This is a genomic window from Geodermatophilus normandii, assembly GCF_003182485.1.
GTDB classification, from domain to species: domain Bacteria; phylum Actinomycetota; class Actinomycetes; order Mycobacteriales; family Geodermatophilaceae; genus Geodermatophilus; species Geodermatophilus normandii.
Genome location: NZ_QGTX01000001.1, coordinates 110803 through 166493 on the forward strand (window position 1 = coordinate 110803; position 55691 = coordinate 166493).

The 55691-nt window shown below is 75.9% G+C and carries 57 protein-coding genes, 1 tRNA gene and 1 pseudogene (1 of these 59 running past the window's edge); 32 read left to right on the top strand and 27 right to left on the bottom strand.

Annotated features, from left to right (window positions below):
- The 4 genes and pseudogenes from JD79_RS00615 to JD79_RS00630 all read left to right on the top strand — a co-directional run.
- Nucleotides 1-646 carry the 3' portion of a formate/nitrite transporter family protein gene (locus tag JD79_RS00615; protein WP_110003973.1) on the top strand. 200 nt of this gene lie to the left of the window's left edge, so the window shows 646 of its 846 coding nt (coding positions 201-846); its start codon lies beyond the left edge, outside the window; its stop codon occupies nt 644-646.
- Between the two features lie 200 nt (nt 647-846).
- Nucleotides 847-2019, top strand: a pseudogene (locus JD79_RS23255) (helicase HerA-like domain-containing protein); the annotation flags it as partial.
- 350 nt (nt 2020-2369) lie between these two features.
- Nucleotides 2370-3293 (top strand): KPN_02809 family neutral zinc metallopeptidase, encoded by a 924-nt coding sequence (ypfJ, locus tag JD79_RS00625; protein ID WP_110003974.1) that lies wholly within the window; start codon nt 2370-2372, stop codon nt 3291-3293.
- Between the two features lie 4 nt (nt 3294-3297).
- On the top strand, nt 3298-4077 hold the full coding sequence (locus JD79_RS00630; protein WP_110003975.1) for an enoyl-CoA hydratase/isomerase family protein: 780 nt from the start codon (nt 3298-3300) through the stop codon (nt 4075-4077).
- On the opposite strand, the gene JD79_RS00635 is transcribed toward JD79_RS00630, so the two are convergent.
- Entirely contained in the window at nt 4074-4916 is an 843-nt protein-coding gene (locus JD79_RS00635) for a siderophore-interacting protein (RefSeq protein ID WP_110003976.1), read from the bottom strand. The two genes, JD79_RS00630 and JD79_RS00635, sit on opposite strands and share 4 nt — an antisense overlap.
- 301 nt (nt 4917-5217) lie before the next feature.
- Here JD79_RS00635 and JD79_RS00640 point away from each other — a divergent pair, with 301 nt between their 5' ends.
- From JD79_RS00640 to JD79_RS22110, 5 genes are all read left to right on the top strand, one after another.
- The gene (locus tag JD79_RS00640) at nt 5218-6093 is read left to right on the top strand and encodes a hypothetical protein (protein WP_245899471.1); all 876 of its coding nucleotides are present in this window, start codon (nt 5218-5220) and stop codon (nt 6091-6093) included.
- Nucleotides 6090-6707 (top strand): phage holin family protein, encoded by a 618-nt coding sequence (locus JD79_RS22915; protein ID WP_211307803.1) that lies wholly within the window; start codon nt 6090-6092, stop codon nt 6705-6707. The genes JD79_RS00640 and JD79_RS22915 overlap by 4 nt, the downstream gene beginning before the upstream one ends.
- A gap of 52 nt (nt 6708-6759) precedes the next feature.
- Nucleotides 6760-7497, top strand: a complete 738-nt coding sequence (locus JD79_RS00650) for a DUF3618 domain-containing protein (protein ID WP_110003977.1) — start codon at nt 6760-6762, stop codon at nt 7495-7497.
- A 143-nt stretch (nt 7498-7640) separates the two neighbouring features.
- The gene (locus JD79_RS00655) at nt 7641-8819 is read left to right on the top strand and encodes a sensor histidine kinase (RefSeq protein WP_110003978.1); all 1179 of its coding nucleotides are present in this window, start codon (nt 7641-7643) and stop codon (nt 8817-8819) included.
- 71 nt (nt 8820-8890) lie between these two features.
- A complete protein-coding gene (locus tag JD79_RS22110) occupies nt 8891-9313 on the top strand; it encodes a hypothetical protein (protein ID WP_146220354.1) in 423 nt (140 codons plus the stop codon).
- Here the strand turns inward: JD79_RS22110 and JD79_RS00665 are convergent.
- The 5 genes from JD79_RS00665 to JD79_RS00685 form a co-directional block, all read right to left on the bottom strand.
- Nucleotides 9295-9984 carry a response regulator transcription factor gene (locus JD79_RS00665; protein ID WP_110003979.1) on the bottom strand — a complete coding sequence of 230 codons (690 nt, stop codon included), beginning with the start codon at nt 9982-9984 and terminating at the stop codon, nt 9295-9297. The two genes, JD79_RS22110 and JD79_RS00665, sit on opposite strands and share 19 nt — an antisense overlap.
- Before the next feature lie 109 nt (nt 9985-10093).
- On the bottom strand, nt 10094-11278 hold the full coding sequence (locus JD79_RS00670) for an acyl-CoA dehydrogenase family protein (RefSeq protein ID WP_110003980.1): 1185 nt from the start codon (nt 11276-11278) through the stop codon (nt 10094-10096).
- A 33-nt stretch (nt 11279-11311) separates the two neighbouring features.
- Complete coding sequence (locus tag JD79_RS00675; protein WP_211307804.1) at nt 11312-11797, bottom strand: methyltransferase domain-containing protein; 486 nt, start codon at nt 11795-11797, stop codon at nt 11312-11314.
- Nucleotides 11798-11840: 43 nt separating this feature from the next.
- Nucleotides 11841-12614 carry a meso-2,3-butanediol dehydrogenase gene (budC, locus tag JD79_RS00680; protein ID WP_110003982.1) on the bottom strand — a complete coding sequence of 258 codons (774 nt, stop codon included), beginning with the start codon at nt 12612-12614 and terminating at the stop codon, nt 11841-11843.
- Between the two features lie 40 nt (nt 12615-12654).
- The gene (locus JD79_RS00685) at nt 12655-13545 is read right to left on the bottom strand and encodes an arginase family protein (protein WP_211307805.1); all 891 of its coding nucleotides are present in this window, start codon (nt 13543-13545) and stop codon (nt 12655-12657) included.
- Between the two features lie 74 nt (nt 13546-13619).
- Between JD79_RS00685 and JD79_RS00690 the strand changes: the two genes are divergently transcribed.
- Together JD79_RS00690 and JD79_RS23260 are read left to right on the top strand one after the other, a co-directional pair.
- Nucleotides 13620-13829 (top strand): hypothetical protein, encoded by a 210-nt coding sequence (locus tag JD79_RS00690; RefSeq protein ID WP_110003983.1) that lies wholly within the window; start codon nt 13620-13622, stop codon nt 13827-13829.
- 84 nt (nt 13830-13913) lie between these two features.
- The gene (locus tag JD79_RS23260; protein ID WP_110003984.1) at nt 13914-14699 is read left to right on the top strand and encodes a response regulator transcription factor; all 786 of its coding nucleotides are present in this window, start codon (nt 13914-13916) and stop codon (nt 14697-14699) included.
- Between the two features lie 12 nt (nt 14700-14711).
- Here the strand turns inward: JD79_RS23260 and JD79_RS00700 are convergent, their stop codons facing one another.
- Nucleotides 14712-15488: a MerR family transcriptional regulator gene (locus JD79_RS00700; protein ID WP_110003985.1), complete on the bottom strand. Its 777-nt coding sequence runs from the start codon at nt 15486-15488 to the stop codon at nt 14712-14714.
- 81 nt (nt 15489-15569) lie between these two features.
- On the opposite strand from JD79_RS00700, the gene JD79_RS00705 reads away from it, so the two are divergent.
- Genes JD79_RS00705 through JD79_RS00715 form a run of 3 tightly spaced genes read left to right on the top strand, consistent with a single transcriptional unit; the run spans nt 15570 to nt 19122 of the window.
- The gene (locus JD79_RS00705) at nt 15570-17396 is read left to right on the top strand and encodes a hypothetical protein (protein WP_211307806.1); all 1827 of its coding nucleotides are present in this window, start codon (nt 15570-15572) and stop codon (nt 17394-17396) included.
- On the top strand, nt 17393-17824 hold the full coding sequence (locus tag JD79_RS00710) for a cupredoxin domain-containing protein (RefSeq protein WP_211307807.1): 432 nt from the start codon (nt 17393-17395) through the stop codon (nt 17822-17824). Before JD79_RS00705 ends, JD79_RS00710 begins: the two co-directional genes overlap by 4 nt.
- Nucleotides 17821-19122 (top strand): hypothetical protein, encoded by a 1302-nt coding sequence (locus JD79_RS00715; protein WP_110003986.1) that lies wholly within the window; start codon nt 17821-17823, stop codon nt 19120-19122. The genes JD79_RS00710 and JD79_RS00715 overlap by 4 nt, the downstream gene beginning before the upstream one ends.
- 1 nt (nt 19123) lies before the next feature.
- Here JD79_RS00715 and JD79_RS00720 read toward each other — a convergent pair whose 3' ends face one another.
- Nucleotides 19124-20674 (bottom strand): phospholipase D-like domain-containing protein, encoded by a 1551-nt coding sequence (locus JD79_RS00720; RefSeq protein WP_245899473.1) that lies wholly within the window; start codon nt 20672-20674, stop codon nt 19124-19126.
- A 200-nt stretch (nt 20675-20874) separates the two neighbouring features.
- Here JD79_RS00720 and JD79_RS22355 point away from each other — a divergent pair, with 200 nt between their 5' ends.
- The gene (locus tag JD79_RS22355) at nt 20875-21063 is read left to right on the top strand and encodes a hypothetical protein (protein WP_170149065.1); all 189 of its coding nucleotides are present in this window, start codon (nt 20875-20877) and stop codon (nt 21061-21063) included.
- A 250-nt stretch (nt 21064-21313) separates the two neighbouring features.
- Here JD79_RS22355 and chrA read toward each other — a convergent pair whose 3' ends face one another.
- Genes chrA through JD79_RS00735 form a run of 3 tightly spaced genes read right to left on the bottom strand, consistent with a single transcriptional unit; the run spans nt 21314 to nt 23726 of the window.
- Nucleotides 21314-22726 carry a chromate efflux transporter gene (gene chrA / locus JD79_RS00725; protein WP_110003987.1) on the bottom strand — a complete coding sequence of 471 codons (1413 nt, stop codon included), beginning with the start codon at nt 22724-22726 and terminating at the stop codon, nt 21314-21316.
- 60 nt (nt 22727-22786) lie between these two features.
- On the bottom strand, nt 22787-23218 hold the full coding sequence (locus JD79_RS00730) for a chromate resistance protein ChrB domain-containing protein (protein ID WP_110003988.1): 432 nt from the start codon (nt 23216-23218) through the stop codon (nt 22787-22789).
- A 13-nt stretch (nt 23219-23231) separates the two neighbouring features.
- Nucleotides 23232-23726 carry a Chromate resistance protein ChrB gene (locus JD79_RS00735; RefSeq protein WP_110003989.1) on the bottom strand — a complete coding sequence of 165 codons (495 nt, stop codon included), beginning with the start codon at nt 23724-23726 and terminating at the stop codon, nt 23232-23234.
- 220 nt (nt 23727-23946) lie between these two features.
- Here JD79_RS00735 and JD79_RS00740 point away from each other — a divergent pair, with 220 nt between their 5' ends.
- Nucleotides 23947-24378, top strand: coding sequence for an ATP-binding protein (locus JD79_RS00740; RefSeq protein WP_110003990.1), 432 nt, complete (start codon nt 23947-23949; stop codon nt 24376-24378).
- A 21-nt stretch (nt 24379-24399) separates the two neighbouring features.
- Here JD79_RS00740 and JD79_RS00745 read toward each other — a convergent pair whose 3' ends face one another.
- On the bottom strand, nt 24400-25662 hold the full coding sequence (locus JD79_RS00745) for a PP2C family protein-serine/threonine phosphatase (protein WP_110003991.1): 1263 nt from the start codon (nt 25660-25662) through the stop codon (nt 24400-24402).
- A 194-nt stretch (nt 25663-25856) separates the two neighbouring features.
- On the opposite strand from JD79_RS00745, the gene JD79_RS00750 reads away from it, so the two are divergent.
- The 5 genes from JD79_RS00750 to JD79_RS00770 all read left to right on the top strand — a co-directional run bounded on the left by JD79_RS00750 (nt 25857) and on the right by JD79_RS00770 (nt 30391).
- Nucleotides 25857-26045: a hypothetical protein gene (locus tag JD79_RS00750; protein ID WP_110003992.1), complete on the top strand. Its 189-nt coding sequence runs from the start codon at nt 25857-25859 to the stop codon at nt 26043-26045.
- Between the two features lie 190 nt (nt 26046-26235).
- Nucleotides 26236-26685, top strand: coding sequence for a PGPGW domain-containing protein (locus tag JD79_RS00755; protein ID WP_110007280.1), 450 nt, complete (start codon nt 26236-26238; stop codon nt 26683-26685).
- A gap of 474 nt (nt 26686-27159) precedes the next feature.
- Nucleotides 27160-28302 (top strand): glycosyltransferase family 4 protein, encoded by a 1143-nt coding sequence (locus tag JD79_RS00760; RefSeq protein ID WP_110003993.1) that lies wholly within the window; start codon nt 27160-27162, stop codon nt 28300-28302.
- Nucleotides 28299-29285 carry a Gfo/Idh/MocA family protein gene (locus JD79_RS00765; protein WP_245899475.1) on the top strand — a complete coding sequence of 329 codons (987 nt, stop codon included), beginning with the start codon at nt 28299-28301 and terminating at the stop codon, nt 29283-29285. The genes JD79_RS00760 and JD79_RS00765 overlap by 4 nt, the downstream gene beginning before the upstream one ends.
- Nucleotides 29282-30391 carry a zinc-dependent alcohol dehydrogenase gene (locus JD79_RS00770; RefSeq protein WP_110003994.1) on the top strand — a complete coding sequence of 370 codons (1110 nt, stop codon included), beginning with the start codon at nt 29282-29284 and terminating at the stop codon, nt 30389-30391. The genes JD79_RS00765 and JD79_RS00770 overlap by 4 nt, the downstream gene beginning before the upstream one ends.
- Before the next feature lie 88 nt (nt 30392-30479).
- Here JD79_RS00770 and JD79_RS00775 read toward each other — a convergent pair whose 3' ends face one another.
- The 5 genes from JD79_RS00775 to JD79_RS00795 all read right to left on the bottom strand — a co-directional run bounded on the left by JD79_RS00775 (nt 30480) and on the right by JD79_RS00795 (nt 34466).
- Nucleotides 30480-31190 carry a histidine phosphatase family protein gene (locus JD79_RS00775; RefSeq protein ID WP_110003995.1) on the bottom strand — a complete coding sequence of 237 codons (711 nt, stop codon included), beginning with the start codon at nt 31188-31190 and terminating at the stop codon, nt 30480-30482.
- Between the two features lie 74 nt (nt 31191-31264).
- Complete coding sequence (locus JD79_RS00780) at nt 31265-32005, bottom strand: ComF family protein (RefSeq protein WP_110003996.1); 741 nt, start codon at nt 32003-32005, stop codon at nt 31265-31267.
- 266 nt (nt 32006-32271) lie between these two features.
- Nucleotides 32272-33090, bottom strand: coding sequence for a glycerophosphodiester phosphodiesterase (locus tag JD79_RS00785; RefSeq protein ID WP_110003997.1), 819 nt, complete (start codon nt 33088-33090; stop codon nt 32272-32274).
- Between the two features lie 378 nt (nt 33091-33468).
- Nucleotides 33469-33541: transfer RNA gene (locus tag JD79_RS00790), tRNA-Ala, on the bottom strand.
- Between the two features lie 94 nt (nt 33542-33635).
- Nucleotides 33636-34466, bottom strand: coding sequence for a M23 family metallopeptidase (locus JD79_RS00795; RefSeq protein ID WP_342767636.1), 831 nt, complete (start codon nt 34464-34466; stop codon nt 33636-33638).
- 554 nt (nt 34467-35020) lie between these two features.
- On the opposite strand from JD79_RS00795, the gene JD79_RS00800 reads away from it, so the two are divergent.
- Genes JD79_RS00800 through JD79_RS00815 form a run of 4 tightly spaced genes read left to right on the top strand, consistent with a single transcriptional unit; the run spans nt 35021 to nt 39282 of the window.
- Nucleotides 35021-36574 carry a mannitol dehydrogenase family protein gene (locus tag JD79_RS00800; protein ID WP_110003998.1) on the top strand — a complete coding sequence of 518 codons (1554 nt, stop codon included), beginning with the start codon at nt 35021-35023 and terminating at the stop codon, nt 36572-36574.
- Nucleotides 36571-37350 carry an HAD family hydrolase gene (locus tag JD79_RS00805; protein WP_110003999.1) on the top strand — a complete coding sequence of 260 codons (780 nt, stop codon included), beginning with the start codon at nt 36571-36573 and terminating at the stop codon, nt 37348-37350. The genes JD79_RS00800 and JD79_RS00805 overlap by 4 nt, the downstream gene beginning before the upstream one ends.
- A complete protein-coding gene (locus JD79_RS00810) occupies nt 37347-38474 on the top strand; it encodes a CDP-glycerol glycerophosphotransferase family protein (RefSeq protein ID WP_110004000.1) in 1128 nt (375 codons plus the stop codon). Before JD79_RS00805 ends, JD79_RS00810 begins: the two co-directional genes overlap by 4 nt.
- Nucleotides 38461-39282: a phosphocholine cytidylyltransferase family protein gene (locus tag JD79_RS00815; protein ID WP_245899477.1), complete on the top strand. Its 822-nt coding sequence runs from the start codon at nt 38461-38463 to the stop codon at nt 39280-39282. The genes JD79_RS00810 and JD79_RS00815 overlap by 14 nt, the downstream gene beginning before the upstream one ends.
- Nucleotides 39283-39297: 15 nt before the next feature.
- On the opposite strand, the gene JD79_RS00820 is transcribed toward JD79_RS00815, so the two are convergent.
- Genes JD79_RS00820 through JD79_RS00840 form a run of 5 tightly spaced genes read right to left on the bottom strand, consistent with a single transcriptional unit; the run spans nt 39298 to nt 44264 of the window.
- The gene (locus JD79_RS00820) at nt 39298-40374 is read right to left on the bottom strand and encodes a hypothetical protein (RefSeq protein WP_110004001.1); all 1077 of its coding nucleotides are present in this window, start codon (nt 40372-40374) and stop codon (nt 39298-39300) included.
- Nucleotides 40371-41039, bottom strand: coding sequence for an SCO family protein (locus JD79_RS00825; RefSeq protein ID WP_110004002.1), 669 nt, complete (start codon nt 41037-41039; stop codon nt 40371-40373). Before JD79_RS00825 ends, JD79_RS00820 begins: the two co-directional genes overlap by 4 nt.
- Entirely contained in the window at nt 41036-41791 is a 756-nt protein-coding gene (locus tag JD79_RS00830; RefSeq protein WP_110004003.1) for a YcnI family copper-binding membrane protein, read from the bottom strand. The genes JD79_RS00825 and JD79_RS00830 overlap by 4 nt, the downstream gene beginning before the upstream one ends.
- Before the next feature lie 29 nt (nt 41792-41820).
- Nucleotides 41821-43623, bottom strand: coding sequence for a copper resistance CopC family protein (locus tag JD79_RS00835; RefSeq protein ID WP_110004004.1), 1803 nt, complete (start codon nt 43621-43623; stop codon nt 41821-41823).
- Nucleotides 43620-44264, bottom strand: coding sequence for a zf-HC2 domain-containing protein (locus tag JD79_RS00840; protein ID WP_110004005.1), 645 nt, complete (start codon nt 44262-44264; stop codon nt 43620-43622). Before JD79_RS00840 ends, JD79_RS00835 begins: the two co-directional genes overlap by 4 nt.
- A gap of 69 nt (nt 44265-44333) precedes the next feature.
- Here JD79_RS00840 and JD79_RS00845 point away from each other — a divergent pair, with 69 nt between their 5' ends.
- The 4 genes from JD79_RS00845 (at nt 44334) to JD79_RS00860 (ending at nt 47969) form a co-directional block, all read left to right on the top strand.
- Nucleotides 44334-44891 carry a sigma-70 family RNA polymerase sigma factor gene (locus JD79_RS00845; RefSeq protein WP_110004006.1) on the top strand — a complete coding sequence of 186 codons (558 nt, stop codon included), beginning with the start codon at nt 44334-44336 and terminating at the stop codon, nt 44889-44891.
- 105 nt (nt 44892-44996) lie between these two features.
- Complete coding sequence (locus JD79_RS00850) at nt 44997-45614, top strand: DUF47 domain-containing protein (protein ID WP_110004007.1); 618 nt, start codon at nt 44997-44999, stop codon at nt 45612-45614.
- 34 nt (nt 45615-45648) lie between these two features.
- Nucleotides 45649-46650 (top strand): inorganic phosphate transporter, encoded by a 1002-nt coding sequence (locus JD79_RS00855; RefSeq protein WP_110004008.1) that lies wholly within the window; start codon nt 45649-45651, stop codon nt 46648-46650.
- 314 nt (nt 46651-46964) lie between these two features.
- On the top strand, nt 46965-47969 hold the full coding sequence (locus tag JD79_RS00860; protein ID WP_110004009.1) for a sulfite exporter TauE/SafE family protein: 1005 nt from the start codon (nt 46965-46967) through the stop codon (nt 47967-47969).
- 54 nt (nt 47970-48023) lie between these two features.
- On the opposite strand, the gene JD79_RS00865 is transcribed toward JD79_RS00860, so the two are convergent.
- The 5 genes from JD79_RS00865 to JD79_RS00885 all read right to left on the bottom strand — a co-directional run bounded on the left by JD79_RS00865 (nt 48024) and on the right by JD79_RS00885 (nt 53151).
- A complete protein-coding gene (locus JD79_RS00865; RefSeq protein WP_110004010.1) occupies nt 48024-49004 on the bottom strand; it encodes an NAD-dependent epimerase/dehydratase family protein in 981 nt (326 codons plus the stop codon).
- A 63-nt stretch (nt 49005-49067) separates the two neighbouring features.
- Nucleotides 49068-49568 carry a DUF5994 family protein gene (locus tag JD79_RS00870; protein WP_110004011.1) on the bottom strand — a complete coding sequence of 167 codons (501 nt, stop codon included), beginning with the start codon at nt 49566-49568 and terminating at the stop codon, nt 49068-49070.
- Between the two features lie 237 nt (nt 49569-49805).
- Nucleotides 49806-51701 (bottom strand): translational GTPase TypA, encoded by a 1896-nt coding sequence (typA, locus tag JD79_RS00875; protein ID WP_110004012.1) that lies wholly within the window; start codon nt 51699-51701, stop codon nt 49806-49808.
- Between the two features lie 319 nt (nt 51702-52020).
- Nucleotides 52021-52371 (bottom strand): hypothetical protein, encoded by a 351-nt coding sequence (locus JD79_RS00880; RefSeq protein ID WP_110004013.1) that lies wholly within the window; start codon nt 52369-52371, stop codon nt 52021-52023.
- A gap of 216 nt (nt 52372-52587) precedes the next feature.
- Nucleotides 52588-53151, bottom strand: coding sequence for a YceI family protein (locus tag JD79_RS00885; RefSeq protein ID WP_110004014.1), 564 nt, complete (start codon nt 53149-53151; stop codon nt 52588-52590).
- Nucleotides 53152-53239: 88 nt separating this feature from the next.
- On the opposite strand from JD79_RS00885, the gene JD79_RS00890 reads away from it, so the two are divergent.
- The 3 genes from JD79_RS00890 (at nt 53240) to JD79_RS00900 (ending at nt 55686) form a co-directional block, all read left to right on the top strand.
- Nucleotides 53240-53746: a MarR family winged helix-turn-helix transcriptional regulator gene (locus tag JD79_RS00890; RefSeq protein ID WP_110004015.1), complete on the top strand. Its 507-nt coding sequence runs from the start codon at nt 53240-53242 to the stop codon at nt 53744-53746.
- Between the two features lie 78 nt (nt 53747-53824).
- Nucleotides 53825-55006: a sensor histidine kinase gene (locus tag JD79_RS00895; RefSeq protein ID WP_110004016.1), complete on the top strand. Its 1182-nt coding sequence runs from the start codon at nt 53825-53827 to the stop codon at nt 55004-55006.
- Nucleotides 55003-55686, top strand: coding sequence for a response regulator (locus JD79_RS00900; protein ID WP_110004017.1), 684 nt, complete (start codon nt 55003-55005; stop codon nt 55684-55686). Before JD79_RS00895 ends, JD79_RS00900 begins: the two co-directional genes overlap by 4 nt.
- The last annotated feature ends 5 nt before the right edge of the window (nt 55687-55691 follow it).

Below are 55691 nucleotides of genomic sequence, written 5' to 3' on the forward strand. Positions count from 1 at the left end.
CGCCGCGTTCACCCTCGGCCTGGTCCTGGTGCTGATCGCCGGCTCAGACCTCGCGACCGGCAACATGATGCTGGTCCCGCTGGGCGCCATGAACGGCAAGCTCGCGGTCGCAGACGTCGTCCGGAACCTCACCATCGTCCTGCTGGGCAACCTGCTGGGCGCCCTGTTCGTCGCCTACTTCCTCGCGGTCTCCACCGGCGTCATCGGCGACCCGGACAGCACCGGCAGCGCCGGGCTGACCTTCGCCCGGCTCTCCGAGATCGCCGAGGGCAAGGTCTCGCACACCCCGTGGGAGGTCTTCCTGCGCGGCGTCGGGTGCAACTGGCTGGTCTGCCTGGCGGTGTGGATGTCGCTGGCCTCGACGAGCGTCGCGGGCAAGATCCTGGCGGTCTTCTTCCCCATCATGGCCTTCGTCGCCATGGGCTTCGACCACGTGGTGGCGAACATGTTCTACCTGCCGGCCGCCCTGTTCGCCGGGGTCGAGGGCGTCGGCTGGGGCGACACGCTGCTCAACTGGGTGCTGGCCGGCGCGGGGAACCTCGTCGGCGCGGTCGTCTTCGTCGGGACGTCGTACTGGTACCTGTTCCTGCGCGACGCCCCCGACGCCGTCCCGAGCACCGGCGCGGAGCCGGCCGAGCGCGCCTGAGCGGCGCCGTCGCTACGGTCGCCCGCGTGAGCGAGCCCAGCACCCCCGCCCCGGACGACGACACGACCTCCGACGGGACCGCCGCAGCGGCCGCCCGGATCGCGGCGGGCTACGCCGTGGAGGGCCCCGCACTCCACCTGGGCGCGGTGTCCGTCGGCGGCCGGACGCACCCGGACGCGCAGGTGCGGCTGCCGCTGTCCGTGCTCAACCGGCACGGGCTCATCGCCGGGGCGACCGGCACCGGCAAGACCCGCACCCTGCAGCTCATGGCCGAGCAGCTGTCGGCGGCGGGAGTCCCGGTGGTGCTCGCCGACCTCAAGGGAGACCTGGCGGGGCTGGCCCGCCCCGGCGAGGCCACCGAGCGGGTCACCCGCCGGGCCGCCGACACGGCCGACCCCTGGCAGCCCACGGGCTTCCCCGTCGAGTACCTGGCACTCGGCGGCCTGGGCACCGGCGTGCCGGTGCGGGCCACGGTCAGCGACTTCGGCCCGACCCTGCTGGCCAAGGTGCTCGGCCTCAACGCCACCCAGGAGAGCTCGCTGGGCCTGGTCTTCCACCACGCCGACGAGGCGGGCCTCCCGCTGCTGGACCTCGCCGACCTGCGCGCGCTGCTCACCTGGCTGACCAGCAGGGAGGGCAAGGAGGAGCTCGCCGGCCTCGGCGGGCTGTCCAAGGCGACGGCGGGGGTGGTGCTGCGCGAGCTCGTGGCGCTGGAGGACCTCGGCGGCGACGTCTTCTTCGGCGAGCCCGCGTTCGACCCCGCCGACCTGATCCGCACCGCGCCCGACGGCCGCGGCGTCATCAGCGCCGTCGAGCTGCCCGCCGTCGCCGACCGGCCGGCGCTGTTCTCCACCTTCCTGGTGTGGCTGCTCGCCGAGCTGTTCGAGGAGCTGCCCGAGGTCGGCGACCTCGACGCGCCGAAGGTCGTGTTCTTCCTCGACGAGGCGCACCTGCTCTTCACCGGCGCCAGCAAGGCGTTCCTCACGGCGGTCACCCAGACGGTGCGGCTCATCCGGTCCAAGGGCGTCGGCGTCTTCTTCGTCACCCAGCAGCCGACCGACGTCCCCTCCGACGTGCTCGGCCAGCTCGGCAACCGGGTCCAGCACGCGCTGCGCACGTTCACGCCCGAGGACGCCGACGCGCTGAAGAAGACCGTGCGGACCTTCCCTCGCAGCGACGTCTACGACGTCGCGGAGCTGCTGACGACGCTGGGCACCGGCGAGGCCGCGGTGACCGTGCTCTCCGAGCGGGGCGCGCCGACGCCGCTGGCGTGGACCGTGCTGCGCCCGCCGCGGGCGTCGATGGGCACCGTCGAGCCCGCGGCGATGGCCGCGGCGGTGGCCGCCTCACCGCTGCAGCCCCGCTACGGCACCGCCGTCGACCGGGAGTCGGCGCGCGAGCTGCTGGCCGCCCGGCTCGCGCCGCCGCCCGCGCCCCGGCCGAGCCGGGAGCGGAGCGCGGAGCCGGAGCCGGAGCCGGCCCCCGACGGCGACCGCTGGCCGCCGCGCCCGAGGAGGAGCGCGGGGTGCTCGGGGACCTCATGGCCTCCTCCGCCTTCCGCTCCTTCGCCCGGTCGGCGGCCAGCACGCTCGGCCGGGAGCTCACCCGCGGCCTGTTCGGGACCCGCCGGCGCCGCTGACGCCCGCCCGCCGCCTCCCGGGTGCGGCCGGGCCGGACCGGTGGCACGGTCGAGCGGCACGCAGAACCGGGAGGGCACAGGGCGATGCGCTACAGGGAGGGCGGCGACCTCGACACGTCGTCGATCCAGGACCGGCGCGGCCGGGGCGGCGGCCTCGGCGGTGGCCGCGGGATCGCCGTCGGCGGCGGCGGGCTCGGCCTGGTCGGGCTGCTCATCGTCGTGCTGGTGCAGGTGCTCGGCGGCGGGGGCGGCGCCGGTGCCGGTGCCGGCCTCGGCGCGCTGGAGGGGCTCGGGCCGGGCGAGACCGCCGACAACAGCGCCCTCGAGCAGTCCTGCGACGACAGCGGCGACGCCAACGACTCCGTCGAGTGCGCCGTCGTCGCCGACATCGACTCCATCCAGGACTACTGGTCGCAGGCGCTGGGCGGGCGGTACGTGCCGACCGACACCGTGTTCTTCTCCGACCAGGTGTCGACGCAGTGCGGCGGGGCCACGAGCGGCTCGGGGCCGTTCTACTGCCCGGCCGACCGGTTCGTGTACATCGACCTGACCTTCTTCGACACCCTGCGCAGCCAGTTCGGCGCCCAGGGCGGCGCGTTCCCCAACGCCTACGTGCTCGCCCACGAGTACGGCCACCACGTGCAGAACCTGCTGGGCACCAACCGGCAGGTCACCCCGGGCGAGGCCGGTGCCGACAGCGGCAGCGTGCGGCTGGAGCTGCAGGCCGACTGCTACGCCGGCGCGTGGGCCAACCACGCCGAGACCGTCCCCGACGAGTCGGGTGCGCCGCTGATCGCCGACATCACGCAGGACGACATCGACCGGGCGCTGGACACCGCCGGCCGCATCGGCGACGACTTCATCCAGGAGAACCTCGGCGGCGGCACCGTGGACCAGGACACCTTCACGCACGGCTCGTCCGAGCAGCGCCAGCGCTGGTTCCTCACCGGGTACGAGACCGGTGACCCGGCGCAGTGCGACACCTTCGCCACCGACGACCTGGGCTGAGCGCGTGGCCGAGCACCTGCGGGTCAGCCGCGACGGCGCCGTCGCCGTCCTCACCATCGACCGGGCGGACAAGCGCAACGCCCTGACCGCCGGCATGTGGGCCGCGCTCCCCGGGGTCCTGGCGGAGCTGGCCGCCGACCCGGAGGTCCGCGTGCTCGTGGTGACCGGCGCCGGACCGAGCTTCTGCGCCGGCGCCGACATCTCCGACCTGCTCGGCGGGCCCGACGCCGAGGACCCGATGGCGCGGCTGCGGCGGGACAACCTCGCCGCCCAGGCCGCGCTGCGGGACTTCCCGCGACCCACCATCGCGATGATCCGCGGGCACTGCATCGGCGGAGGGGTGGAGCTGGCCACCTGCTGCGACCTGCGCTTCACCGACCCGACCGGCGTCTTCGGCGTCACCCCGGCCAAGGTCGGCATCGTCTACACGCCGACGTCGACCCGCCAGCTCGTGGACCTCGTGGGCCCGGCGACGACCCGCTACCTCCTCTACTCCGGGGAGCTCCTCGACGCCGACACCGCGCTGCGCACCGGCCTGGTCGACCGACTGCTGCCCGCCGGTGACCTGACCGGCGAGGTCCGGCGGTTCGCCGAGGTGCTGGCCGGCCGCTCGGCGCTGACCCAGCGCGCCGCCAAGGAGGTCACCGCGGCACTGGCCACCGGCGGGGACGCCGAGGAGGTGGCGGGCCGCTGGTACCGGGAGACGATCGCCTCCGGGGAGCTCGCCGAGGGCGTCGCCGCCTTCACCGAGCGGCGTGCCCCGCGCTTCCCCTACGGGGGCTAGGCCACGCCCAGGCCGGCGTCCTCGGCATCGACGGCGGCGTTCCACTCCCGCTTCTCGGCCTGCCAGCGGTCCTCGGTGCTGCCGACCCGCCAGTAGCCGGAGACCGACAGCCGCTCGCGCGGGGCGCCGAGCCCGGCGCGCACGAACCGGCGCAGCTCCCGGACGGCGCCGGCCTCGCCGTGCACGAACACCTGGACGTCGCCCTCCGGCAGGTCGGCCGCGAGGACGGCCGCGACGAGCGCGACGCCCGGCGCCGCGCTGCGGTGCACCCAGGTGACCCGCACACCGGCACCGGCGGGCAGGTCCTGCTCCTCCTCCGGGCCGGCCACCTCGAGGAAGACCTCGGCGCGGGCGCCGGCGGGCAGCGCCTCGAGCGCGGCGGCGATCGCCGGCAGGGCCGTCTCGTCACCGGCCATGAGGTGCCAGCCGGCGTCCCCGGCCGGGCTGTAGCCGCCGCCGGGGCCGAACATCTGCAGCGTGTCGCCGGGGCGGGCGGACAGCGCCCACGGGCCCGCGACGCCCTCGTCGCCGTGGACCACGAAGTCGATGGTCAGCTCGCCGGCGTCGGCGTCCCACGAGCGGACGGTGTAGGTGCGCGTGGCCGGCCACTGCTCGCGCGGGAGCCGGGCCTGCACGTCGTCGAGGTCGAACGGGGCCGCGTAGGGGGCGCCGGCCGGCGGGAACAGCAGCTTGACGTAGGAGTCGGTGTGGCCGGGCGCGAAGCCGGCCAGCCCCTCCCCGCCGAGGACGACGCGGACGACGTGCGGGGTCACGTGGCCGGTGCGCACGACGGTGCCCGTGCGGGGCACGCGCCTGCGGCGCGGGGACTGCTCGGCCATGGGGCCCTCCTCGGATCAGGTCAGCCTCACCTTACTTGGCGACCACGGGCGGGTGACGCCGTTTCCGGACTCCCGCGTCCGGGTAGCCCCTGGCCTGCGGGAACGGCGACGTCGCCGGCGCGGACTGCCAGCCCGGCCGGCTCCCGGCCCGCATCTTCCCCACGGCCCACGGGCCGGCGCGCCCGCGCCGCCGGCCCTGCTCCACCCGCACACGTCCGGGCGACGGCCGTCGCCGGGACGTGTGTGGGTGATCCAGAACTGGGTAGCGCCAGCCTCGACCGAGATCCACTCAGGAGGAACGATGACCCACTCCATCGACGCCCCCCTCCCGCCGCCGCCCTCCTCGGGCGCCACCGGCTACGGGGACACGAGTTCGACCTCGACCACCACGACCACCTCCGGCTCGCCGTCGACCACCGACGTCGCGAAGGACGAGGCCCGCAACGTCGGCGAGACCGCCAAGCAGGCCGGGTCGCAGGTCGCCTCGACCGCCGCCGACCAGGCCAAGAACGTCGTGGCCGAGACGAAGCACCAGGCGCAGAGCCTGCTCGAGCAGGGCCGCAGCCAGGTCCGCCAGCAGGCCGTCTCGCAGCAGCAGAAGGCCGGGCAGAGCCTGTCGAGCCTGGCCGACCAGCTGCGCGGCATGGTCGAGGGCAACGCCCCCGCCCCCGGCCCGGCCCGCGACCTGATCCAGCAGGGCGCCAGCAGGGTCGAGGAGTTCGCGAACCTGCTGCAGAACCGCGAGCCGGCCGACCTGCTGGACGAGGTCCGCTCCTTCGCCCGCCGCAAGCCGGGCACCTTCCTGCTCGGCGCCGCGCTCGCCGGCGTCCTCGCCGGTCGCCTGACCAGCGGCGTGAAGGCCGCGCACAGCACCGACTCGTCCTCGAGCGGCCGCTCGCAGCTCACCTCGACGCCGTCGACCTACTCCTCGGGCAGCAACTACGTCGAGCCGGCCCCGACCTACACGGGCTACGAGTCGACCAGCGGCTATGAGACGACGACCGGCTACGAGACGACGACCGCCGCCGGCTACGGCGAGCACTCGGCCACGCCGGGCACCCCGCTGCCCCGCCGCCGTACGGCACGGTCCCGCCCGCCGGCAGCGTCGTGCCGCCGGCCGCGCCCGCCGGCTGGGACGACCCCACCCGGCGTCCGGGCCAGGGGGTCTGAGCCGTGACCTCCCCGTACTCCGGCGCCACGCCGGTGGGCGGCTCGGGCGGGTACCCGCCCGAGCCGCCGCAGCCGAACTACGCCGGGACCCCCGGCTACGAGCAGGGCGGCACCGGCTACGAGCAGGGCGCCACCAGCTACACCCAGGGCTCGACCGGCTACACCCAGGACGCCGGTTACGACCAGTCCTACGGCGCGCACGCCGGCAACCGGGGGACCCCGATGACCGAGGCCGGACGGCCCGAGGTCTCCGGGACCTCCGTCGGTGAGCTCATCAGCGAGGTCACCACGGACCTCTCGGTGCTCATGCGCCAGGAGCTCGAGCTGGCCAAGGCGGAGCTCAAGGTCGAGGCCAAGAAGGCCGGCCAGGGCGCGGGCATGTTCGGCGCCGCGGGCTTCGCCGGCTACATGGTGCTGCTGTTCCTCTCCTTCGCCCTGTGGTGGGCGCTCGAGAACGTGATGGACGCCGGCCTGGCCGCGCTCATCGTGGCGGTCCTCTGGGGCGTCATCGGCGCCGTCGCGTTCGTCCTGGGACGCAAGAAGTTCCGGCAGGTCAACCCGAAGCCCGAACGGACCGTGGACACCCTCCAGCAGGTCCCCGGCGCCCTCAAGCCCCACTGACCCGCGGCCCGCGACCGGAACCGGTCAGGCCACCACACACCCTGGAGCAGACATGACCAGCAGCAGTGACCCGGACGTCATCCGGCGGCAGATCGAGGAGACGCGTCGTGAGCTGAGCTACGACGTCGACGCCCTCAACGAGAAGGTCAACCCGGCCCGCGTCATCGACCGGCGCATGGCCACGGCGAAGGGCCGCTTCGCCAGCGTCAAGGACCGGGTCATGGGCTCGTCCCACGACACCCGTTCCTCGACGCACGGCAGCGCGCACAACGCCCTGGGCTCGGTCCAGGGCACGGCCTCCAACGTGGCCGGCAGCGTGCAGGGGGCGGCCTCCAACGCGGCCAGCAGCGTGCAGGGCGCGGCGTCCAGCGCCGCGGGCACGGTGCAGGACGCGGCCTCCCAGGCGGCGCACGCCGTCCAGCAGGCCCCCGACCTGGTCGTCCGCCAGACGCAGGGCAACCCCCTGGCCGCCGGGCTGATCGCCTTCGGGGTCGGCTGGCTCGTGTCGAGCCTGCTGCCCGCCTCGGAGAGGGAGCGGCAGCTGGCCCAGCAGGCCGAGAGCACGCTGCGCGAGCACAAGGACGAGCTGCTCGCGCCGGCCAAGCAGGCCGCGCAGGAGGTCGGCGAGCAGCTCAGGCCGGCCGCGCAGCAGGCCGTCGAGGAGGTCAAGGGCACCGCCCAGGACGCCGCCCAGACGGTCAAGCAGGAGGGCCAGTCGGCCGCGCAGGACGTGCAGGGCCAGGCCCAGCAGTCCCGCCAGTCCGTGCAGAGCCAGACCTCCAGCAGCTGAGCTCCGCACCACCACCGCACCACCACCGCGGCGCCCCGTCGGGTCCTCCCGGCGGGGCGCTGCCGTGTCCGCGCCTCCCCTGCCCGGGTGAGCCGCCGGCGCCCCGGCTGGACCCCGCGGGTGCCGGTGCCGACCACCGGGGTGTGACCGGGACCGGGGCGGAGCTCGCGGCGCTGCGCGCGCAGGTCGCCGAGCTGCAGGCCGAGCGCGCCACGCTGGCCGAGCTGGTCGCCGACCGTGGGGAGGAGCTCGCCGTCGCCGCGCGGATGCTGCGCGCCCGCGCCGCCACGATGACCAGCGTCGTCGACGCGATCACCGAGCAGTCCGTCGTCGGCACCGACCGCCACGGCGTGGTCCGCGTGTGGAACCCCGGCGCGGAGCGGCTGCTCGGGCTGCCGCGCGCCGACGTCGTCCGCCGCCGCCGGATCACCGACTTCCACCTGCCCGAGGAGCTCGGCGGCCGCGGGCTCGACGCCCTGGTGGCGGCCGCCGCCGAGCACGGCAGCGACGTCCGCGACTGGACCTACGTGGCGGCCGGCGGTTCCCGCCGGACCGTGTCGGTCGCCGTCACCCCGCGCGCCGACGACGAAGGCGGCGCCGGCTGGACCTTCGTCGGCACCGACATGACCGAGGTGCGCGCCGCCGAGCGGCTCAAGGACCAGTTCGTCGCGCTGGTCGGCCACGAGCTGCGCACCCCGCTGTCGGCGGTGCTCGGCTGGCTGGAGGTCGTGCTGGACGACCCCGCGCTCGACGCCGGCCACCGCCGGGCCCTCGACACCGTGACCCGCAACGCCGCCCGCCTCGAGCGCCTGGTCGGGGACCTGCTGTTCACCGCGCAGGTGGAGGCCGGCCGCTTCGTCCTCACCCCGGGCGAGGTCGACCTCGGCGGCCTGGTGTCGGCCGCGGAGGAGTCGGCGCGGGTCGCCGCCGCGGCCGCCGGCGTCACCCTGGAGGCGCACGTGCCCGGGCCCGGCCCGGTGGTGCCCGGCGACGCCGTCCGGCTGGCGCAGGCGGTCGACAACCTCGTCTCCAACGCGGTGAAGTTCACGCCGCGCGGCGGGCGCGTGGAGCTCGCCGTCGAGGCCGCGGACGCCACCGTGTGCGTGCACGTCCGCGACACCGGCGTCGGCATCCCCGCGGCCGACCGGCCGCGGCTGGGCGAGCGGTTCGTGCGCGCGGCGAGCGCCGTGCGCGCCGGGGTGCCCGGCGTCGGGCTCGGCCTGTCCATCACCCGGGCGATCGCCACGGCGCACGGCGGCCGGCTGGAGCTGGCCGGCGTCGAGGGGTGCGGGACCACGGCCACGCTGGTCCTGCCGCGCTGAGCACACCGTCCTGCGCCTCTCTTGCGGGGGGCGCGCGGAGCGGCTGCGGCGCCGGTGGCAGGCTCGTGATCGTGATCCCGGACGACGGCACCCCCGTCCGGCGGGCCTCGATCGTCACCGACGGCGAGCTGCCCGCCCGGCTGCTGGCATTCCTCGAGGAGCGCACCGCACCGGCCGGCGACCCCCCGCCGGCGGTCCCCGTCGACCCCGACCTCGTCGCGCGGCTGCGCACCGCGCACGCCGAGGCCCTGCCGGGCCGGCTGGCCGCGATCGCCGGCGCCGCGCGGGCCGGGGACGCCCGCGCGCTGGCCGCCGACGCCGGCGCCCTGGCCGGCAGCAGCGCCCAGCTCGGCGATCCCGACGTCGCGCGGCTGTCGGGCGCCATCGCCGTGCAGGCGCGCCGCGGCGTCGTGGCCGCCGGGCTGGTCGCCGAGCTCGCCGAGGCGGCGGGCGCGGTCCCGGTGCCGCGCGGGGATCAGGCGACCAGCCGGTAGCCCACCCCGCGGACGGTCCTGATCTCGGCCGCGCGCAGTCCCGCGGCGGTGAGCTTGCGCCGCAGGTTGGACATGTGCGCCTCGACCAGGCGCAGGCTGCCGGACCACTCCGTCTGCCACACCTCGCGCAGCAGCGTCTCGCGCTGCAGCACCCGGCCGGGCCGGGCGGCCAGCGCCGCCAGCAGGTCGAACTCGGTGCGGGTCAGGTCGACGACGGCGCCGTCGACGCGCACCTCGCGGCTGTCCTCGTCGACCTCGAGGTCGGCGAGCCGCACGACGGCGTCGTCGGCGGGCACGACGGCCGGCCGGGGGCGCCGCAGCATCGCCTGGACCCGGGCCACCAGCTCCCGCGGCGAGAACGGCTTGGCCATGTACCCGTCGGCGCCGACGGCGAGGCCGACGAGCAGGTCGACCTCCTCGGCCCGCGCGGTGAGCATGAGCACGTAGCTGCCGCTCTCGGCGCGCAGCCGGCGGCAGACCTCGGTGCCGTCCCCGTCGGGCAGGCCGAGGTCGAGCACGACCAGGTCCGGCGCGGACCGGCGCACCTCGGCCAGGCACGCGGCGCCGGTGCCCACGGCGCGGACGTCGAACCCCGCGCGGGCGAGCACCGTGGCGACCAGCTCGCGGATCTCCGCGGTGTCCTCCACGACCAGCACCGACTGCCCGGCCACCGCGCGCCTCCCGTCCCGGCGACCCGGACGGTCACCCCGGACGGGGCAACGGCAGCCGCGGGACCGCGGTCCAGCCGGGCCGCGGTCCCCTCACCCCTGCGAGGTGGGGTCAGACGAAGGCGCTGACCCCGGTGAGCGCCCGCCCGACGATGAGGCTGTTGATCTCGCGGGTGCCCTCGTAGGAGTACAGCGCCTCGGCGTCGGCGAAGTACCGGACGACGTCGTTCTCCAGCAGGATCCCGTTGCCGCCGAACAGCTCGCGGGCCAGGGCGACGGTCTCGCGGGCCCGGCCGGTGACGAAGGCCTTGGCCAGCGCGGCCTGCTCGTCCTTGAAGACGCCCTCCTCCTGCAGTTGCGAGACCCGCACCGCCATCCCGAGGCTGGCGGTGACGTTGCCGGCCATGCGGGCGAGCAGGTCCTGGACGAGCTGGAAGCCGGCGATCGGGCGGCCGAACTGCGAGCGCTCCCTGGCGTAGGTGATCGCCGCCTCGAAGGCGCCCATCTGGCAGCCGACCGCCGACCAGGCCACGCCGCCGCGGGTCAGCTTGAGCACCCGGTTGACGTCCTTGAACGAGTTGCCGTGCTCGAGCTTGTTCTCCGCCGGCACCCGGCAGCCCTCGAACACGATGTCGGCGTTCTGCACGGTGCGCAGGGCGTACTTGCCCTCCATCTTCGTGGGCGTGAAGCCGGGGGTGCCCCTCTCCACGACGAAGGTCTTCACCGAGTCGTCGGCGACGTCCCGGGCGAACACCACGACGACGTCGGCGATGGTCCCGTTGCCGATCCACCGCTTGGCGCCGTCGATGACCCACCCGTCGCCGTCGCGGCGCGCGGTGGTCTCCAGCCCGCGGGCGACGTCGGAGCCGCCGTGCGGCTCGGTGAGGGCGAAGGCGCCGATCTTGTCGAAGGCGACCATGTCGGGGACCCACCGGGCGCGCTGCTCGTCGGAGCCCAGCAGCACGATCGACCCCATCGACAGGCCGTTGTGCACGCCGAGGAACGTGGCCATCGACGGGTCGACGCGCGCGGTCTCCAGCGCGATGAAGCCGGTGAACAGCCGGGAGGCGCGCGGCTGGTGCTCCAGGTCGTAGCTGCGCCCGACCATGCCCTCCTCGGCGAAGCGGGGCACCAGGTCCATCGGGAACTCCGACGAGGCCCAGGCGTCGTTGACGCGCGGCCGCACCTCCTCGTGCAGGAAGCGCCGGATGCCGGTCAGCTCCTTGCGCTCGTCGTCGGTCAGCAGCGTCTCGTAGCCGTACAGGTCGCCGGGCAGGCCGGGCAGGTCGTCGGTCATTGCAGGGTCCTCCCGTTGGCGGATGCCCCTCTCCTACCCGCCGTCCGGGCGACGCAACTCGATCGTGGCCGTCGGGAACGGGACGGTGCCGACCTGCGCCGTGGCGGTCACCGCGAGGCCGCGCTCCCCTGCCGCCCGGGCGACCTGGACCCGCACACGGTCGGCGTCGCCCGCGCGCATCACCGAGGCGCCGAGGACCACCCGTCCGCCCGGGGCGAGCACCCGCGCGACGACGTCCCACTCCGGCGCCGGTGGTGTCCAGAAGGCCCGGACGTCGACGGCGACGACGACGTCGAACCGGTCGTCGCCGAGGTCGGCCTCGACGAGCGGAGCGGCCACGAGCCGGACCCGGCCCGCCTCGACCGCCGCCCGGTTGCGCCGGGTGGCGGCCGCGACCATCCGGGCCGACCGGTCGACGGCGACGACCGGGCCCGGGTGCACGGCGGCGGCCAGCAGGGTGACCAGCACACCGGCACCGCAGCCGACCTCGAGCACCCGCTCCCCCGGCCCGGCGGCCACCGCGCCGGCGACGGAGGCCAGGCGGTCGGAGGGAGGCCGGGTGCTAGACGTGCGCCTGGCCGGTCGAGGCACTGGTGCCGCCGTCGACGGCCAGCACCGCACCGGTGACGTACCGGGCGCCCTCGGAGGCGAGGAAGAGCACCGCCGGGGCGATGTCCTCGGGCTCGCCGGGCCGGCCGAGTGCGACGCGGTTGACGAACGGCGCGAGCGACGCCTCGTCGCGGGGGACGTCCTGGTTGATCTCGGTGAAGGTGAAGGCCGGCGCGACGGCGTTGAGCCGCACCCCTCGCGCGCCCCAGTCCAGGGCCAGCGACTGCACGAAGACGGTGATGGCGGCCTTGGTGGCGTTGTACCCGGCCTGCCCCCAGTCGCCGCGCAGACCCGACACCGAGGAGACGGCGACCAGGTTGCCGCCGGACTCCGCCAGGCGCGGCAGCGCGGCCTTGGCGAGGTGGAAGAAGGCGTCGACGTTGGTGGCGCGCATCCGCTCCCACGCGTCGTCGGCGAGGTCGGTGATCTCCCCGCTCTCGTAGCCGGCGGCGTTGCTCACCACGACGTCGAGCCGGCCGAACCGGTCGACGACGTCGGCGACGAGCTGCCGCACCTGCGCGGGGTCGGAGACGTCGGCCGGCAGCGCCGCCCCGCGCTCGGCGGGCACGCCCTCGAGGGCGGACTCCAGCCGCTCCCGCCGGCGGCCGGTGACGGCGACGGTGGCGCCGGCGTCGAGGAAGGCCCGGGTGATCGCCAGGCCGATGCCCGAGCCGCCGCCGGTGACGAGGACGACGGAGCCGGTGAAGTCGAAGGTCGTGGTGGCCATGCCCCCCTCCTCCCCCACGGTGTGCCGGCGGAACCGTGCCTCAGCCCAGCGCGGCCGTGAGGACGGCCACGAGCCGGCCCACGTCGTCCGGGCCGGGCGCGTGGTCGGGGTTGACCTCCGTGACGCACAGCCCGCGCAGGCCGGGGTCGGCGCACAGCCGGGTGAGGACGGCCGCGACGGTGCCGAGCGGCAGGCCGCGGCCGTGGTCGGGCACGTCGGCCAGCGGGAGGTCGAGGAACTCGACGACGTCGACGTCGAGGTGCACGAGGAACCCGTCGTCCCGGCCCGCGGCCCTCGCGGCCGCCGCCGCCGCGCCGTCGGGGTCGGCCGCGACCGCGCCGGCCGGGGTGACGGCGAGGCCGATCCGCCGCGCCGTGGTGGCGTCGGGCTCGACCGCACGGACGCCGACCGCCACCACGGCGTCCACGGCGAGGAGCGGCCGGACCGGGCCGACGGCGAGCAGGTCGGGATCGCACCCGTCGAGCGCGAGGACGTGGGCCAGCGCCATCGAGTCGGCGACGCCGGTGGGGTTGTCGGCCGGGGTGCGGAGGTCGACGCCGCCGTCGACGTAGACCAGCCCCGGCTCCCGCCCGGCGGCCCGCGCGCCCGCGACGAGGCCGACCGTGGTCGTGCACTCCCCTCCCACCACGACCGGCAGCCGGCCGGCCCGCAGCGAGGCCGCGACCGCGTCGCGCACCGCGACGAGGCCCGCGGCGACGCGGCCGGCGTCCCGGACCCGCCCGGCCGGCGCCGGACCCGCGGTCCACCGGGCGGGCGGGAACAGCTCCCGGACGGCCACCTCCCGCGACCGGCCGAGCGCCTCCGGCAGCCCGGCCGTGGCGAGCGCGGCCCAGGCCCGCTCCTGGCCGGGCCAGTGCGCCGCCGCACTCGACGGGGCCGCCAGCAGGTCCACCGGGGGGAGCGGGGTCACGCCGGTGTCCTACCGGGGGGTGCCGACGGTCCGGTGCGGTTGACACGTGACACCGCTCGGTGTCACATGGAGGCGTGTCCGGCGCGAGCACCCTGGCGACCGACGGGCTGAGCCTCGTCGCCACCGCCGGCTTCTCCGTGCCGGCGGCGCTCCTGGTGGCCGCCGTCGTGATGGCGGTGGTCCGCGACCGGCGGCTGGCCGCCCGCGACCGCGACGAGGCCGACGGTGCGCACGAGCGCACCGGCTCCCCCGCCGCCGGCCGCGACCGGCGACCGGCCGGCTAGGTCGCCCCGCGCCGGGTCGCCGCTGGTCGCGGACGGCGGGTCGGTGCCAGGCTGTCCCCGCAGCGGTGGGCGTCGGGAGTCGCGATGTCGGACGCACGGGCGTGGCAGGCAGCGCCGGACCTGGTGGACCTGCTCGACGGCGTGGTCGACCGGGACCGCCACCTGCGCGTGGTCGCGGGGGCCCTCACCGACCTGCTGTGCGCCGACTTCGTCGGCCGGGTCGCCCTCGACCTGCGCGACCGGTCGGCCGAGGTCCGGCGGCACCCGCAGGGCGGACGGTCCGGCGACGACGTGGCCCGGCACCTGCTCGCCCTCGCCGGCGACCACCCGGTCGTCCGCAGCCTCCGCGCCGACCGCTCCCGCGGCCTCCCGGCCCCGCGGCGGCTGAGCGACGTGGCGACGCGGGCGGAGCTGCTGCGCAACGCGGCCTACGTCGAGCTGCTCCGACCGGGCGGCGCCGAGCACCAGATGACGATCCCGACCGCGCGCACGGGGGCCGGCGGCCGGGTCTGGACGGTCAACCGGTCGGGTGCCGAGTTCAGCGACCGGGACCTGGCGTCGGCGCGGGCGCTGCAGCCCGTCCTCGCCCTGCTGGACCGGACGGTGGGCGCCCACCTGGCGGCCGCGCCGGACGGCGTGGCCGCGCGCGAGGAGCTCGGGCTCACCGCCCGCGAGGTGCAGGTGCTGGGGCACGTCGGCAGCGGGCTGACCGCGGACGCCGTCGCGCGCCTGCTCCGGATCAGCGACCGCACGGTGCACAAGCACCTGGAGAACGCCTACCGCAAGCTGGACCGCCACGACCGGCTGCTCGCCGTCGACCGGGCACGCGAGCTGGGCGTCCTCCCGCAGCCGCGGCGCCGGGCACCGTGACCGTCCGGCCGGCTACTCGTCGGCCGGCGCCGCGAGCCCGGCCGTGACCGCGGCCCCGACCGCCGCGGCCATCTCGGTGCGGAAGCTGGCCAGCAGCGCCTGCGCCGCGGCCGGCTGCAGCCGCTCGACCATCGCGCGCACCTCGTCGAGCTGCTCGGGCGGCGCGCCGGCCTCGACGAAGGCCTGCCAGCCGGTCTCCACGAACATCCCGACGTAGGTGGCCGCGATCTCCCGCACCAGCTCGATCACCCGCGCCTGGGCGGCCACCAGCGCCGAGGGCGGGACGCCGAGCCGGACGACCTGCAGGCCCGCGGTCAGCAGCGACGGGTCGGTCACCCGCAGCCGGCCGTCGTCGAGCCGTTCCAGGAGGCCGAGCTCGACCATCTCCTCCAGGGTGGCCGGCTCCACCGGGACCCCGGCGCGCGCGGTGAGCTCGTCGGCGGTGGTGTCCTCGGGCTCGGGCGGCAGCCACGGCGCGAGCAGCGCGCGGTGCAGCGCGAGCGCGGCCGACCCGCCCACGGAGGGCGCGGTGGCCAGCGTCCGCTCGATGACGGCCAGCGAGTAGCCCTCGGCGAGCATCTCGCGGACCAGCAGCAGCCGGGCGACGTGCTCGGCGCCGTAGTAGCCGGTGCGACCGACCAGCCGGGGCGGCGGCAGCAGCCCGCGGGCGGCGTAGGCGCGCACGTTGCGCACGGTGATGCCCGCCCGCGCGGCGAGCTCGTCGACGGTGAACTCACGATCGCCGCCCCCCTCGGGGACGGACGCGGCTTCCTGCTGCTCGGCCTCCATCAGGGAGCGATCGTAACGGTCCTCCGATGTGCCACTTTGCCATGTAACGTTGATTGGTGTTCCATACGTCCCGTGACGTCCATGGGACCAGCGCTGCTCGCCGTGGAGGAGCGTCCGGCCGGGGGTGCCGCCCTCGGGGAGGTCGTGCTCGCCTCGGCCCTCGGGTTCGCCCTCACCGCCGCCCTCCTCGGCCTGGTCTGGGCCCACCGCACCGGGCGGACCGCGGCGCTCAGCCGCGCCGGGGACGCCCTCGGGAGGACCGCGCACGTGCCCGGCTGGGTCGCCCTGCCGACCGTGCTGACGACGGCGTCCCTGCTCGTGGCGCTGCTCGGGATGCTCTGGGACATCTCGCTGCACATCGGCGTCGGCCGCGACGAGGGACCGCTGGCCAACCCCGCGCACTACCTCATCCTCCTCGGCCTGTTCGGCGTCTTCTCCGGCGGCGTGCTGGCCTGCTCGATGCCCCTGGGCGAGCGCCCCGGCCCGGCCGCCGTCCGCTTCCTGCGCGGGTGGGACGTGCCCGTCGGCGGGGTCCTGCTCACCGCCGCGGGCTTCTACGCCCTGCTCGGCTTCCCGCTCGACGACGTCTGGCACCGCCTGTTCGGCCAGGACGTGACGCTGTGGGGCCCCACCCACCTGATGCTCATCGGCGGCGCGGGACTGTCCGTCGTCGGCCTGCTCGTCCTGGAGATGGAGGGCCGCGACGGGACGTCCCCCGACGACGGCGGCCGGCGCGCCGGCCGCCGCGCGCGGTTCCTCCGCCAGGCCGCGGCCATGGGCGGCCTGCTGCTGGGCCTGTCGGTGTTCCAGGGCGAGTTCGACTTCGACGTCCCGCAGTTCCGCCTGGTGCTCGAGCCGTTCATGGTCGCCGGCGCCGCCGGGGCCGCGCTGGTCGCCGCCCGGCTCTGGATGGGCCGCGGCGGAGCGCTCGCCGCGACCGCCTTCTTCCTCCTCGTGCGCGGCACCATCTCCGTCCTGGTGGGCCCGGTCCTCGGCGAGATCCCCCCCACCTTCCCGCTGTACCTCGGTTCGGCGCTGGTCGTGGAGGTCCTCGCGCTGGCCTGGCCGCTGGTGCGCCGCCCACTCGCCTTCGGCGCCGTCGCCGGCGCGCTCGTCGGCACCGCCGGCACCGCCGTCGAGGCGCTGTGGACACGGCTGACCCAGACCCTGGAGTGGAACGGCGACGTCCTGGTCGAGGGCACCGTCATGGCCGTCGTCGGCGGGGTCGCCGGCGGCCTGCTCGGGGCCCTGCTGGCCCTCGGCCTGCGGCGCCGGCTGCCCCGGCCGGCCGTCGCCCGCAGCGTGCTCGTGCTCGCCCTGGTGGCGGTCGCCGGCGGGGTGGCCAACGGGGTGGTCGCCACCGTCCCCGACGACCTCGAGGCCACCTTCACCGTCGAGGAGGTCACCTCCGACCCGCGCACGGTCGACGTGAGCGTGCAGCTGAGCCCGGCAGACGCCGTCGACGACCCGGCGTGGGTGCAGATCACCGCCTGGCAGGGACAGGGGCTGGTGGTCACCGACCTCGAGCGAACCGGGCCGGGCGTGTACCGGACCACCGAGCCGGTGCCGGTCCACGGCGACTGGAAGACGCTGCTGCGCGTCCACGACGGGCGGGTGCTCACCGCGGTGCCGATCCACCTGCCCGAGGACCCCGCGATCCCGGCCGACGGGGTCGCCGCCACCGACGGGGTGACCCGCGCGGCCGTCCCGGAGGTCGACGTCCTGCAGCGGGAGCGGGAGCGGTCCGGCGGCGGGCTGTGGACGGCGGCCGGCCTCGTCGTCCTGGCCTGCACGCTGGCGATCGTGGCGGCGCTCGCGTGGGGCGTGGGCCGGTACTCCCGGCTCGGCGGTGGACGCCTCCCCGGCCGGCCGGTCGACGGCCGGGTGGTCAGCGGGGTGGGCCGGTGACCCGCCGCCCGGCCCTCGCCGCCGCCGCGACCGCGCTGGCCCTCCTGACCGGCTGCGCCGGGACCGCGCCGTCGGACGCCGGTGCGCCCGCGTCCGGCGCACCGTCGGCGTCCTCGGCGGCGACGACGGCCCCGGAGGCGTCGGTGGCGGCCCCGTCCACCCCGGCCGGCCGCGTCCTCGAGGTGCGGATCTCCGGCGGGCGGGTGACCGGGGACACCGGCCGCGTGCCGGTCGCCCTCGGCGAGCAGGTCACCCTGACCGTCACCAGCGACGCCGCCGACGAGCTGCACGTGCACGGCTACGACCGCGCGGCCGGGCTGGTCCCCGGCACCCCGGCGACCGTGCGGTTCCCCGCCGACGTCCCCGGCGTCTTCGAGGTGGAGCTGCACGAGACGGGCACGGTGCTCCTGTCGCTGCAGGTCGGGTGACCGTCCTCGCGCACGGCGTCGGCTCGCGCACCGACCTGCCGCTCCCCCTCGGGCTGGCGCTCTACGGCGCCGGTGCGGCGATCCTGGTCAGCTTCACGGTGCTGCTGCTGTTCTGGCGGCGGCCGAGGCTCGGGGACGCCACGTCGGGACACCCGCTGCCGCCCTGGGTGCAGCGGGCCGCGGACAGCACCGTCCTGCGCCGGTGCCTGCAGGCGGCCGCGCTCGCCGTCGCCGTCCTCGTGCTGCTCGTCGCGCTCGCCGGACCCCGCGACCCCGCGGACAACCTGGCGCCGTGGGTCCTCTACGTGACCTTCTGGGTCGGGCTGGTGCCGGCCAGCCTGCTGCTCGGCCCGGTCTGGCGGGTGGCCAACCCGCTGCGGCTGCTCGCCCGCGGCCTGCGCGTGGGAGCCGGCCCGCCGCGCGGTGCCGGCCGGCTGCCGGAGCTCGGGCTGTGGCCGGCGGCCGCCTCGCTGCTGGCCTTCGTCTGGCTGGAGCTGGTGTACCCGGACCGGTCCGAGCCGGCCACGGTCGCGGTGTTCCTGCTCGGGTACGCGGTCGTGCACCTGGCCGCGGCGGCCTGGTTCGGCGAGGAGTGGTTCGCCCGCGCCGACGGCTTCGAGGTGTACTCGACCGTCCTGGCCCGGCTGTCCCCGGTCGGCCGCCGCGACGACGGGGCCGTCGTCGTCCGCTCGCCGCTGACCACCGCGACGGCCGCCCCGGACGCGGCGGGCCTGGCCGCCGTCGTGGTGGTGCTGCTCGGCTCGACCGGCTTCGACGGGCTGTCGCGCACCGTGTGGTGGCAGGCCGGCCCCGGAGCCGCGGACGACACGCTGTCGGGCACGCTGGGGCTGGCCGCCTGCACCGGGCTCGTCGCGGTCCTGTACCTGCTCGGCACGCGCCTGTCGGGCCGGCTCGGCCGGCTGCCGCTGCGCCCGCAGCCCCGGCTGTACGCGGCCTCGGTGGTGCCGATCGCGATCGGCTACACGGTCGCGCACTACTTCTCGCTGCTCGTCCTCGACGGGCAGAGGACGTGGATCCTCGCCAGCGACCCCCTCGGCACCGGCGCCGACCTGTTCGGCACCGCCGGGAACGTCGTCGACCTGCGGGCGGTCGGCCCCGACCTGATCGCCTACGTGCAGGTGGCGGCGGTGGTCCTCGGCCACGTCGTCGGCGTGGTGCTGGCCCACGAGAAGGCGATGCGGGTGGCGCCGCGGGCGCCGGCGTCGGACCAGTTGCCGCTGGTGGTCGTCATGGTGCTCTTCACCGTCGCCGGCCTCGGCCTGCTGTTCGGCTTCTGACTCAGCCGCGCTGCCGGCGGCGGCGGCCGGCGAAGGCCTGCTTCACCCGGCGCCAGCGGTTCGGGGTGTGCTCCGCGTCGAGCAGCTCGGTGTCGGCGAGGAAGCGCTCGACCGGGTCCAGCTGCGGCGGCTCGAAGGGCACCAGCGAACGCCCGGCGGGCCGCACGAGCGCGTCGACCGCGCGCACCAGCGAGCCACCGTGCTGCTCGACGGCGGCCGCGACCTCCTCCGGCGCCACCCCGAGGTGCTCGCCGAGCAGCCGGTGCCGCATCGCCAGCACCGCCTCCCGCAGCTCGGTCTCCCGCGGGTCGCCGGTGCGGGCCTCGATGGACAGGTCGCACTCGGTGTCCAGCCCCATCGAGCGGTTGTTGAGGTTCGACGAGCCGATCCGCAGCAGCCGGTCGTCGACACAGGTGACCTTCGCGTGCACGTACACCGGCCGGCGCCCCTCGGTGACCGGGACGAGCAGCCGGAACCGGTCGTGCCGGTCGGCGCGGCGGACCAGGTCGAGCAGCTTGACCCGGGCGGTGTCCATGGCCTTGCTCTCCAGCCACCCCTCGGCGCCCCGGGGGTTGAGCACCACGAACTCGGGGCCGTCGTCCTCGGCCAGCCGGTCGGCGATCGCCTCGGCGATGCGGCGGTTGGCGAAGTACTGCGTCTCGACGTAGACCGTGCGCCGGGCGGCGGCGATCGCGGCCAGCCACAGGAGCTCGATCTCGTGGACCAGCTCGGCCCCGCCGTACGCGGGGCGGGTGCGCGAGATCGCCACGTCGACGTCGGTCAGGAACGTCTCCACCCCGTCGGGCCAGCACGCCTCGACGTCGTCCACCGGCTCCAGGCGCTCCCCCGTGCCGCTCTCCCAGCGCTCACGGGCGAGGTCGCCGATGGCCCGTGCCGCCGGGCCGGACACCAGGCTGGTGACGTCGTGCCACGGGCCGCGCAGCCGGGTGGTGTGCGGGCGGTGGCGCATCGGGTGGCGGTCGCGGTGCTCGGAGGTGTCCCAGCGGTCGGCGGTGACGTCGATGCCGCCGGCGAAGGCGAGGCAGTCGTCGATGACGACGATCTTCTGGTGGTGGGCGCCGCCGAGGGGGTGGTGCGTGTCGACGGCGAACCGCAGCCGGTCGGGGGTGCGCCGGTTGAGCCACACGATCGGGGCCATGCGCCGGTTGAGCGCCACGACCATCCCGAGGTCCCACTGCAGGACGCCGATCTCCAGCCGCGGGTTGTCGCGCACGGCCTTCTCCAGCACCCGGCCGAGCCGGTCGTCGCGGGCACGGCCCGGGGTGCGGGGGTCCAGGCGGATGCGCGGGTCGAAGTCCCAGCCGATGAACAGCACCCGCCGCTCGGCGCGCAGGACCGCGCGCTTGAGGGTGGCGAAGTAGTCGGCGGCGTCGACGAACACCGCGTGGCGGTCGGCGCGCTCGATGCGCCAGCAGGTCTCACCCGGGACGAGCAGCGTGTCGTCCGTCTGCGCGGGGACGGGCTCGGGGAGGGCCGCCGGCACGGCGGGGACCCGGGACGTCGTCCCGGCGGCGTCGGCGCTCTCGATCACCTGCGCAGTCTGCCCACCGGGGCAAGCCGCCGCGCCGCCTCGTCCCCCGTCCGGGTCTGCGCCCTTCGTCCCTTGACCCCCTGACGGGGAGGGGCGGATCGTCGGACGCCTGGCCCGCGGGGCGCCCAGGAGAGGGCCGGCGGTCGGGCCCGTCTCCCCTGCTCGCCCCACGGACGCCCGGACGGATCGTCCGACGGCCCGTGCGCTCCCCCGGAGGGCCCGACATGGACAACCAGCACGACGACAGCGCCACCCGGACCCGGCTGCGCGCCGCTCCGGCCTCGACCCCGTCCCGCCTCCCCGACGACCCGGAGGAGCGCGCCGACCTGCTGGAGGACCGGCGCCTGCAGTGGGACCAGGACTGGGCCGAGCTCGGCGGCGAGGCCTAGACCCCGGACGGCGGACCGCCGCCGGCCGGGACGCCGTCGCACCGCCCGTGGGAGCACGGGGGTGCAGATGGTGGGGACCGGCCCGGACGACGAGCGCTCCGCCGCCTGGTGCGCGGTGTGGGCGGCGACCCAGCGCGCCGACCGCCCCGCGACCGGGCCGCGGCCGGCGAGGCGCTCGGTTCCGCCGCGCGGGCGGGTCGTCCACCTGGTCGGCCCGGCTGTGACCGGGGCGCCGCGGGCGAGCGGGCGGTCAGCCGAGGGACAGCCCCGCCAGGCCGGCGGCGAGGCCGAGGACGGCACAGACGCCGAGGGTCCGCAGCACCGACCACCCGCGGCGGAAGAGCAGCACCGCGGCGACCAGCGCGATGCCCAGCGGCACGGGCCGCAGCGTGGTGGGGTCCGGCACCTCCAGCGACAGCGGCCCGCCGTCGACGTGGACGGTCTCGGAGAACAGCGTGTGGACGGCGAAGTAGACGCCCAGGTTCGCGATCACCCCGACGACGGCGGCGGTGATCCCCTTCAGCGCCGCCGACAGCGACCGGTTGCCGCGCAGCCGCTCCATGTACGGGGCGCCGAGCAGGACGAACAGGAAGCTCGGCACGAACGTCACCCAGGTGACCAGCAGCGAGGCCAGGACGGCGGCGACCCACGGGTCGAGCGCGCCGGGGTCGCGGTAGGCGCCGAGGAAGGCGACGAACTGGACCACCATGATCAGCGGACCGGGCGTGGTCTCGGCCAGCGCCAGGCCGCGCACCATCTCCCCCGGCGACAGCCAGCCGTAGACGGCGACGGCCTGCTGCGCGACGTAGGCCAGCACCGCGTAGGCGCCGCCGAAGGTGACCACCGCGGCGCCGGAGAAGAACAGGCCCTGCTCGGTGAGGACGCTGCCTGCACCGGTCAGCACCGCGACCGCCGCGATCGGCACTCCCCACACGAGCAACCCGACGAGCAGCACCCGCAGCGTGCGGCGGGCGGTGGGGGCCTCGTGGTGCAGGACGTCGTCGGAGACGACCGGTGCAGGGCCGGCCTCGGGCCCCTCGGCGGCCTGCGTGCGGGGCAGCGCCGAGGGCCGCCACCGGCCCAGCGCCCAGCCGGCGGCCCCGGCGAGGGCGACGACGACGGGGAACGGCACGCCGACGACGAACAGCGCGAGGAAGGAGGCCACCGCGAGGACGAGCAGGGCCCGGCCGTCCAGCGCCTTCCTCGCCACCCGCAGGACGGCCTGCACGACGATCGCCAGCACGGCCGCGGCCAGTCCGGTGAAGACCGCGGTGACGGCGGTGGTGTCGCCGAAGGCCACGTACACCGCCGACAGCGCCAGGAGGGCGACCACGCCGGGCAGCACGAACAGGCCGCCGGCGACGAGTCCGCCGCGGGTGCCGTGTAGCAGCCAGCCCACGTACGTGGCGAGCTGCTGGGCCTCCGGGCCGGGCAGCAGGGTGCAGTAGTTGAGCGCGTGCAGGAACCGGCGCTGGCCGATCCAGCGCTTCTCGTCGACCAGGGCGCGCTGCATGACGGCGATCTGGCCGGCGGGGCCGCCGAAGGTCTGCAGCGAGACGAGGAACCAGGTCCGCACCGCGGCGCGGAAGGGGACCGCGTCCTGCTCGGGCGGCCGGACGGGGCCCTGCGCGGTGTCCTGCGGCCGGGGGGTGTCGCGGGTCATGGACGTCCTCGTCGATCGGGTGCGGGCAGGCGGTGGCACGACGGACCGCCGGGAGCGGGGTCAGGCCGGTTCGCGGCCGAGCAGGAGGCGGCGGCGGTGGAACTCGTAGAGGCCGTCGAAGACGGGACCGGAGACGGCCAGGGTGCGCTCGTCGTCGCCGGTCATCGACAGGCCGCGCAGCACCACGTCGAGCCCGGGCGCCTCGGGCGCGTCGAAGCGCTGGTCGTCGAGGTCGGCCTCGTGGACGATCTCGGCGATCCGCCAGAGCACCGGGTCGGTCAGCTCGTAGCGGCGCAGGATCGTCTCGAAGGAGCAGTCGCCGCCGTGGTGGCCCAGGTCGACGCCGCGCATGTCGAACGGCGTGGCGTCCGGCGGGACCTGGCCGGGGTCGGTGACGAAGACGAACGCGGCGTCCGGGTCGAGGAAGCGGCGGATGAGCCAGGCGCACGCCGCCCGGTCGATGTGCACCCCGGCACGGGTCGCCCACCTCACGGCGCCGCCTCCGTCACCGCGGCGTCGGCCGCGACCCGGGCCCGAGCTCGCGCAGCGCGGTGGCGGCGCCCTCCCGGTCGGACGGCGGGAAGAAGTCACGGCGGCCGATCGCCCGCCACTCGCCGCGCAGCCGGCGCAGCGCCCGCGCCCGCTCGGCCGGGTCACCGGCGGCCTCGGCCTCGTGGCACTGCTGCGTCAGTGACCGGTACTCAGCGGCCCGCGCGGCGGCCATCCCGGCAGCCAGCTCCCGCTCCTGCGCCACGGTGCCCGGCCGCGCCACCCACAGTCCCGACGTCCCGCCGGCCTCGGTCACGTCGCCGGCCAGCCACTCCAGCTGCTCGCGGGTGCGCGCGTCGGCGGGCAGCGCGACGACGCCGTCGGCGATCTGGGCCACCCCCAGCCGCCTGAGCCGCCGCCACAGCGTCGTCCGCGGGCCGGACGGCTCCCGCGGCAGGCGGTAGGACAGCAGCACCCACTCGCCCGGGCCCGGGGTGGACGAGATCGGCACGGGATGGATGCAACCACGGTTGCACGGTCCCGTCCAGTCCGCGGGCCCGGCGCGCGACCCAGGAGGAGCCGGCCCTCCGGCGGAGGTCGGGAGTCCACGGCAGGGCTCGTCCCGGCCCACCGGGAGTTCCCGGCACCCGTCGTCCGCGCACGACGCCGCGCCGGTTGGGCGCGGCCGGGGCGGGCACTGCTCGGGCACCGCCGCCCACCGGAACGGGGACATGGACCCAGAGCTCTGGCCTCGACAGCCGCGTCCCGAGACGTCGGGACCCTCCTACGAATCCGAGATCTCCTCCCCCACGGAGCTGCGCACCGTGCGGGCCCAGCTGCGCGCCTGGGTGGCGCACGAGCTCGGGGGGTCCGACGGGGACGGAGCGGTCCTCGCCGACCTCGTCACCGCCGTCGACGAGCTGGCCTCGAACGGCCTCCGGCACGGCCGGGCGCCGGTACGGGTCCGCGCCGTCCGGACGGCGGGCGGGCTGCTGCTCGACGTCAGTGACGGCGACCCGCACCACGGGCCCGAGCCCGCCGTCGGCCGCGACCCCGCGCTCGGCGGCATGGGCCTGGGCATGGTCGCGCACCTGACCACCGACCGCGGCTGGACCGTCGCGGGGGACCGCAAGCACGTCTGGGCCTGCCTCCCCGCCGGGTGACCCGGTCCGGGAGGACGCCGCTCAGGCGTCCCGGCGACGTGCGACCCGCGCGGACGAGGCGCGTCCGGCGTCGGCGCCGTGCTCGCTGTCGCTCCGGCGCGGAGGACCTCCGTACCAGTCCAGGCACAGCACGGTGGCGTCGTCGCGGAGGTTGCCCCCGGTGGCCCGAAGCACCGCCGCGCCGAGCTCCTGGACCACCTCCCGCGGGTGCAGGTCGGTGGTGTCGCGGAGGGCGGCCGCCACGTCGAGGACGGCGGCGTTGCGCTCCTGCACGCCGTCGGTGAGGAACACGATCCGGTCCCCCGGCTGGAGCGGGAGTCGCTGCACCCGGAACGACCTGCCGGGCACCACCCCGAACGGCGGCTCCACGTCCAGACCGATCTCCCGCACCCGGCCCTCGCGCACCAGGAGGGGAGGCGGGTGACCGGCGTTGACGACCGCGGCCGTGCGGGCCGACAGGTCCACCCGCACCAGTTGTCCGGTGACGAACTGCCCGACGGACGCGTGGGCGGCGAGCGCCTCGTTGGCGTACCGGGCCTGGGCGGGGAGGTCCAGGCCCGCGCGGCGGGCGTTGCGCAGCGCTCCGACGAGGAGGGTCGCCAGCAGCGCGGCCTCGACCTCGTGGCCGACGGCGTCGGTGATCGACAGGTGCAGCGCGTCGTCGTTGAGGGTGAAGTCGAAGGTGTCGCCACCGACCGAGGCGGCCGGTTCCAGCCAGCCGGCGAGGGTGAACTGGCCGGCCTCGCAGGTGTAGGAGCCCGGGAGCAGCCGACGCTGGATCTCGGCGGCCAGGGAGAACGGCGTGGTGCGCTGCCCCCACTCGAACACGTCGGTGTACCGGCGGGCGGCGATGACGACGTGGGCCAGCGCGTGCGCGGCCGCGGCGACGTCGGCGATCGACGTCGGGCCGAGCTCCCCGGGCAGGACCAGCTCCAGCAGGCCGATCGCGTCCCCGCGGTCGGTGACCGGGGCGATCACCCGGGTGCCGTCGTCCAGCGGGTGCACGTCGACCGCCTGGGTCCGCAGGACGCGCTCGTACACGGTGCCCGCCATCGGGACCGTCTCCGCCTGTGCGCCCGCCTGGGTCCGCGCACCCTCGGCTCCGGCCGCGCCCGTCGTGAGACGGACGACGGCGTGACCGCTGAAGTCGGCGATCAGGAAGCTCAGCTCGCGCGCGCCGAACTCCAGTCCGAGCTCCTCTGCCGCGGCCTGCACGGCCTCGACCGGCGCCGCCCTCTCCACCCGGCCGAGCAGCCTGCCGACGTCCAGGCGCGGGGGCGGCATGGCGACGACTCTAGGGGTGGGCCCGTGGGACCCCCGCCCGTCGGGACGCCCTGCGCTGGGCCGGTCGGCTGCAGCACGACGCGAGCCTCGCGGTCCTGGAGCGGCTCACCGGCACCGGACGCCGGGCGCGTCCCCGACCGCGCCTCCGGGGTCGCCGGCAGCCCCCTGGGCGCCGGTGCCGCTACCGTCCTCCCATGCCGCTCGTCTTCCACTGGGGCGGCCCTCGGCACGGTGAGACCGACGAGGTGCCCGCGCACCTGCTGGCGTCCGCGGTGCTGGTCTACGACGGGCCCCGCTGGTACGGCGTCTACCAGCGGTTCGAGCCCCCGCGGCTGCAGGACACCCCCGAGGGACCGGCCGAGGTCTGGATCGTCCGCGAGTAGGGGCTCCGCGCGCGGCCCCGTCCGGGGGCGGTCCCGGGCGCGAGCAGCAGCTCCGGTCTCGAGGGCTCCTCCCGCCCGCGCCCAGCACACGCCGGCACCCGACGTGACCCGGGCCCGGCGGTCGGGCGACCCGGCCGCCGGGCCGCCCGGAGAGTGCATGGCGCGCCGGTGGGTCGGGCACCACTCAACGGTGAAGACCGCCGTCATCGCCGTCCTCGGCGGCCTGCTGACCCTCGCCGGCATCGCCCTGCTCGTGCTCCCCGGTCCCGGGTTCGTGCTGGTCGCCGCCGGCCTGGCAGTCCTGGCCACACGGTTCTCCTGGGCGAAGAAGCCGCTGGACTACGCGAAGGACAAGGCGCAGGAGGGCGTCCAGGAGGTCGCCAAGAGCCCCTGGCGAGCGGCCGGGGCGGTGCTGGCCGCCCTCGTGCTGGTCGGGCTCGGCGTGCTCACCCTCGCGGGGGTGGACCTGCCGTTCCTGAACGCATTCACCGCCGTGGTGCTCATCCTCTCCGGGCTCTTCCTCGTCGGGACGGTCGTCTTCGCCCGCCGCCAGGAGAAGCAGGAGCAGGCCCGGGCACACCGCCCCGCAGGTCCGCGGGGCACGGCCGGCGCCCACCGGGCCGCTCCTCGCGGCGACTGAGCACCGACGACGCCCGGTGCCCTCCTCCGCGACGCCGGCCGGTCGCCGCGCGCGGGGTCCGTGTGCGGCCGGTGCACCAGGTGCAGCACCGCCTGCGCGGGGCTGCTGGGCGGGGCGGGCAGGACCAGGTGCCGGCCCTGGCGGCGAGCCGGTCCCGCATCCGGCGCAGGACCACCCCGTCGGCAGCCAGGACGGCCCGCAGCCGGACCGGCCCGGGCTGCCCGGGCGGGTGGGCGCGGTCGACCCGGCGCAGCTGCCGCAGGCCCGCCCGGGTGGTCGCCTCCTCCGACCCCTGACCCACACCGCCGGCTTCCGGCGGCTCCTCTCCACGGGGCGAGGCCGGGGCGTCGACGCTGCCGAGACGACGTCCGCGGACGCCGGCGGGGTCCGCGGTGAGGGTCTCCCGGAGGCTCCGACGTGCGTCCTGCCAGGTCAGCCCGATAGTTTGCACGCCCCCAGCCTGCGGAGGCGTGCATGGCCGAACCTCGTTCGATCTGCTTCTACACGCCCTCGACGGACCCGTCGGGCATGGGGGCGCACGTGCTGGACCTGATCGCCGCGTTCGCCGGCACGGTGGACGTGTCGCTGATGGCCCGCGCGCTCCCCGGGACACGGTGGCTGCTGGACCGAGCCGGCGACCTGGGCGCGGAGACGGTGCCGCTGCCGTCCCCGCGAGACCCGCGGTTCGGGACCCTGGTCACCGGGTTCCTCGCGGCACGTCCCGCCGACGTCTTCCACTGTCACGTCGGCACCGGCAGCGAGAACTGGGACGGGGTCCGGCTGGCCCGGACCGCCGGGTGCCCGGTGGTCGTGCAGACCCAGCACCTGCCCTACGCACTCTCCTCCCCGAGCAGGCGGCAGGCGTACTTCCGCGCGATCGCGCCGGTGGACCGACTCATCGCGGTCTCCGCCGGACTGCGCCGGACCTACGAGCGGATCGGGGTGCCGACCGGGGCGTTCACCACGGTGGCGAACGGGATCGCCCCGCTGGCGCGCCGGATGCCGCGGGCGGAGGCGCGGCGTGCCCTGGGGCTGGATGCGGAGCAGCCGGTGGTGCTGACCGTCGGCCGGCTCACCCACATGAAGGCCCAGTGGCAGCTGCTCGACTCGGTACCGGACCTGGTGGCCCGCTTCCCGGCGCTGGCGGTCGTCCTGCTCGGCGACGGCCCGCTACGGCAGGCCCTGGTCGAGCGGGCCGCCTCTCTCGGGGTGGCCCATGCCGTGCGGTTCCCCGGGCACCGTCCCGACGCCCGGCTGCTGCTCGCCGCCGCTGACGTGTTCGCGCTGCCGTCGAAGTGCGAGGGGATGCCCCTGGCCGCGCTGGAGGCGATGGAGGCCGGGCTGCCGGTGGTGGCCACCCGCGTGGTCGGCAGCGAGGAGGTGGTCGCGGACGGCGAGACCGGAGCGCTGGTCCCCTTCGGACGGCCCGCCGAGTTCGGCGCCGCGCTCGCGACACTGCTGGCCGACCCGGCGCTGCGGCGGCGCCAGGGCGCCGCCGCGCGGCGCCGGTACCTGGCGGGGTTCACCCGGGACCGGATGGCGCAGGAGACGGCGGCGGTCTACGCGGAGCTGCTCCGGACGGCGGCCCGCCCCGCACTGACCGGGAGCCGGACGTGAGGCGGCTGCGGGTGGCCTGCGTGGGCACCGGGTTCATCGCCGGGAAGCACCTGCAGGCGCTCTCGCAGATGGGCGACGTGGAGATCGTGGCGGTCGCCGACACGCAGCCGGAGCGCGCAGAGGAGGTCGCCACCCGCTACGGGGCCCGCCCGCACACCGACGGAGCGACCCTGCTGGCGACCGAGGAGCTCGATGCGGTCTGGCTGTGCGTGCCGCCGTTCGCGCACGGCGCCCTGGAGGCCGCCGCCATCGCCCGCGGGCTGCCCTTCTTCGTGGAGAAGCCACTGGCGCTCGACCTGCCGACCGCTCAGGGCATCGCCGACCAGCTGGCCGGCACCGGGCTGACCACCGCCGTCGGGTACCACTGGCGGCACCTGGACGTCGTCGAGCGGGCCGTGGAGCTGCTCGCCGGGAGGCCCGCCCAGCTCGTGACGGGCTACTGGTGGGACAAGACGCCGCGCGTGCCGTGGTGGCCCCGGCGGGCGTACTCCGGCGGCCAGGTCATCGAGCAGACCACCCACCTGTTCGACCTGGCACGCCACCTCGCCGGCGACGTCGACACGGTGACCGCGGCCGAGCGAGCCGCTGCCGACGGCGCGGAGGACGTCCCCACGGCGGCCTCGTCGCTGCTGCGGTTCGCTTCCGGCGCGGTCGGCTCCGTCTCCTCGGCGCGCGTCCTGGCCGGACGGCACCGCGTCGCGCTACACGTCGTCGCGGACGGGCTCGTGCTCGAGGTGTCCGAGCGGGGCCTGACCGACCACGAGCTGCTCGTGGGGACGGAGCGCGGCACGGAGGTGCTGCGGTCCGAGCAGGACCCGATCGCCGCCGAGGACCGTGAGTTCGTCGACGTCCTGCTCGGCCGGACGGCGCGCACCCGCGTGCCCTACGAGGAGGCGCTGCGCAGCCACGCCCTGGCCTGCGCCGCGGACCGCTCCGCCCGCGAGGGGACACGGGTGCACCTCGGGGAGGGAGGACGCCGGTGACCGGGCGCACCGTGCGGTCGATCGCCGTCCTCGGCCCCGGCCGCACGGCGGTCATCGACGACACCGAGCCCGAGCCGGGCCCCGGTCAGGCCTGGGTGAGCACCGAGTGGTCGGGGATCAGCGCCGGGACGGAGGTCGCCCTCGTCCGGGGCACCGACCCCCAGCACCGGGTGGGTTGGGACCCCGACCTGCGGGCGTTCGGGGTGGGGCCGCTCGCCGGGTACCCGAAGCGCGGCATCGGCTACATGGAGGTCGGCCGGGTCACCGAGAGCCGCACGGCGGCCCTGGCCGTGGGCTCCCTGGTGGCGATGGCCTACGGCCACCGCACCGGCACCTGCGCCGATCCGGCGCGGACGACGGTGATCCCGGTGCCCGACGACCTCGACCCGCTGCTGGGCATCTACCTGGCCCAGATGGGCCCGATCTGCGTCAACGGCCTGCTGCACGCCGCGGCGGCGCTCGAGGGGCCGCGGGCAGCGGTCGACGCCGGCGTCCGGGACCGGCACGTGCTGGTCATGGGCGCGGGCGTCATCGGCCTGCTGAGCGCACTCCTGGCGGTCCGGCACGGCGCGGCGTCGGTGTGCGTGGCCGAGCCCTCGGCGCAGCGGCGGGCGGTCGCCGGGGCCCTCGGCCTCGACGCCGTCGACGACGCCGACGGCAGCGCCTGGCTGACGGTCAAGCAGCGCTGGCGGCACGGCCCCGGGGACGCCGGCGCCGACGTCGTCCTGCAGTGCCGCGGCCACGACGCCGCGCTCGCCACGGCGCTCCGCTCGCTGCGGCCGCAGGGCGTCGTGGTCGACCTGGGCTTCTACCAGGACGGGGCCGGGGCCGTCCGGCTCGGCGAGGAGTTCCACCACAACGGACTCGCGGTGGTCTGTGCCCAGATCGGCCGGGTCCCCCGCGGGATGGGCGCGGACTGGACGCGCTCGGCCCTCGCCGCGGTCACCCTCGACCTGCTGCGGGAGCGGGGCGGGGACGTCCGCACCCACCTGGTCACCACCGTCGTCCCCTTCGAGGACGGCCCCCGCCTGCTGACCGACCTGGCCGGACGCCGGCTGGCGAGCCCGCCGCTGCAGGCCGTGCTTCGTCTCGGCGGAGCCTCGTGACCGCGTGCCGCGTGCCGCGTGCCCGCCTGCCGCCGCCGTCCTCCCGTGGTCGACCTGACCGGGTCGCGGCCCGGCGGCCGCCTCCCGCTCACGCGTCTGCCGCGGGGTCCTCTCCGGGGAGCGGCACGGCGTCACGCGGCGGGGCGGCCGGCAGGTCGCTGCCGGTCAGGTGGTCGGCGTCGTTGAAGGAGACCAGCGTCCACTCGGGCCCGCCGTCGGAGGAGGGCCGGTGCCGCCAGTGCGTGAGGCTGGTGTTCGCCGGCGCGCAGTCCACCCGGTTCCCGCTGGCGCCCAGGCCGAAGGCCAGCGCGAACGACGCCTCCACGACCCCGGCGTGGCAGACGGCGACCACCGTCTCGTCCCGGTGCCGGGCGACGAGACGGGACAGGGCGCCACACGCACGGGCCAGGAAGGTCGCCCAGCTCTCGCCGCCCGGGGAGAACTCCCGGTAGGGGTCCCGCGTCCCCGGCGTCGCCTCGCCCCCGCGGTACCGGGCCCGCCACTGCTCCACGGTGAGCCCGTCGGCCTCTCCGGGTCGCAGCTCCTGCAGACCGTCGTCGCGCAGCACCGGCATGCCCAGCGCCCGTGCGACGTACTCGGCGGTCTGCAGCGCCCGCGGGAGGTCGCTGGAGACCAGCCGGTCGGCCGGCACCGGTCGGTCCCGCAGCCGCTGCTCCAGCAGCCGGGCCTGCTCCCGCCCCCGGGCGGTCAGGCCGGCGTCGCCGTGCATCCCGCCGATCACCGGCTCGACGTTCGCCACGGCCTCGCCGTGCCGCACCAGGTAGAGCTCCGTCGCCACCAGGCCTCCTCCGGGAGCCCGCGGCTCCGTCGCCACTGCGTGTCCCACCGCGCGCTGCCACGGAGCCGCCGACCTCAGCCGCCCTTGCGGCGGGCGAGGACCAGACCGGCCACCTCCGCCGCGCCGGCCCCGAGCAGCACCCGCGCCATCTCCCGGAGCGAGAAGCCCTCCGAGTACACGTCGTCGAAGACGAGGATCCGCCGTCCGGCGACCCGCGCGGGCTCCGGCACCGACAGCGCGGCGCGCAACTCGCCCTCGGCGATCCTCCGGCGCTCCTCCGGGCTGATGCCGAGGAACCGTCCGGTGGGTCCGGACTTGGCGATGAGGCCCGGCGCGAACGGCCACGCGGGTCCGTCGCACCGGGCCGCCTCGACGATCACCTGCAGGTAGTCCCACAGCCGGTGCGCCCGGGGACCGACGTAGATGGCGCCGGTGGTGATCAGGTCGTAGCCGGCCAGTTCCTCGCGGTTGTCCTCCAGGAAGCCGACGAGGATGCGCCCCAGGACCTCGCCCAGGTCGCGCTCCTCCCCGTACTTGAACCGGTAGACGGCGCTCCACATCTCCTCCGCCCGGCCGGACACGGTGTACAGGCGGGAGAAGTAGCGGTCGTCGAGGCCGCACACCGTGTTGGAGCACGAGCCGCGCTCGTCGACGGCCTGACCGCAGACGGTGCAGGTCGGCCCGTCGGGTGCCGCGCCGCCGAGGACGGCGCACGGGAAGCAGAGCGCCGGCGTCCCCGTCGTCCGGTAGACGCACGCGGCGCAGGCGCCGAACCCCGCCGGTGCCGGGTCGAGCGGCTCCAGGTCGATGGGCATCGTCACCTCTCCCGGATCTCCGACACCGCGCGGTGGAGCAGGCGGACTCTAGGGCAGGCCCCGGGCCACGCGCAGCTCCGGACGACGTCGGACCCGCGGGACACCGAGCGCGTACCGGTGGACGCGACCGATCGCCGGCGAGTGGGCCGAACGCCGCACCCGGGTCCGGGAGACGCAGGCAGGAAGCCCTGCGGGGTCTGGGCAGGGCGAGCAGCTCATCTCGTGACTCCGCGGGCGAGAGCCGGGGCCGCGACCGTGCGCCACGTCTACCCACGGATCCCGAGGGTGGTGACCGGTGGCCCACCGGCGTCTCTCCCGACGCCCCGGATCCCGCTGAGGACCGGGGAGGTGCGGGGCCGCGCGAACCCGACCGGGTCGTCGGTACAGACCATGTCGACGCCCAGCCGGGCCATCAGCCGGGCCTCGTCGGGGTCGTTCACGACCCCGACGGAGACCAGCAGACCGAGCCCGCGTACCCGGTGCACGACGTCACGGTCCCAACGGACGTGGACCGGGTGGAGGTGGACGTCGGTCAGCCCGCGGTCCCTGGCGCGCCGGGCGGCGACGTCGGGATCCACGTGGGGCGCGACGATCAGCGCTCCGGACACCGAGCCGCATCCGGCGATCGAGGCGGCGGTGACCAGGTCGAACGACGTGGTGGTGACCCGGTCGGCGCCGGGGCGGTGCACCCGGCGGGCGTGGAGCAGGCCGGCGAGGAGCCTGGCCGTGCGGGCGGCGGCGGCTCCTCCCGCCTCGGGCTTGACCTCGGTGACGACGACGGCGTGCCGGCGGGCGGCGAGGTCGAGGGCCTCGGTGAGGGTGGGGACGCACTCGCCGTTCGGGAGCCGGAGTCGGCGGAGCGCCGCGAACGGGGTCAGGTCCACGACCGGACCGGTTCCCGGCCCCAGCCCGAGGACCCGGCTCAGGTCCGGGTCGTGCGCCAGGACGAGGACGCCGTCGCTGGTGGCCCGGACGTCGACCTCCACACCGTCGGCACCTGCCTCCAGTGCGACGCGGATCGCCTGCAACGTGTTCTCGGCGTGCTGTGGGCAGCTCGGGGTGCCGCGGTGACCGACGATGCGCATGCCCGGGACGCTGGTCGACGCTCACTGCCGTCCCGTGACGCGGACACGTGGCGTCGATGGCGCACGCGTGAACCCACCGGTGAGGGGTGTATGCCGGTGCACGCGCTGGTCCACGCACCGTCCGAGTGCCACGGGCGCAGTGCCCGTCGTGACACCGGAACCCGTCCGACGAGTGCGCGGACAACGGATGCCCGGGCACGCCGGCGCCGCGAGGACCCTCGACGGCTCCTCGGGTCCCGTCCACGACCACCTGGACGCGGGACCGACCGACGCGGCCGCGCTGACCTCGCACCACGATCGTGCGGACCACACCTGACCGCGGCTGACGACCGACGAGGGCCTGACCTGCGAACCGCAGGTCAGGCCCTCGTCGACGGGTGGAGCTGAGGGGACTCGAACCCCTGACCCCCACACTGCCAGTGTGGTGCGCTACCAGCTGCGCCACAGCCCCGTTCCCGGCCCGCCCGGTCTCGCTCGGGCCAGGGAGAACGATACCTCCTCCGGGGACCGGCCTCGCGGTGGGGGGTCGGTGCGCGCGTCGGGCCTCAGACCTCGACGCCGCGCTCGGCCAGCCACGGCACCGGGTCGACCTTCCGCCCGTTCATGCCGCCCCGGTGGACCTCGAAGTGCAGGTGCGGCCCGGTCGACTGGCCGCGGTTGCCCAGCAGCGCGATCGTCTCGCCGGCCTCCACGAACTGGCCCGGCTCGACGAGGATCTCGTTCATGTGGCCGTAGACGGTGACGTCGCCGTTGTCGTGGAGGACGTAGACCGCCAGGCCGAAGCCGCTCGCCGCACCCGCCCGGACGACGACGCCGTCCATGGCCGCGTACTCCGGCGTCCCGATCGGCGCGGCGAGGTCGATGCCGTAGTGGAAGGTGCCCCAGCGCGAGCCGAAGCCGCTGGTGAAGCGCGCGCCGCTGACCGGCAGCACCGCCTCGGGCCGGGCCGCCTCGGCCGCGGCCTCCGCGGCGGCGGCCTCGGCCGCGGCGCGCTCGGCGCGGCTGGCGGCGACCTCCTGCAGGCGGGCCTGCGCCTCGGCCTCGGTGATCGAGGCCATCGGCAGGACCTCCTCGGACACGTCGTCGGTGGCCAGCTCCATCTGCGCGCCGAGGACCGAGGCCGGCTCGGCCGCCGCGTCAGTCGAGCCCGGGACGCCGAGGACGCCGGCGCCGACGGCACCGGCCACGAGCGCGGCGAGGAGCAGGTGCGGACGGCGGTCCCGCAGGCCGCGGCGGCGCGCGGGGGCGGCCTCGACCACGGGCGCCTCGGCCGGCGGGAGCTCCGGCAGGACCGTGGTGGCCGGGGACGCGACGGCGTCGTCGGCGGCCGGGCGCGGCACGGGCACGACCGGCGGGAAGCCACGCAGGGACGACACGGGCCGGCCGGCGGGACGCCGGTGCGCGCCGGGCCGGGGGGCCGGCACCGCCCCGCCGGAGTCGCTGGCGGGGCGGGTCAGGAGACCCGCGGTCGTCCGGGAACTGGCCACAGCACGTACCCCGCTCGTGGGAAGCGGCCCAGGCGGGCCCGATCAGGTTGGAACGATCCAAACACACCGTGACGTAGTCGTGACCCTTCGTACGGCGTGTCCGGGGATGACACGCCGTGTGCGCAGCGTCACGTGAGGCTGGTGGGTTTACCGGCCCCTCTCTCCGGACACATCCCGTGATCCGGCGTGGAACAGCCCGCGCCGTCCCGTTGCGCACCGGACCGGCGGCTCCTCCGCCGACCCGGTGCCCGCGCGCCCTCGCGGTCGGCACCCGACACGCAGCGCACAGGACCACGCCGACCCGTCGGGCCGCCCCTGCGGGTGTCCCCGCGGGGCAGGCGTGGTCCCATGATCGTTCCCTGCGCGACCCGCGGCGCCCGCCACCGGCGGAGCGACCGGCCGCCCGGTGGCACCGACCCTGGACAGGAAGGACCGATGCCTCGATGGCACAGCCCGAGCGTTTCCTGCGGCACCTCAAGCGGACCGGCACCCTCGTCCCGACGACGGCCGAGCCGGTCGCCCGTGTCCGGCCGCTGACCAGCGCGACGCTCGAGCAGCACGGGGCCCGGCTCACCGTCCCCACCTACGACCGCGCGGCCCTGACGCCCGCCGTCGTCCACCTGAGCGTCGGCGGCTTCTCCCGCGCCCACCAGCTCATCTACTTCGACGAGGTCGCGCAGCGGCGGATCTCCACCGGGTGGGGCGTCGTCGGCGTCGGCCTGCGGGCCCGGACGCTGCAGGAGGCCCTCGCCCCGCAGGACAACCTCTACACCGTCGTGGAGCGCAGCCCCGACGGCGAGCGCGCCCGGGTGGTCGGCGTCCTCACCGACTACCTGTTCGCCCCCGATGCTCCCGGCGCCGTGCTCGACCGGCTCGCCGACCCGCGCACCCGCGTGGTGACCATGACGATCACCGACGCCGGCTACCTGCTCGACCCCGCCACCCGGGAGTTCACCCCCGACGACGACGTCCGCCACGACCTCGCCTGCCCCGGGTCCCCGCGCACCGTCTTCGGGTTCCTCGTCGAGGCCCTCGACCGCCGCCGGCGGGCCGGTGCGGCGCCGTTCACCGTCGTCTCCTGCGACAACCTGCACCGCAACGGCGAGGCCACCCGCGCCGCCGTCGTCGGGTTCGCGGCGCTGCGCGACGAGGTCCTCGCGCGCTGGATCACCGACCGGGTCGCCTTCCCGAGCAGCATGGTCGACCGGATCACCCCGCAGACCACGCCCGAGGAGCGCGCCGCGGTCGCCCTGCGGCACCGTGTCGACGACCGCTGGCCGGTCATCACCGAGCCGTTCTCGCAGTGGGTCATCGAGGACACCTTCTGCAACGGCCGCCCCCCGCTGGACGACGTCGGCGTCCGGTTCGTCCGGGACGTCACCGCCCACGAGCTGATGAAGACCCGGCTGCTCAACGCCAGCCACTCGGCGCTGGGCTACCTGGGCACGCTGGCCGGCCACGAGCGCATCGACGTCCTCATGGGCGACCCGCTGTTCGCCGACTACGTCACCCGGCTGATGGACGACGAGGTCACCGCGCTCATCCCCGTACCCGAGGGCATCGACCTCGACGAGTACAAGGCCACGCTCCTGCAGCGCTTCGCCAACCCGGCCATCGCCGACCGGCTGTCCCGGCTGTGCCGCCGCGGGTCGACCAAGCTGCCGCACCACCTGCTGCCCTCGCTGCGCCAGGCGCTGGCGGAGGGGCGTCCCCACGCGCTGCTGACCCTGGCCCTGGCCGGCTGGATCGCCTACCTGCAGCGGGTCGACGGCGACGGCAGGCCGGTGCCCGTGGAGGACGAGCGCGGCCCGTACCTGCAGGCCCTGGCCCTCGCCGGCGGCACCGACCCCCGGCCGCTGCTGGCCGAGGAGTCGGTGTTCGGCGACCTGGGGTCCGTCCCGGGCTTCGCCGACGAGCTCTCCGGCGTGCTGCGCCGCCTCGACCGCGAGGGCGTCCGGGCCACCGTCGCCGCCGCCGTGCTGGCGAGCGCCCGGTGACCACCTCCCCTCCCCGCGGCGCTGCCGCGGCGCTGCCGCGCGACGTCGTCACCGGCCTCACGCACCTGCTCTGCGACGCCGACGGCAACCTCTTCCCCTCCGAGGAGCCGGCCTTCGTCGCCTCGGCCGCGGTGACCAACCGCTTCCTCGCCGAGCTCGGCGACCCCCGCCGGTTCACCCCGGAGGAGCTGCGCCTGGCCACCACCGGCATGAACTTCCGGACGACGGCGCGGCGGCTGGCCACCGAGGCCGGCCGCCCGGAGGTCGACGTCGAGCCGTGGGTGGCCGAGGAGAAGCGGGCGGTCACCGCCCACCTCGGCGGGCACCTGCGCCCGCACGAGCCGACCACCGCGGCCCTGACCGCGCTGTCGGCGCACCTGCGCCTGGCCGCGGTGAGCTCCAGCGCGCTGGGGCGGCTGGCGGCCTGCTTCACCGCCACCGGCCTCGACGGGCTCATCCCGCCGGACCGGCGCTTCAGCGCCGAGGACTCCCTGCCGGTGCCCACCAGCAAGCCCGACCCGGCGGTCTACCTCTTCGCCTGCGAGAGTCTGGGTACCGCCCCGGCGGCGGGCCTGGCCGTGGAGGACTCCGTCCCCGGGGCACTCTCGGCGGTCCGGGCGGGTTGTCCCACCGTGGGCAACCTCCTGTTCGTCCAGCCGGGCGAGCGCGCCGAGCGGGAGACCGCGCTGCGCGAGGCCGGGGTGCTCACGGTCGTCTCGTCCTGGCAGGAGCTCGCCGACCTGGTCCTGCCCGTCCTGACCGGAGGTGGTCGATGAGGATCGTCTACACCAGCTTCCGCGGGCTGTTCTCCGACAGCCCCCGCGCGATCTACGAGGCCCTCGCCGCCCGCGGCGACGACCACACGCACACCTGGCTGACCGCCCCGGTGGCCGAGGGCGCGTTCCCCTCCGACGTGGGGACCGTCCCGTTCGGCAGCCCGGAGAGCATCGCCGCACTCGAGGGCGCCGACGTCGTCGTCTCCAACGACCACGTGCCGCTGGACTGGGAGAAGCGGCCCGGCGCCCTCTACCTGCAGACCTGGCACGGCACCCCGCTCAAGCGGATCCACAACGACGTCCTCTGGGCGCCGGAGGGCCGGCTGGCCTACCTCGAGCACGACATCGCCCGCTGGGACGCGATGCTCTCGCCCAACCCGTACAGCACCGCGCGGTTCCGGCAGGCGTTCGGCTACCGCGGCCCCGTCCACGAGACCGGCTACCCGCGCAACGACCTGCTCTCCAGCCCGGAGCGCGACGCGGTGCGGGCGCGGGTCCGCGCCGGGCTCGGCGTCGACGAGGGCACCCGGGTGGTCCTGTACACCCCCACCTGGCGCGACCAGCTGGTCTTCGAGGGCACCGGGGAGCGGGACTTCGACTTCCCCGTGGACCTCGCCGACTTCACCGACCGGCTCGGGAAGGACCACGTGCTGCTGCTGCGGCTGCACAACATGGTCTCCGACCGGCTCGAGTCGATCGAGGGGATGCCGGTGCGCGACGTCTCGTCCTACCCGGACATCCGCGACCTCTACCTGGCCGCCGACCTGCTGGTCACCGACTACTCGTCGACGATGTTCGACTTCGCGATCACCGGGAAGCCGATCCTGCTGTTCACCTACGACCTCGACGAGTACCGCAACCGCCTGCGAGGCTTCTACGTGGACATCGAGGACCTCGCGCCCGGGCCGCTGCTGTCGACCAGCCGGGAGCTCGTCGACGCGGTGGCCGACGTCGAGACCGTCGCCGCCGAGCACGCCGACCGGTACCGGGCGTTCCAGGAGACCTACACCGCGCTCGAGGACGGGCACGCCACCGACCGCGTCCTCGACCTGTTCTTCCCGCCCGGCAGTCCCGCCGGCGCGGACCCGACGACCCGAGAGGGGGACGACAGTGCGCATCGTTGAGCTCGCGCAGACCACGGGGGTTCCCGCCCTGGAGGCGCTGACCACCACGACCGGGACCCGCGCCGAGACGCACCCCGTGCAGGTGGTCATCCTGGCCGCCGGGATGGGGACCCGGCTCGGGCGCCCGCTGCCCAAGCCCCTGACCCCGCTGGTGGACGGCCGCAGCATCCTGCACCGCCAGCTCGACACGCTGACGCAGGTGCTCGGCCCCGACGTCGACGTCACCGCCGTCGTCGGGTTCCAGTGCGAGCTGCTCATGCAGGCCGCGCCCCACCTGCGGTTCGCCTACAACCCGGACTTCGCGCGGACCAACACGTCCAAGAGCCTGCTGCGGGGCCTGCGGACCACCCGCTCCGGCGGCGTCCTGTGGCTCAACGGCGACGTCGTGTTCGACGCCGCCGTCCTGGAGGCGGTGCTGCCGGCGCTCGAGGCGGACGAGAGCTTCGTGTGCGTGGACACCTCCGTCGTCGGCGACGAGGAGGTCAAGTACACCCTCGACGAGGACGGCTACATCGCCGAGCTGTCCAAGACGGTGACCGGCGGCCTCGGCGAGGCGGTGGGCATCAACCACATCTCGTCGGCGGACAAGGCCGCGCTCGTCGAGCACCTCGTGGCCTGCGGCGACCAGGACTACTTCGAGCGCGGCATGGAGACGGCGGTCATCGAGGCCGGCCTGCGGTTCCGCCCGCTGGACATCTCCCGGTGGGCCGCCGTGGAGGTCGACTTCGAGGCCGACCTGGAGCGCGCCAACGCGATGCTCTCCAGCAGCCGGGCGCGGCTGCACCCGGTACCCGACGGCGCCCTCTGACGACCGGCCGGAGCCTCAGCCGACCGGCTGGGGCTCCGGCTCGCGCCCTGCCCGCTCGGGGTCGCGGAGACGCCGTGCCGCGGCCAGGCCCCCGACGACCAGGCCGGCGCCACCGGCCACCAGGACGGCCACGGCCGCCCGGGCCAGGAGCCCGGGCCCGCCGGCGGCCACGTGCGCGCTCCACAGCACGTCGACGTCGGGCAGGCCCTGCACCAGCAGCAGCCAGCCGAGGACGACCGCGCACAGTCCGGCCATCCCCCCGCGCCCGCGGCGGGCGGCGAGGAGCCCCAGCACCGCCACCAGCGCCGCAGTGACGGCCGGCAGCAGCGCCGACACCACCGCCGCCGCGTGCGAGGACACCGTCACCGGTGGCTCGGGCGTGCTCGCCGCGTGCCACAGCGCGGCGACACCGCCCAGCGCCATCACCGCGCCCAGCGCCCGCGGCGTGCGGGCGAGCAGCCCGGCCGCCGCGACGACGGCGGCCAGCGCCAGGTGCAGGCCCCAGGTGAGCGCCGCCGGCGGCGGCGGGCTCCAGGTGAGCTCGCCGCGGACGGTCACCGCGGTCTCGCCGTGCCGCATCGGGACCGTCCAGTCGAACACCGTGTGCGCGTGCGCCGGGTCGGCGGCCACCGCGGGCGGCAGCTGGCTCTCGCTCATCCAGTGCGTGCGGTGGTCGTGCCACGTGTACTGCGGCTCGGTGGACACCTGCACCCACTCGGGCTCCGCCCGCGGGTCGGCGTCCTCGGGCAGGGTCACCCGGCCGTAGCGGTCGAGGTTGATCGTCGTCGCCGGGCTGTGCGCGTTGCGCCAGACGCCGTCCGGCCCGATGCGCAGGTAGGGCTCGTCGGAGTAGCCGGGCACCGTCAGCTCGGTGCCGGTGGTGTTGACCACCTCGAGCACGTCCCCGAACTCCAGCACCCGCACGCTCACGCCCGGCACCGCCGGCTGCACCGAGGTGACCCGGCCGTCGAAGTCGCTGCCGGCCACCTCGCCGCCCACGTGCGCCCGCGCCGGGCCGGCGAGGGCCAGGGTGGCCAGCACGCCGAGCAGCACGACCAGCAGCCGCGCACCGGCGGCGCCGACGCCGCTCACGCCGCGGCGGCGACCGCGGCCAGGTCGCCGGCGATGTCCCGGGCGGTGTTGCCGGCGTCGAAGGCCACGTGCGCCTCGTCGTCGGCCCCGTACAGCAGCAGCAGCGAGCTGTGCAGCCGGCCGTCCTCCTCCGCCAGCGGCACGCCGGCCGACAGCTGCGCCTGGTCGATCGCGGCCTGCTCGCCGGTCAGGCCGACGAACTGCGTGGGCAGGTCGGCGTCGAAGCGGTCGAGGTACTCGCCGAGCACCGGCGGGGTGTCGGCGGCGGGGTCGGTCGTGACGAACACCACCTGCACCTGCTCGGCCAGCGCCGGGTCGGTGTCGCGCAGCGCGAGCGCGACGTCGGCCATCGTCGTCGGGCAGATGTCGGGGCAGTTCGTGTACCCGAAGAACAGCAGCGTCGGGCGACCCGCCGTGGCGGTGGCGAAGTCGTAGGACGCGCCGGAGGTGTCGGTCAGGGTGAACGTCGGGCGCTGGAACGGGTCGCGCAGGTCGATGCCGGCGTACTCGTCGCCGGGGCCCTCCAGCGAGGCGACCGCACCGCCCGAGTGGTCGTGGTCCTCGGCGGCGGCCGCCGGGTCCCCGCCGTCGGAGCAACAGGCGGACAGCGCCAGGCCGGCGGCGAGCAGCAGCGCGGCGGTCCGGCCGCGCGCGGGAGCGGTCACGAGGACACGGTACGTCGGCCCGCCCGGTAGCCGAGGACGACGCCCGCGAGCCCGACGACCAGCGCCAGGATGGCGAGGAACAGCGCCAGACCGGCCGGCTCGTTGCTCACCGGGCCGCCGTGGCCGTGCTCGTCGGTGGCCGCCGCGGTGTCGGTGGCCGCCGCGGTGTCGGTGGCCGCGTCGGTGGCGCCGGCTCCCGACGCCAGGGTGAGGGTGGGCGCCGGGTTCTCCGGCTCCTCCTGGCCCTCGACGGTCGGCTCGATCCAGGCCGACTCGGTGCCGTCGCTGTAGGTCTGCACCGCGGGGAACGACAGCGTCTCGGCGTCGGGGAACGGCCCGCCGGACAGCGCGAACTCCTGGAAGCGGCCCGGGGCGATCCCGCCGCCGGCGTCGGCGCGGAACTCCACCACGGAGACGTAGCTGGTGATCTCCTGCCCGTGGGCGTCGAGGGGCTCGTCGAGCTGCGCGGAGGTGGTGGTGATCGTCCAGCCCGGCACCTCCTGCGCCTGCAGCGAGGCCATCGCCTCGTCCTCCGGGATCGAGATGCGCAGCGAGACGGTGCTCGCCGTGTCGCTCTCGTTGGGCACCCGGAAGGTGAGCTTCCCGTAGCCGCCGGGTGTGGCGTCGGCCGACGAGACCGTCACGTGCGCCGACGCGCCGGTGGCGGCCACGACGGACGCGACCAGGGCGGTCAGGACGGCGGCCAGGACGACACCGGCACGGGCCAGCGGTCGCAGGGGGGTCGGGGACACGGTTCTCCTCGTCTCGGTTCCAGCGGGTCTCAGCGCACCGGGAAGGCGGTGGTGGCGGTGGCGGCGGTGAACTCGTCGAGCCGGACGGTGACCGCCACGGTCCAGGTGCCGGCGCCCGGGATCGACATCCCGTCGGCCACCCAGTGGCCGGGGCCGGCGGGCTCGAGGTCGACGTCGAGCGGGCCGATCTCCTGCTCGGGCTCGGTGAGCGTCACGCGCAGGTCGGCGGGCTGGGCGAGCTGCCCGTCGTCGTCGAACAGGTAGACGTGCAGGGTGTTGGCGCCCGCCCGGGCCGGGTCGACCGACAGCTGCACGCTGCCGGACTCCCCCGCCGCCGACTCCAGCGGCAGCGTGACGTCGACCGGCTCGGCGACCGTGGCCGCGGCCGGCGGGGTGCCCACCAGCACCGCCGAGAGGACCAGCACGACCGCGGCGACGGCGGCCTCGACGAGGACCGAGCGACGCAGCGGGGCGACGTCCTCCACCGCGCCGCGGGCCTGCACCGCCGCACGGGCGCGGGCGGCCTCGACCACCGGGGCCTCGTCGGCTCCGCCGGCAGGGGCCGCGAAGGCGTGCACGGTCACCCGCCGGCGCCCGCCGGGCCGCGGCCGCGCCAGCCCCAGGTGCTGCTGCACCCAGACGCGCGAGACGCCGGCGGCGGCCAGGAGCAGCAGCACCAGGGCCAGCTTGGCGAGCAGGATCCAGCCGTAGGCGGTGGACACGAGCGCGGCCGGGGAGCCGACCTCCCGGACCGACTGGACGACGCCGGTCACCACGAGGGCGGCCACCGCGGCCGAGGCGATCCGCGACCACCGGGGCAGCGCCGCGGCCAGCTCACCGGCCTCGACGCCCGGCCGCAGCAGCCCGGCCAGCAGCGCGGCCAGCCCGCCCAGCCACACCGCCATGGCCGCGACGTGCACCGCGGTGACCGCGGTGGCGAACACCGGGATGCTGCCGGCCACCGGGTGCCCGACCGCGGCGGTGGTCAGGACGACGCCGGCCCCGAGGACGGCCGGGCCCGCGACCTCCTGGGACTGCGGCGGGGCGCCGCGGCGCCACAGCGGCACGAGGAGCGCGGCGAGGACGAGGGCCAGCGCGCCGCGGCCGAGGGTGGTGAGCCCGAAGGCCGACGAGCCGGTGGAGGCCAGCAGCGCGGGGTCGAGGAGCGAGCCGAGCCCGGCGCCGGCCGTGTACGGGCCCTGCAGCAGGAAGGTGAGGACCGCCGCACCGGCGACCGTGACGAGTCCCGCGGTGGTCAGCCGCCGCACCCGACGCGACGCCCAGCCGGCCGGCCAGGCCAGCAGCAGGAACGCCGGCACGCCCAGGCCGACCGCCTCGCCGGCGAAGCCGAGGCTGCGCGCGGCGGGGAGCGCGGCGGCCACGAACGGGTCGGCGTCGGGGTCGGCGGCGACCGCGCCGGCGTCGGCGAGCTCGCCGTCGCCGACGACGAACGCGTACGCGCCGCTGACGGGGTGCGAGTCGGCCGAGACCACCCGGTAGGTGACGACGTAGCTGGCGTCGGGCAGGTCGCCGCGCAGCGGGATGGTCAGCGTGTCGTCGCGGACGGCGGCCGCGCCGGTGTCCACCCGCGCGCCGTCGCCGCCGAGGACGCGGGCGTAGCCGGCGCCGAGCGACACGCCCTCGCTGAACCGCAGCGTCACCTGGGCGGGCACCGCGTCGAGGCGGGCGCTCTCCCCCGGGTCGGTGGAGACCAGCTCGGCGTGGGCGGAGGCGGGCCCGGCGGTGAGCACGCCCAGGCCGAGCCAGCCGGCCAGGAGGACGAGCAGCAGGACCGGCCGCGGTGAGCGGCGCGCCCCGGCGGTGGCGCTCACGCGACCACCCGCCGGGCGCGCGCCGGAGCCGCGGCCCGGCGCGGCCGCTGCCGCCAGGCGAGGACGGTGATGAGCACCACGCCCGCGACCAGCAGCAGGTGGGCCGCGGCGCGGTCGGCGTGCACGTGGCCGGCCTGCAGGTCGCGCACGGTGGTCACGGTGAGCAGGACGGTGAAGGTGGCGAGGAACGGCAGCGCTCCGGCGGCCAGCCGCGGTGCCGCGGCGACGGCGAGGAAGGCGGCGGCGACGGCCAGGTTCCACGCGCCCGTCTCGTGCGCCACGTGCACCGGCGCGCTCATCGCCGCGACGCCGCCGGCCAGCGCCGGCCACGCCAGCCCCGCCTGGGCCACGCCGACCGCGAGCAGCGCCAGCCGCAGCGCGGCCTCCAGCAGGCGGGCGCGCGCTGCCGCGGCGGTGCCGGGCAGCTGCTGGGGCAGCGCGCCGAGGACCGCGGCGGTGAGGTCGGGCACCGGCGGGACGGGGGCCAGCCGGGCCCGGCGGGTCACGCCCTCGACGGCGTCGGCCCACCCGGCGCACGCGGGGCACGCCGCGAGGTGGCGGTCGAGGTCGTCGGCGGGCATGCCGAGCGGCTCGCCGTCGAGTCGCGCGGAGACCGCCTCGCGGAACGGGGCACACTGCATGTCGTAGTAGTCGTCGCGGAGGGCCCGTCCGGTTCCCGGCTCGACAGGGGATGCGCACGGAGGTGGGACGTGGACGAGCTGGCGCGGGTCGCGGCGGCCGCCGTCGACGGTGACCCCCTCGCCGCCGCGACCCTCGTGCGGGCCACCCAGCCCGACGTCTGGCGGCTGTGCGCGGCGCTCGGGAGCCACGAGTCCGCCGACGACCTGACCCAGGAGACCTACGCCCGCGCGTTCGCCTCCCTGCACCGCTTCGAGGGCCGTTCGTCGCTGCGGACGTGGCTGCTGGCCATCGCCCGCCGTGTCTGCGCCGACGCCGTCCGCTCCCGGCGCCGCCGGCGGCTGACCCTCGTCCGCGACGACGCCGACCTGGAGGCCCTCACCCGAGCCGACGACGCCGACCGGGTGGGGGAGGGTGCCGCCGTCACCGACCTGCTGGGCCGGCTGGACCCCGACCGCCGCGAGGCCTTCGCGCTCACCCAGCTGCTGGGGCTGTCCTACGCCGAGGCCGCCGAGGTGGCCGGGTGCCCCGTCGGGACGATCCGCTCGCGGGTGGCGCGGGCGCGGGCGGACCTGGTCGAGGCGCTCGGCGGGGACGCCCGGGAGGGGGCCGGTACGGCGCGCGGGTGACCGTGAGCTGAACGACAGGTGGCCGGGTACCTATGCTGCCCGACGGCCGAACGACCGCAGGACGCGGCGGGCGACCCCCTCCACCCGCCGATCCGGAGCCTCCTCGTGCCCTTCAGTCTCACGCCCAAGGACCAGAGCTTCTACACGCTGTTCAGCGCCTCGGCGCAGAACCTCGTCGAGGCCACCGACGTCCTGGGCGAGTTCATCCACGACCACGCCCGCCGCGCCGAGCTCGCCGACCGGCTCCGTGACCTCGAGCACACCGGGGACCAGTCGACGCACGCGATCTTCCGGCAGCTGAACTCCAGCTTCGTGACGCCGTTCGACCGCGAGGACATCTACAGCCTGGCCAGCCACCTCGACGACGTCATGGACTTCGTCGAGGCCGCCGCCGACCTCGTCGTCCTCACCGGGCTGGGCACCCTGCCCGCGGAGATGAGCCAGCAGACCGCGCTGCTGCAGCGCGCCGCCGAGACCACCGCCGAGGCGATGCCGCGGCTGCAGACGATGAAGGGCCTCCCCGACTACTGGATCGAGGTCAACCGCATCGAGAACGAGGCCGACAAGCTCTACCGGCGGCTGCTCTCCCGGCTCTACAGCGGCGAGTTCGAGGCCCTCGAGGTGTTGCGGCTCAAGGAGGTGGCCGACCAGCTCGAGGAGGCCGCCGACGCCTTCGAGAAGGTGGCCAACGTCGTCGAGTCCATCGCGGTCAAGGAGTCCTGAGCTCCGTGGACCGTTCGCTGGTCGGCCCGCACTGATGGACGCCGCCTTCGTCGCGCTGGTCGTCATCGTCGTCGTCGCCCTCGCCTTCGACTACACCAACGGGTTCCACGACGCCGCCAACGCCATCGCCGTCGCCGTCTCCACCAAGGCGCTGACACCGCGGGTGGCCCTGGCGCTCGCCGCGGTGATGAACCTCGTCGGCGCCCTGTTGTCCACCGAGGTCGCCAAGACCGTCGGCGAGGGGATCATCGACGCGCCCGTGGGCGGTGAGGGGCTGGAGATCGTCTTCGCCGCGCTGGTCGGGGCGATCACCTGGAACATGATCACCTGGTACTTCGGGCTGCCGTCGTCGTCCTCGCACGCGCTGATCGGCGGGCTGGTCGGCGCGGCGCTGGCCGCGGCGCACTCGGTGCAGTGGATGGGGATCCTCGACAAGGTCGTCATCCCGATGGTGCTCTCGCCGCTGGTCGGCTTCGGCCTGGGCTACCTGTTCATGCTGGTCATCCTGTGGACCTTCCGGCGGGCCAACGTCTCCCGCGCGAACCGCGGCTTCCGCTACGCGCAGATCGTCAGCTCGGCCACCATGGCGCTGGGGCACGGCCTGCAGGACGCCCAGAAGACGATGGGCATCATCACGCTGGCGCTGTTCACCGCCGGGGAGATCGACGACTTCGAGGTGCCCCTCTGGGTCGTGCTGGCGGCCGCCGGCGCGATCAGCGCGGGCACCTACGCCGGCGGCTTCCGCATCATGCGCACCCTCGGCCGGCGGATCATCCAGCTCACCCCCGCGGGCGGCTTCGCCGCGCAGACGGTCGCCTCCAGCGTCATGGTCACCACCGCGACGGTCTTCGCCGTCCCGGTCTCGACCACGCACATCACGACGACGTCGATCATGGGCGTCGGGTCGACCCGGCGGCTGTCGGCGGTGCGCTGGGGCGTGGCCGGCAACATCGTCGTCGCGTGGGTCGTCACCCTGCCCGCGGCCGGTGCGGTGGCGGCGCTGGCCTACCTCGTGACCGACCTCGTCGTCGGCTGACCCTCCCCCACGGAGCCCCCCGCAGCGGACCCCCGGCCGACCGGCCGGGGGTCCGTTGCGTCGTGCGCGCGAGGTGACCGGGACCTCTCGCCCCGCCCGTCGCATATCCCGATCGATCTGGTAGACATAGACCCCGTGGCGGCGACGGCGGTGCTCCTGGTGGGGCGGATCCACGTCGACCTGCTGCGCGTGTGCACGGCCACCTGTCCCGGCCGCTGACTCCCGCGCCCGTCGGCGCATCCCCCTCGCCCGTCCCGCGACGAGTCGCGCCCTGCTGCGCGCCCGCGGCCCCCTGAGACCAGGAGCCCCACCCCGTGAAGACCCTCATCGTGCTCGCCCTCGCCGGGCTGGGCGCCCAGCTCGTCGACGGGAGCCTGGGCATGGCCTACGGCGTCACCTCGACGACGCTGCTGCTCGCCTTCGGCACCAACCCCGCCGCCGCCTCGGCCACGGTCCACTTCGCCGAGATCGGCACCAGCCTGATGTCGGGCGTCGCCCACTGGAAGTTCGGCAACGTCGACTGGAAGGTCGTCGCCAAGGTCGGCGTCCCGGGTGCCGTCGGCGCGTTCCTCGGCGCGCAGGTCCTCTCCGGTCTGTCCACCGAGGTCGCCGCGCCGGTGATGTCGCTCATCCTCCTCGCGCTCGGCGCCTACCTGCTGGTCCGCTTCACCCTCCGCGGTATCGACCGCCGCAACCTCGGCAAGCCGGTCCGCAAGCGCTTCCTCGGCCCGCTCGGCCTGGTCGCCGGCTTCGTCGACGCGACCGGCGGCGGCGGCTGGGGCCCGGTGGGCACCCCGGCACTGCTGGCCAGCGGCCGGATGGAGCCGCGCAAGGTGATCGGCTCGATCGACACCTCCGAGTTCCTCGTCGCGCTGGCCGCCAGCCTGGGGTTCCTGCTCGCGCTCGGCTCGCAGGGCGTCAACTGGACGTGGGCGCTGGGCCTGCTGGCCGGTGGCCTGGTCGCCGCCCCGCTGGCCGCCTGGCTGGTCCGGCACGTGCCGCCGCGGCTGCTCGGCTCCCTCGTCGGCGGGATGATCGTCCTGACCAACACCCGCACGCTGCTGCGCAGCGACTGGATCGACGCCCCCGACGCGGTCCGCTACGCGGTCTACGCGGTGATCTACGTGATCTGGGCCGCCGCCGTCGCCCACTCCTTCCGGCAGTACCGCAAGGACCGGGCGCAGGAGTCCGCCGACGCGCTCGCCGCCGAGGCCGCCCGCCTGGCCGAGCAGCCGGAGCTGCACACGCCCGACGCCGCGGACGCCGCGGACCTCGAGCGCAGCCTGCGCGCCGGCCGCCCGGCCGACCCGCGCGACTAGCGGCAGCACGAGGAGAGGCCCCGTCCGGTCCGCCGGGCGGGGCCTCTCGCCGTCTCAGCGGCCGGACGTCAGGGCGGACTCGAGCTCCTCGGGCAGGCCCGGCTCGGGCAGCCCACGAGGCGGAGGCCGCCGCTCGTCGGTCGCCCGGAGCCATGCCCAGGTGTCCGCCAGCGTCTCCCGCAGCGGCCGGCTGGGCAGCCCGAGCGCCCGGGCACGGATCGTGTCGACGTCCCACGCGGTCCGCGCCATTTCTCGGGGCAACCACAGCGGGACGTGCAGCCACGGCTCGACACCGGCGGCCAGCAGGTCCTCCTCGGGCACCTCCACGAACTCCGCGTCGCTGCCGGTGACCTCCCGGCACGCCCAGAGCAGCCCGCCCAACGTCGTCATCCCGGCGGGGCCGGTCGCGTTCACCGGCCCGGTCTCCCCGCGCTCGGCCATCTCGACCAGCCAGCCGGCCAGGTCACGGACGTCGACCAGCGCGATCGGCTGGTCGAGTGCGTCGGGGACGACGACGCGGCCGCCGCGGGCGATCCGCTGCAGCCACCACGGCAGCCGGCGGACGTTGTCGTCCGGCCCGACGATCAGCCCGGCGCGGGCGGTGAGGAAGCCCCTGCCGACGGCCGCGGCGAGGACCCGCTCGGCGTGGGCCTTGTTCGGGCCGTAGTCGTCGTCGTCGGTGTCCCAGGTCGGCTCGACGTCCTCGGGGCCCACCGGGCCCGGCGGCCAGTTCGCGTAGGCGTTGAGGCTGCTGGTGAACGCGTAGCCGCGCACGCCGGCCAGCACGGCCGCGGCGTTGTCGGCGGCGGCGCGGGTCTGGCAGGAGGTGTCGACGACGAGGTCCGGCGTCCGGTCCGCCAGTGCGCGCGGCAGGGCGTCGGGGTCGTCCCGGTCGCCGTGCAGCGCGCGGACGCCGTCCGGGGGGCGGCCGGTGACGCCGCGGGTGAAGGTGGCCACCTCGTGGCCGCGGTCGAGGGCCGCCGCCACCACGTGCCGGCCCAGGAAGACGGTGCCGCCGAGGACGAGGAGTCGCATGCACGCAGCCCAGCCCAGCGGCTCGCCCGCCGTCCAGCCGGTTCGCGGACGGCGTACCCGGTCCTACACCGCGCGGGTGACCACGGGCAGGTCGGGCACCTGCGGCAGGGGCTGGGAGCGCGCGGCGGCGAGCACCATCTGCGGCGAGCGCGGCAGGCCGCGGCGGGTGCACAGGCGCAGGGCGCGCACGCCGGTGATGACGTCGGTCTCCGGCGGCACGACCAGCAGGTGGGCGACCCGGTTGCCGCCGCCCCAGGTCAGGCAGACCACGCCGGGGTCCATGCTGCGGAAGCCACCGGTGCGCACCACGCGGCCGTCGACGACGAGCTTGCGCGGCGCCGGCAGCCACGGGTCCAGCGGATAGGTGAAGCGCTCGACCCGCACACCGCGGCGGTCGAGCGCGGCGACGAGCTCGGGCACCTCCACGGCGAGGTCGTGCGTGCGGGGGTACCACGCCCCGTCGAAGGTGTTCTCCCCCGACCCCGCATCGGCCCGCAGGCTCACGCGGACGTCGATGCCGCCGCGGAAGCCCTCCGCTCCCCACACCGCCTGGGTCGTCGTCATCAGCAGTCCCCGCCTCCCGCTCGCGCGCCGCGGACCCGCGTCCGGGTCCACCGGACGACCGTAGGTCGGCGCGTCGCCGGGTCCCGGCGAGCCGGAGCCGGGCCTGTCGCCGGCACACGGCCGGTCATCACGATCGGTCACGATCCGGTCACGACGCCCCCGTGCACGTCCGCGGACGTGCACGGAGCCCCCGTCCGGCGGACCGGACGGGGGCTCCTGGACGCCCTGTGCGGGGCGTTACGAGACGGGCTTGGGCTTGCGGTTCTTGGCCTTGCCGCGCTCGGTCTGGTCGAGCACCACCTTGCGGATGCGGACCGAGGCCGGGGTGACCTCCACGCACTCGTCCTCGGCGCAGAACTCCAGCGCCTGCTCCAGGTTCAGGATGCGCGGCGGGATCAGCCGCTCCAGCTCCTCGGAGGTGGACTTGCGCATGTTGGTGAGCTTCTTCTCCTTGGTGATGTTCACGTCCATGTCGTCCGGACGGGAGTTCTCACCGACGATCATGCCCTCGTAGACGTCCGTGCCCGGCTGCACCATGAGCTGGCCGCGCTCCTGCAGCGAGAACATCGAGTACGTCGTCGCCACGCCCTGGCGGTCGGCGACCAGCGAGCCGGTCGGCCGGGCGCGCATGTCGCCCAGCCACGGCTCGTAGCCCTCGAGGTTGTGGTTGAGGACGCCGGTGCCGCGGGTCTCGGTGAGGAACTCGGTGCGGAACCCGATGAGGCCGCGCGAGGGGACGACGTACTCCATCCGCGCCCAGCCGGTGTCGTGGTGCACCAGGTTCTCCAGCCGCCCGCGCCGGGTGGCCAGGGCCTGGGTCAGCGTGCCCACGTACTCGCCGGGGGTGTCGATCGTGACCCGCTCGACGGGCTCGTGGAGCTTGCCGTCGATGACCTTGGTGACGACGGTCGGGCGGCCGACGGTGAGCTCGAACTCCTCGCGGCGCAGCTGCTCGACGAGGATCGCCAGCGCGAGCTCGCCGCGGCCCTGCATCTCCCAGGTGTCGGGACGCTCGGTGGGCAGCATGCGCACCGAGACGTTGCCGACCAGCTCCTGGTCGAGGCGGTTCTTGATCAGCCGCGCGGTGAGCTTCTTGCCCGACCGGCCCGACAGCGGCGAGGTGTTGATCCCGATGGTGATCGAGATTGACGGCTCGTCGACGGTCAGCGGCGGCAGCGGGCGCGGGTCGTTCGGGTCGGCGAGGGTGTCGCCGATCATGACGTCCTCGATGCCGGCGATGGCGACGAGCTCGCCGGGTCCGGCGCTCTCGGCCGGGGTGCGGGTGAGCCCCTCGGTGACCAGCAGCTCGGTGATCTTGACGTTCTTGATGCTGCCGTCGGTCCGGCACCAGGCGACCGTCTGGCCGCTCTTCATCGTCCCGGAGTGGATGCGCAGCAGCGCCAGCCGGCCGAGGTAGGGCGAGGCGTCGAGGTTGGTGACCTGCGCGCGCAGCGGCTCCTCGGCGTCGTAGACCGGCGCCGGGATGGTGTCGAGCAGCGTCTTCACCAGCGGGGCGAGGTCCGGGCTGTCGGGCGAGGTGCCGTCGGCGGGCCGGGTGAGCGAGGCCTGCCCGGTCTTGCCGTTGCTGTAGACGATCGGGAAGTCGAGGTTGTCGACGTCCATGCCGGAGTCCTCGAGCAGCTCCATGAACAGCTCGTAGGTCTCGTCGACGACCTCGCCGATGCGGGCGTCGGAGCGGTCGGTCTTGTTGACCACGAGGATCACCGGCATCCCCTTGCCCAGCGCCTTGCGCAGGACGAAGCGGGTCTGCGGCAGCGGGCCCTCGGAGGCGTCCACGAGCAGCACGACGCCGTCGACCATCGACAGGCCGCGCTCGACCTCGCCACCGAAGTCGGCGTGGCCGGGGGTGTCGACGATGTTGACGACGACGGGGTTGCCGTTCTCGTCGGCCAGGTGGATCGCGGTGTTCTTGGCCAGGATGGTGATGCCGCGCTCACGCTCGAGGTCCATCGAGTCCATGACGCGGTCCTGCGTGGAGTCGTTGTCCGTCCCCTCGCCCTTGGCGCGCCCGAGGGCGCCTGCCTGGCGGAGGAGGGCGTCGACGAGGGTCGTCTTCCCGTGGTCGACGTGGGCGATGATCGCCACGTTGCGCAGGTCGTCGCGGGTGGGCATGCGGAAGGGCACCTCAGGGAGAGTCAGGGGGTTCCCGCGGCGGCTGCGCACGCGGTACCACGGACAACGGCCGCCGGGGTCGCGACCTTCCCACCCAGCTTAGGGGCTCAGCGCGCGGGAACCCCCGGCTGCGGGCGGTCGGCCAGGGCATCCGTCACCCCGGCGGCGGTGATCGTGACCAGACTCACGGCCTCAGACGGCGGCGCGGCGCTCCGCCGGCTCCGTCCGCAGGACCTCGGGGAGCCATCCCGGGTCGACTCGCGTCGTCACGCCGGCAGGATGGCGAGCCGCACCTCGCGGCGCCACGTCCGCGCCGGGGTCAGCGGGTGGACCCGCCGGGCACCGGCCGGTCGGCGACCGCGTACGTGACCCCCGCGGCGGCGAGTGTCACCAGGCCGACGGCCAGCCAGGCCGGCAGCCCGACGCCGAGGGCCAGCACGTGCGCCAGGACGAACGCCCCCACGTAGAGGCCGCCGAGGCCGAGGGCGACGGCCCAGCCGCGGCGCTGCACCCACAGGGTGGCCGCGCCCACCCCCGCAGCGGCGAACACCGCGCCGCCGAGGGCCCGGATCCCGGTGCCCTGCGCGACGCCGAAGCCGGCCGCCAGCCCGACGGCGACGAGGACGGCGGAGGACAGCCGGGTGCGGGCACGCGTGAGCGACGACGTCATGCCCCCAGTGTCCCCTCGGCCGGCGCGCGGATGACCAGGTGAGCTGATCGTGCCGCGTCCTGGCTCACGGTCCACGGTGAACCAGGACGCGCCGCGGTGAGCCAGGACGCGCCGCGGTGAGCCAGGACGCGGCACGGTGAGCCAGGAGCCGCGGAGGGTCCCGGACGCGCGAGGGCCCCGGACGCCAGCGGCGTCCGGGGCCCTTCGACGGGTGGATCAGGCAGTGCGGAGCACGGCCTCGATCTCGAGCTCGACGTCGATCTTGTCGCCGACGACGACGCCGCCGCCGTCCATCGGCAGGTCGATGTCGACGCCGTAGGCCTTGCGGGAGATGGAGGTCTTGGCGCTGAAGCCGGCGCGGTAGCCGCCGTAGGCGTCGGGGCCGAAGCCGTTGAGCTCGAGGGCCAGCGTGACCGGCTTGGTGATGCCCTTGATGGTCAGGTCGCCCTGCACGGTCCAGTCCTCACCGTCGGCGACGACGCCGGTGGAGCGGAAGGTCATCACGGTGTGGTTGCCGACGTCGAAGAAGTCGGCGGAGCGGATGTGCGCGTCGCGCTGCTCCTGGCGGGTGTCGATCGAGTCCATGTCGATCGTGGCGTTCACCGCGGAGGCGGCCGGGTCCTCGCCGGTGACGATCTCGCCGGAGAACTTCGTGAAGTAGCCGCGGACCTTGCTCACCATCATGTGGCGGACGGAGAAGCCGACGGTGGAGTGGGTGGCGTCGATGTCCCAGGTGCCGGCGACGTAGCCGGGGATCTGAACGGCGGTGGTGCTGGTCATGGTCGGGCCCCTCAGTAGTTGAGCGTTTGAGCTTCCGCGGTCCGTAGCGTAGTTGAGCGCTTGACTATTCCGCCAGTACGCTGAGGGCATGACGACGCAGGTGTCACCCGGTGCGGGGTCGGCGCCCGAGCCGCCCGTCGGGGAGCCGCGCTGGCTCGACGCCGAGGAGCAGCGGGCCTGGCGTGCGTGGCTCTACAGCTCCCAGCTGCTCAACGACCGGCTCGACCGCGAGCTGACGCGGGCCACCGGCATCCCGCACGCCTACTACGAGATCCTCGTGCAGCTGTCGGAGACGCCCGGGCGGCAGATGCGGATGAGCGAGCTCGCCGACCGCTGCCTGTCCTCCCGCAGCCGCCTGTCCCACGCGGTGTCCCGGCTCGAGGAGCGCGGCTGGGTGCGCCGGCAGGTCTGCGCCGAGGACGGCCGCGGGCTGCTCGCCGTCCTCACCGACGAGGGCTTCGCCGCCCTGGAGGCCGCGGCGCCGATCCACGTCGAGGGGGTGCGCACCCACCTGTTCGACCAGCTCACGCCGGAGCAGGTCGCGGCGATGCGCGACCTCGGCGAGACGCTGCTGCGCCACCTCGACCCCACGTAGGCCTCCGCCCCCGGCACGACGGGCCGGTCCTCCCCCGGGTGGACGACGGAGCACGCGTCGCTGCCTAGGGTCGTCGCGATGGACGAGCGCCCCCTCCTCGAGACCCTCGCGGCCCGGCTGCGCGAGCGGCCCTTCGAGGTCGACGTCGCGCTCGCCGCCCTGGTCGGGCTCGTCACGGTCGTCGCGCCGGCGCGGACCTACTACCCGGCCGAGGCCCCGTCCTTCGTCCTCGGCGTGCTGCTGGTCGCGCCGCTGGCCTGGCGCCGGCGGGCGCCGGTCCCTGCGGCCGCCGTCGTCACCGTCGCGGGGCTGCTCGAGCTGGTGGCGGGCACGGACTTCCTCGCCGCGAACGTCTCGGCGCTGCTGATGGTCTACGCGCTGGCCGCCTACGCGCCGCCCTGGGCCGCGCGGGCGGGGCTGGGCCTCGGGCTGGCCGGCGCCGTCCTGGCATCGCTGCGCTGGTACTCCTTCGACTCCAGCGACGCGCTGCTGGTCACCGTCGGCGCCATCGCCGTGTCCGTCGTCGCGGCATGGGCGCTGGGCCGGCTGCGCCGCTCCCGGCTCGGCGAGATCGTCGGCCTGGCCGAGCGGGCGCGGTTGCTGGAGGTCGAGCGCGACCAGGAGATGCGGCTGGCCGCCACCGCCGAGCGGGCCCGCATCGCCCGCGAGATGCACGACGTCGTGGCGCACTCCCTGTCGGTGGTGATCGCGCAGGCCGACGGCGGCCGCTACGCCGGGCGCACCGACCCCGAGGCGGCCACCGGCGCGCTGGAGGCCATCGCCGCCACCGGGCGCCAGGCGCTCACCGACATGCGCGCCCTGCTCGGCGTGCTGCGGGAGGACCGCCGCGAGGAGTACGCCCCGCAGCCCGACGTCGCCGCGATCCCGGTCCTGGTCGACGACGTCCGGGCCAGCGGGCTCGACGTCGACCTGCTGGTGGAGGGCGAGCCGCGGGCGATGGCGGCCGGCCCGCAGCTGGCCGCCTACCGGATCGTGCAGGAGTCGCTGACCAACGTCCTCAAGCACGCGGGCCCCGCCTGCCGCGCGTGGGTGCGGCTGCACTGGCGGCCCGACGTGCTGGAGCTGTCGGTCCTCGACGACGGCCGCGGCGCCGGGGCCGTTCCCGCCGACGGCCTCGGGCAGGGCCTGCGCGGGATGGCCGAGCGGGCCCAGCTGCACCGCGGGCGGCTGGAGGCCGGACCCCGCAGCGGCGGCGGGTTCGGCGTGCACGCGGTGCTGCCGCTCGGGGGCGCGCGGTGACCCGGGTGGTCCTGGTCGACGACCAGCAGATGGTGCGGGCGGGCTTCCGCATGGTCATCGACTCCCAGCCCGACCTCACCGTGGTCGGCGAGGCCGGCGACGGGGACGCGGCGGTGGCGCTGCTGCGGTCGACCCCGGCCGACGTCGTCCTCATGGACGTGCGCATGCCCGGCACCGACGGCATCGAGGCCACCCGCCGGGTGACCGCGCTGCCCGACCCGCCGCGGGTGGTCGTGCTGACGACCTTCGACCTCGACGAGTACGTCGTGGCCGCGATCGGCGCCGGCGCCAGCGGCTTCCTGCTCAAGGACGCGCCGCCGGAGGAGATGCTGGCCGCCGTCCGCACCGTGCACGCCGGCGACTCGGTGATCGCGGCCAGCTCCACCCGCCGGTTGCTGCAGCACGTGGCGCCGATGCTGCGCGGCACGGCGCCCACGACGGTCGGCGGCGGCGCGGAACTGGCCGAGCTCACGCCGCGCGAGCGCGAGGTGCTCGTGCAGATGGCGCTCGGGGCCACCAACACCGAGATCGCCCAGCGGCTCTTCGTGAGCGAGGCGACGGTGAAGACGCACGTCGGTCGGGTGCTGGCCAAGACCGGCTCGCGCGACCGCGTGCAGGCCGTCGTCCTCGCCTACCGGACCGGCCTGGTCTCCCCCGCCGACCTCCTCCGCGACGCCTGAGCGCG

What these genes read in the sequence shown, in the direction of transcription:
- ypfJ (WP_110003974.1), top strand. Translation starts at nt 2,370, where the DNA reads ATGCGCTACAGGGAGGGCGGCGACCTCGACACGTCGTCGATCCAGGAC.
- JD79_RS00635 (WP_110003976.1), bottom strand. Translation starts at nt 4,916, where the DNA reads ATGGCCGAGCAGTCCCCGCGCCGCAGGCGCGTGCCCCGCACGGGCACC.
- JD79_RS00640 (WP_245899471.1), top strand. Translation starts at nt 5,218, where the DNA reads ATGACCCACTCCATCGACGCCCCCCTCCCGCCGCCGCCCTCCTCGGGC.
- JD79_RS00650 (WP_110003977.1), top strand. Translation starts at nt 6,760, where the DNA reads ATGACCAGCAGCAGTGACCCGGACGTCATCCGGCGGCAGATCGAGGAG.
- JD79_RS00670 (WP_110003980.1), bottom strand. Translation starts at nt 11,278, where the DNA reads ATGACCGACGACCTGCCCGGCCTGCCCGGCGACCTGTACGGCTACGAG.
- budC (WP_110003982.1), bottom strand. Translation starts at nt 12,614, where the DNA reads ATGGCCACCACGACCTTCGACTTCACCGGCTCCGTCGTCCTCGTCACC.
- JD79_RS23260 (WP_110003984.1), top strand. Translation starts at nt 13,914, where the DNA reads ATGTCGGACGCACGGGCGTGGCAGGCAGCGCCGGACCTGGTGGACCTG.
- JD79_RS00700 (WP_110003985.1), bottom strand. Translation starts at nt 15,488, where the DNA reads ATGGAGGCCGAGCAGCAGGAAGCCGCGTCCGTCCCCGAGGGGGGCGGC.
- JD79_RS00705 (WP_211307806.1), top strand. Translation starts at nt 15,570, where the DNA reads ATGGGACCAGCGCTGCTCGCCGTGGAGGAGCGTCCGGCCGGGGGTGCC.
- chrA (WP_110003987.1), bottom strand. Translation starts at nt 22,726, where the DNA reads ATGACCCGCGACACCCCCCGGCCGCAGGACACCGCGCAGGGCCCCGTC.
- JD79_RS00740 (WP_110003990.1), top strand. Translation starts at nt 23,947, where the DNA reads ATGGACCCAGAGCTCTGGCCTCGACAGCCGCGTCCCGAGACGTCGGGA.
- JD79_RS00745 (WP_110003991.1), bottom strand. Translation starts at nt 25,662, where the DNA reads ATGCCGCCCCCGCGCCTGGACGTCGGCAGGCTGCTCGGCCGGGTGGAG.
- JD79_RS00750 (WP_110003992.1), top strand. Translation starts at nt 25,857, where the DNA reads ATGCCGCTCGTCTTCCACTGGGGCGGCCCTCGGCACGGTGAGACCGAC.
- JD79_RS00760 (WP_110003993.1), top strand. Translation starts at nt 27,160, where the DNA reads ATGGCCGAACCTCGTTCGATCTGCTTCTACACGCCCTCGACGGACCCG.
- JD79_RS00780 (WP_110003996.1), bottom strand. Translation starts at nt 32,005, where the DNA reads ATGCCCATCGACCTGGAGCCGCTCGACCCGGCACCGGCGGGGTTCGGC.
- JD79_RS00785 (WP_110003997.1), bottom strand. Translation starts at nt 33,090, where the DNA reads ATGCGCATCGTCGGTCACCGCGGCACCCCGAGCTGCCCACAGCACGCC.
- JD79_RS00800 (WP_110003998.1), top strand. Translation starts at nt 35,021, where the DNA reads ATGGCACAGCCCGAGCGTTTCCTGCGGCACCTCAAGCGGACCGGCACC.
- JD79_RS00810 (WP_110004000.1), top strand. Translation starts at nt 37,347, where the DNA reads ATGAGGATCGTCTACACCAGCTTCCGCGGGCTGTTCTCCGACAGCCCC.
- JD79_RS00840 (WP_110004005.1), bottom strand. Translation starts at nt 44,264, where the DNA reads ATGCAGTGTGCCCCGTTCCGCGAGGCGGTCTCCGCGCGACTCGACGGC.
- JD79_RS00855 (WP_110004008.1), top strand. Translation starts at nt 45,649, where the DNA reads ATGGACGCCGCCTTCGTCGCGCTGGTCGTCATCGTCGTCGTCGCCCTC.
- JD79_RS00865 (WP_110004010.1), bottom strand. Translation starts at nt 49,004, where the DNA reads ATGCGACTCCTCGTCCTCGGCGGCACCGTCTTCCTGGGCCGGCACGTG.
- JD79_RS00870 (WP_110004011.1), bottom strand. Translation starts at nt 49,568, where the DNA reads ATGACGACGACCCAGGCGGTGTGGGGAGCGGAGGGCTTCCGCGGCGGC.
- typA (WP_110004012.1), bottom strand. Translation starts at nt 51,701, where the DNA reads ATGCCCACCCGCGACGACCTGCGCAACGTGGCGATCATCGCCCACGTC.
- JD79_RS00880 (WP_110004013.1), bottom strand. Translation starts at nt 52,371, where the DNA reads ATGACGTCGTCGCTCACGCGTGCCCGCACCCGGCTGTCCTCCGCCGTC.
- JD79_RS00885 (WP_110004014.1), bottom strand. Translation starts at nt 53,151, where the DNA reads ATGACCAGCACCACCGCCGTTCAGATCCCCGGCTACGTCGCCGGCACC.
- JD79_RS00890 (WP_110004015.1), top strand. Translation starts at nt 53,240, where the DNA reads ATGACGACGCAGGTGTCACCCGGTGCGGGGTCGGCGCCCGAGCCGCCC.
- JD79_RS00895 (WP_110004016.1), top strand. Translation starts at nt 53,825, where the DNA reads ATGGACGAGCGCCCCCTCCTCGAGACCCTCGCGGCCCGGCTGCGCGAG.